General features: G+C 33.1%; 41 protein-coding genes. 31 read left to right on the top strand and 10 right to left on the bottom strand.

Features of this window, described 5'->3' with window-relative positions:
* Positions 1-134: 134 nt before the first annotated feature.
* Together CLORY_RS14540 and CLORY_RS14535 are read left to right on the top strand one after the other, a co-directional pair.
* A complete protein-coding gene (locus CLORY_RS14540; RefSeq protein ID WP_079425720.1) occupies positions 135-677 on the top strand; it encodes a helix-turn-helix transcriptional regulator in 543 nt (180 codons plus the stop codon).
* Positions 670-897 carry a hypothetical protein gene (locus CLORY_RS14535; protein ID WP_079425719.1) on the top strand — a complete coding sequence of 76 codons (228 nt, stop codon included), beginning with the start codon at positions 670-672 and terminating at the stop codon, positions 895-897. Before CLORY_RS14540 ends, CLORY_RS14535 begins: the two co-directional genes overlap by 8 nt.
* A 171-nt stretch (positions 898-1,068) precedes the next feature.
* On the opposite strand, the gene CLORY_RS14530 is transcribed toward CLORY_RS14535, so the two are convergent.
* Positions 1,069-1,527 carry a hypothetical protein gene (locus CLORY_RS14530; RefSeq protein WP_079425717.1) on the bottom strand — a complete coding sequence of 153 codons (459 nt, stop codon included), beginning with the start codon at positions 1,525-1,527 and terminating at the stop codon, positions 1,069-1,071.
* Positions 1,528-1,703: 176 nt separating this feature from the next.
* Between CLORY_RS14530 and CLORY_RS14525 the strand changes: the two genes are divergently transcribed.
* The 9 genes from CLORY_RS14525 to CLORY_RS14485 all read left to right on the top strand — a co-directional run bounded on the left by CLORY_RS14525 (position 1,704) and on the right by CLORY_RS14485 (position 13,255).
* Positions 1,704-2,771, top strand: a complete 1,068-nt coding sequence (locus CLORY_RS14525; RefSeq protein ID WP_079425715.1) for a glycerophosphodiester phosphodiesterase family protein — start codon at positions 1,704-1,706, stop codon at positions 2,769-2,771.
* A gap of 406 nt (positions 2,772-3,177) precedes the next feature.
* On the top strand, positions 3,178-3,459 hold the full coding sequence (locus CLORY_RS14520) for a hypothetical protein (protein WP_079425714.1): 282 nt from the start codon (positions 3,178-3,180) through the stop codon (positions 3,457-3,459).
* Positions 3,460-3,475: 16 nt separating this feature from the next.
* Entirely contained in the window at positions 3,476-4,519 is a 1,044-nt protein-coding gene (locus CLORY_RS14515) for a GH25 family lysozyme (protein ID WP_169911635.1), read from the top strand.
* A gap of 88 nt (positions 4,520-4,607) precedes the next feature.
* Positions 4,608-5,090 carry a hypothetical protein gene (locus CLORY_RS14510; protein WP_079425710.1) on the top strand — a complete coding sequence of 161 codons (483 nt, stop codon included), beginning with the start codon at positions 4,608-4,610 and terminating at the stop codon, positions 5,088-5,090.
* A gap of 135 nt (positions 5,091-5,225) precedes the next feature.
* Positions 5,226-6,182, top strand: coding sequence for a glycosyltransferase family 2 protein (locus CLORY_RS14505; protein WP_079425709.1), 957 nt, complete (start codon positions 5,226-5,228; stop codon positions 6,180-6,182).
* Complete coding sequence (locus CLORY_RS14500; protein ID WP_169911634.1) at positions 6,157-8,829, top strand: YfhO family protein; 2,673 nt, start codon at positions 6,157-6,159, stop codon at positions 8,827-8,829. The genes CLORY_RS14505 and CLORY_RS14500 overlap by 26 nt, the downstream gene beginning before the upstream one ends.
* Before the next feature lie 87 nt (positions 8,830-8,916).
* Entirely contained in the window at positions 8,917-9,312 is a 396-nt protein-coding gene (locus tag CLORY_RS14495; RefSeq protein ID WP_079425705.1) for a bacteriohemerythrin, read from the top strand.
* Between the two features lie 240 nt (positions 9,313-9,552).
* Entirely contained in the window at positions 9,553-10,497 is a 945-nt protein-coding gene (locus CLORY_RS14490; protein WP_079425704.1) for a glycosyltransferase family 2 protein, read from the top strand.
* Complete coding sequence (locus CLORY_RS14485; protein ID WP_169911633.1) at positions 10,487-13,255, top strand: YfhO family protein; 2,769 nt, start codon at positions 10,487-10,489, stop codon at positions 13,253-13,255. The genes CLORY_RS14490 and CLORY_RS14485 overlap by 11 nt, the downstream gene beginning before the upstream one ends.
* 132 nt (positions 13,256-13,387) lie before the next feature.
* Here the strand turns inward: CLORY_RS14485 and CLORY_RS14480 are convergent, their stop codons facing one another.
* From CLORY_RS14480 to CLORY_RS14465, 4 genes are read right to left on the bottom strand one after another with little or no spacing between them, the layout of a single operon-like run.
* The gene (locus tag CLORY_RS14480) at positions 13,388-15,142 is read right to left on the bottom strand and encodes an alpha-glycosidase (RefSeq protein WP_079425700.1); all 1,755 of its coding nucleotides are present in this window, start codon (positions 15,140-15,142) and stop codon (positions 13,388-13,390) included.
* 13 nt (positions 15,143-15,155) lie between these two features.
* The gene (locus CLORY_RS14475; protein WP_079425698.1) at positions 15,156-16,004 is read right to left on the bottom strand and encodes a sugar ABC transporter permease; all 849 of its coding nucleotides are present in this window, start codon (positions 16,002-16,004) and stop codon (positions 15,156-15,158) included.
* Position 16,005: 1 nt separating this feature from the next.
* Positions 16,006-16,938: a carbohydrate ABC transporter permease gene (locus CLORY_RS14470; RefSeq protein WP_079425697.1), complete on the bottom strand. Its 933-nt coding sequence runs from the start codon at positions 16,936-16,938 to the stop codon at positions 16,006-16,008.
* A gap of 36 nt (positions 16,939-16,974) precedes the next feature.
* Positions 16,975-18,201, bottom strand: coding sequence for a sugar ABC transporter substrate-binding protein (locus CLORY_RS14465; protein ID WP_079425695.1), 1,227 nt, complete (start codon positions 18,199-18,201; stop codon positions 16,975-16,977).
* 336 nt (positions 18,202-18,537) lie between these two features.
* On the opposite strand from CLORY_RS14465, the gene CLORY_RS14455 reads away from it, so the two are divergent.
* Entirely contained in the window at positions 18,538-19,557 is a 1,020-nt protein-coding gene (locus CLORY_RS14455) for a LacI family DNA-binding transcriptional regulator (protein WP_079425691.1), read from the top strand.
* 812 nt (positions 19,558-20,369) lie between these two features.
* Positions 20,370-21,089, top strand: a complete 720-nt coding sequence (locus CLORY_RS14450; RefSeq protein WP_079425689.1) for a peptidoglycan-binding domain-containing protein — start codon at positions 20,370-20,372, stop codon at positions 21,087-21,089.
* Between the two features lie 90 nt (positions 21,090-21,179).
* On the opposite strand, the gene CLORY_RS14445 is transcribed toward CLORY_RS14450, so the two are convergent.
* Both CLORY_RS14445 and CLORY_RS14440 read right to left on the bottom strand, forming a co-directional pair.
* On the bottom strand, positions 21,180-21,674 hold the full coding sequence (locus CLORY_RS14445; protein ID WP_079425688.1) for a DUF11 domain-containing protein: 495 nt from the start codon (positions 21,672-21,674) through the stop codon (positions 21,180-21,182).
* Between the two features lie 60 nt (positions 21,675-21,734).
* The gene (locus CLORY_RS14440) at positions 21,735-22,109 is read right to left on the bottom strand and encodes a DUF11 domain-containing protein (protein ID WP_169911632.1); all 375 of its coding nucleotides are present in this window, start codon (positions 22,107-22,109) and stop codon (positions 21,735-21,737) included.
* Positions 22,110-22,575: 466 nt separating this feature from the next.
* On the opposite strand from CLORY_RS14440, the gene CLORY_RS14435 reads away from it, so the two are divergent.
* On the top strand, positions 22,576-23,004 hold the full coding sequence (locus CLORY_RS14435; protein WP_242954427.1) for a GtrA family protein: 429 nt from the start codon (positions 22,576-22,578) through the stop codon (positions 23,002-23,004).
* Positions 23,005-23,243: 239 nt separating this feature from the next.
* Here the strand turns inward: CLORY_RS14435 and CLORY_RS14430 are convergent, their stop codons facing one another.
* Positions 23,244-23,894 (bottom strand): superoxide dismutase, encoded by a 651-nt coding sequence (locus tag CLORY_RS14430; protein WP_079425684.1) that lies wholly within the window; start codon positions 23,892-23,894, stop codon positions 23,244-23,246.
* Between the two features lie 147 nt (positions 23,895-24,041).
* Between CLORY_RS14430 and CLORY_RS14425 the strand changes: the two genes are divergently transcribed.
* Positions 24,042-25,289, top strand: coding sequence for a DNA polymerase Y family protein (locus tag CLORY_RS14425; protein WP_242954426.1), 1,248 nt, complete (start codon positions 24,042-24,044; stop codon positions 25,287-25,289).
* Positions 25,290-25,305: 16 nt separating this feature from the next.
* A complete protein-coding gene (locus CLORY_RS14420; RefSeq protein ID WP_079425682.1) occupies positions 25,306-25,518 on the top strand; it encodes a DUF3006 domain-containing protein in 213 nt (70 codons plus the stop codon).
* Between the two features lie 322 nt (positions 25,519-25,840).
* Here CLORY_RS14420 and CLORY_RS14415 read toward each other — a convergent pair whose 3' ends face one another.
* The gene (locus CLORY_RS14415; protein ID WP_079425680.1) at positions 25,841-26,824 is read right to left on the bottom strand and encodes an IS1595 family transposase; all 984 of its coding nucleotides are present in this window, start codon (positions 26,822-26,824) and stop codon (positions 25,841-25,843) included.
* A gap of 805 nt (positions 26,825-27,629) precedes the next feature.
* Between CLORY_RS14415 and pyrB the strand changes: the two genes are divergently transcribed.
* Genes pyrB through CLORY_RS14385 form a run of 6 tightly spaced genes read left to right on the top strand, consistent with a single transcriptional unit; the run spans position 27,630 to position 32,832 of the window.
* A complete protein-coding gene (gene pyrB, locus CLORY_RS14410; RefSeq protein WP_079425677.1) occupies positions 27,630-28,553 on the top strand; it encodes an aspartate carbamoyltransferase in 924 nt (307 codons plus the stop codon).
* Between the two features lie 12 nt (positions 28,554-28,565).
* On the top strand, positions 28,566-28,997 hold the full coding sequence (locus tag CLORY_RS14405) for an aspartate carbamoyltransferase regulatory subunit (RefSeq protein WP_079425675.1): 432 nt from the start codon (positions 28,566-28,568) through the stop codon (positions 28,995-28,997).
* A 58-nt stretch (positions 28,998-29,055) separates the two neighbouring features.
* A complete protein-coding gene (locus CLORY_RS14400) occupies positions 29,056-30,252 on the top strand; it encodes a dihydroorotase (protein WP_079425673.1) in 1,197 nt (398 codons plus the stop codon).
* Positions 30,253-30,274: 22 nt separating this feature from the next.
* Positions 30,275-31,150, top strand: a complete 876-nt coding sequence (gene pyrF, locus CLORY_RS14395; RefSeq protein WP_079425671.1) for an orotidine-5'-phosphate decarboxylase — start codon at positions 30,275-30,277, stop codon at positions 31,148-31,150.
* A gap of 31 nt (positions 31,151-31,181) precedes the next feature.
* Entirely contained in the window at positions 31,182-31,919 is a 738-nt protein-coding gene (locus CLORY_RS14390; RefSeq protein ID WP_079425668.1) for a dihydroorotate dehydrogenase electron transfer subunit, read from the top strand.
* A gap of 10 nt (positions 31,920-31,929) precedes the next feature.
* Positions 31,930-32,832, top strand: coding sequence for a dihydroorotate dehydrogenase (locus CLORY_RS14385; RefSeq protein ID WP_079425666.1), 903 nt, complete (start codon positions 31,930-31,932; stop codon positions 32,830-32,832).
* Positions 32,833-33,152: 320 nt separating this feature from the next.
* Here the strand turns inward: CLORY_RS14385 and CLORY_RS14380 are convergent, their stop codons facing one another.
* Positions 33,153-33,737, bottom strand: coding sequence for a GNAT family N-acetyltransferase (locus CLORY_RS14380; protein ID WP_079425664.1), 585 nt, complete (start codon positions 33,735-33,737; stop codon positions 33,153-33,155).
* A gap of 172 nt (positions 33,738-33,909) precedes the next feature.
* Between CLORY_RS14380 and carA the strand changes: the two genes are divergently transcribed.
* The 9 genes from carA to yihA all read left to right on the top strand — a co-directional run bounded on the left by carA (position 33,910) and on the right by yihA (position 48,221).
* On the top strand, positions 33,910-34,980 hold the full coding sequence (carA, locus tag CLORY_RS14375; RefSeq protein ID WP_079425662.1) for a glutamine-hydrolyzing carbamoyl-phosphate synthase small subunit: 1,071 nt from the start codon (positions 33,910-33,912) through the stop codon (positions 34,978-34,980).
* A 26-nt stretch (positions 34,981-35,006) separates the two neighbouring features.
* Positions 35,007-38,198, top strand: a complete 3,192-nt coding sequence (gene carB, locus CLORY_RS14370; RefSeq protein ID WP_079425660.1) for a carbamoyl-phosphate synthase (glutamine-hydrolyzing) large subunit — start codon at positions 35,007-35,009, stop codon at positions 38,196-38,198.
* A gap of 608 nt (positions 38,199-38,806) precedes the next feature.
* Positions 38,807-39,610: a hypothetical protein gene (locus CLORY_RS14365; protein WP_079425658.1), complete on the top strand. Its 804-nt coding sequence runs from the start codon at positions 38,807-38,809 to the stop codon at positions 39,608-39,610.
* A 105-nt stretch (positions 39,611-39,715) separates the two neighbouring features.
* Positions 39,716-41,008 carry a trigger factor gene (gene tig, locus CLORY_RS14360; RefSeq protein ID WP_079425656.1) on the top strand — a complete coding sequence of 431 codons (1,293 nt, stop codon included), beginning with the start codon at positions 39,716-39,718 and terminating at the stop codon, positions 41,006-41,008.
* 132 nt (positions 41,009-41,140) lie between these two features.
* A complete protein-coding gene (gene clpP, locus CLORY_RS14355) occupies positions 41,141-41,734 on the top strand; it encodes an ATP-dependent Clp endopeptidase proteolytic subunit ClpP (protein ID WP_079425653.1) in 594 nt (197 codons plus the stop codon).
* 116 nt (positions 41,735-41,850) lie between these two features.
* Entirely contained in the window at positions 41,851-43,140 is a 1,290-nt protein-coding gene (clpX, locus tag CLORY_RS14350) for an ATP-dependent Clp protease ATP-binding subunit ClpX (RefSeq protein WP_079425651.1), read from the top strand.
* A gap of 166 nt (positions 43,141-43,306) precedes the next feature.
* A complete protein-coding gene (gene lonB / locus CLORY_RS14345; RefSeq protein WP_079425649.1) occupies positions 43,307-44,989 on the top strand; it encodes an ATP-dependent protease LonB in 1,683 nt (560 codons plus the stop codon).
* Positions 44,990-45,304: 315 nt separating this feature from the next.
* A complete protein-coding gene (gene lon, locus CLORY_RS14340; protein ID WP_079425648.1) occupies positions 45,305-47,638 on the top strand; it encodes an endopeptidase La in 2,334 nt (777 codons plus the stop codon).
* Positions 47,628-48,221 (top strand): ribosome biogenesis GTP-binding protein YihA/YsxC, encoded by a 594-nt coding sequence (gene yihA, locus CLORY_RS14335; protein WP_079425646.1) that lies wholly within the window; start codon positions 47,628-47,630, stop codon positions 48,219-48,221. The genes lon and yihA overlap by 11 nt, the downstream gene beginning before the upstream one ends.
* The last annotated feature ends 342 nt before the right edge of the window (positions 48,222-48,563 follow it).

Raw genomic sequence — 48,563 nt, 5'->3', positions numbered from 1 at the left:
AAATATTAATTGTATAGATGAAAATAGGATGAGGGAGAATTCCTCAAAGATGTCTCCTACCTCTATACTACAAAAAAGATAAGTTTATAACCAGTTTTACTTGGCTATAAACATATTATACGAGGTGAGATAAAATGGAATGGTCGGAAAGAATGAATGAAGCCATTAATTACATTGAAGCACATATTGAAGAAAAAATAAACCATTTAGCAGTAGCTGAAATAGCATGTTGCTCTCTATCTAGGTTTCAACGTATGTTTTATTTTGTTACGGATGTTACGCTAGCAGAATATGTACGATGCAGAAGAATGTCTTTAGCAGCGAATGATTTATTGAATAGTGACATAAAGATAATTGAGTTAGCGCAAAAATATAATTACGAGTCTCCTGAAGCCTTCACGCGAGCATTTCAGACTTTTCATGGTGTTCCTCCTACAATTACTCGAAAACTTGGTATATATACTGACTACCCGCGCATTTCATTTCAAATTAAAATTAATGGAGGAAATTTTAATTTGAACATGAAATCTTTGGTCCATATTGAGGAACACAGCAATGACCGTGTGGTTTCTTTCTTTGTAAACTGTAAAGCCCCAGAGAGTGCTGCTGGAGATTTATTACGAGACTGGGCTATTAACAACTTAAGTGATTATACTGCTCGTCGTTGCATTGAATGAATTTCATGACGATGGAAATATAGATATTGGTTCTTCTATGCAAACAGCTTTTAAAGTTATATCTGAATGCTTAAAAGAAATGGATGGGTATGAATTTGATTTAGAAGAAAGGCGGCACAGGGAAGAACAGATTTTTTCAAATGAATGGTGGAAAGATCCTAATATTGGTGATGCGGGATTAGCTGGATTCAAACTATGGCTTCCTATTAGAAAGATATGAAGAAAGAAATGAAAAATTTGCAAGCAAACTATATAAAATAATCCTTTGTAAATGCTTAAGGCTGAGTGAACGGAGAAGATATTATTCCAACGTAAGTCTCTCAATTTTTTCTTATAGCAAGGGTGTAATTGCGTAATGAATGAATTCTAGCCTACGTTGGATGGAATTTTTTTATGGTGTATAAATTTCACGAGCTTCTATTATTTCATTTCCTTTAAATTTAAGCTGGATAATGTAATATGTTGGTTCTTTCATAACATACTTTTTAAATTCACTGTAATTTACTTTTGTTTCTGGAATAACATTATAGTCCTTGAATACTATATAAAACTTTACTTTGCTTGAAACCTTGTAAGTTCTTAGTTTTTTGCTTTTATTGATAATATAATAGTCGTCAGCATGATGGGAATCTGAAACCCAATAAAGTTTATCAACAGTAAGATACCTTGATGAATTTTTTTGAGTAAATTTATTGATGTGATAATATACTGTATATTTTTTTGAAGCTGCACGGACATTAATTGCACTGAAGTTAACTAAGATTGCTGTTAAACAGAATATACTTGACAGCAAAAGCAGTGAGATACTTTTGTAAAATGTAGTAGTATTAATTTTTAGATGATTTTTCATGGGAACCTCCTAATTTTATAATGTGACTAGTAAATTATATGTATTAATTCCATACTTATATTATTCTAATATCTCGATAAAGTAAACGGTGATATTTGTAAAAACTTCTTCTTATATGCAATGAGTTGGTATATACTTGTATATAGCGTAAATTTTTCATACAAGAGGGGATAATCATGAAAAAAATAGCATCTTTGTTACTAATATGTATTTTAATTATTCTACAAATCTCAATAATTAATGTTAAAACTTTAGCCATCGAAAGCAAAGCTCAGAACAAATTGTCACTTATTGTTGAAGAAGTATCACAATTACAGCTGCCTAAAGCGAAAAGAATATGTAACGAAAAGTGGAGTTCAGCTAATAGTAAAATTGCAGCGGTGAATAAAAACGGACAAGTTACAGCGGTATCGATTGGTAAGACTGACGTAACCTGCAGCTATAAAATAGGAAATAAAGACTATAAATATAACTGGTCAGTGACGGTAAATAATGTTCCTGAACCGTTTAAGTACAAGTTAGTTGCACACGCACTAGGAGGTTTAGAAAATAAATATACCTACAGCAATGCGTTAGAGGGGCTAGAACAATCGACTAAAAACGGTTATAAGTTTATTGAAACAGATATTATTCTAACTGCTGATGATAGGCTAGTTTGCTCACATGGTTGGAGCAAGTTCAGTTATACACAGACAGGGGTGCCTTATAATGCAGAAAATCCTATTATGACCTATGACCAATTTATGAATACTAAAATTCAAGGAAAGTATACAACTGTAGATGCATCAACTATAGTAGAATATATGAAAGAACATAAAGATGTTTATTTTAATTTGGATTTGAGGATTTTAGATAGGGAAACTGCTATTGAGACTACTGAAAAAATCGTACAAGCATTTAACAGCGATAAAGAACTGCTTGACAGGGTTTTAATACAAGCCGGCAGCAAGGAGATGTATGAAGGAATAAACAGTGTATATCATTTCAAATATTATGAGTATTTTGTTGAGAGCGATAAAATTAAAGATATTCCTTCAATAATTAAGTGGTGTAAAAGTAAGCATATAGCTGTAGTATCAATATTTGAAGGCGATATAACCAATAAAATGATAAAAGAAGTTAAACAAAATGGAATGTGTGTATTAACTCACACTGTGGACGATGTGAATGCGGCACAAAAACTTTTAAAAAGCGGCGTAGATTTAATTTGTACTAATTTTATAACATATGCAGATTTAAAATGATCAATTTTAATTATGGTACTAGATAGTTGTTAAAAATCAAGAGGTATTATACTTAACAGATCCCATGGTCTATAAATTTCCTTAGCTTCAATTCGCTGCTTACCACTAAACATTTCTTGCTCAGGAATTGTTGTGACATAAGATAGTATTTCTTCTATACTTTTTATTGAAGGGAAGATGATTTATGGATTGGCTTAAAAGAATGAACTGTGCATTAGGTGTTTTACTTTAATTCACGACAACTAAATAATATTTGTAAAAGGTATGCTGATTTTTAAAGTAGCATACCTTTTTTCTACCCCAAAATGTGATTTTTTTGAAGATTGGCGTATAAAGAAGTTAGAGAATAAGAAGGTTACAGCATAAGGCGGTATTGTTGCAGCCTTTTTCAGAGAGGGGGTGTGTTATGATTGATGTTTCTATCGGGATAATATGTTCTATAGCAGGTGTATTTGCAACGCTTTACACAGTTTCGCGTTATTTCAGGCAGGATACTCAAAAGGAGTCTGGTGATTTTACAAGAGTTGAAACCAAACTGGACTATGTGTCAAAGGGCGTCGATGATATCCGGCTGGATATAAAGGATCAAGGAAGGCAGATTAAGGATATCACTGAAAGGCTTGTGAAGGTTGAAGAAAGCACAAAATCTGCTCATCACCGGCTGGACATATTAGAGAAGGAAGAATAGGAAAGAAGTGATTAGTTTGAGTAAAATTAAAGGAATTGACGTTTCAAAATGGCAGGGAACAATAAACTGGAACAAGGTTAAAAATGACGGAATCAAGTTTGCAATTATAAGGGCAAGCTATGGCAAAGACCATAAAGATCCAGCGTTTGAATCGAATTATTCAGGTGCTAAAAAGGCAGGTATAGCAGTGGGAGCTTACCATTACTGCTATGCAAAGTCAACAGATGAGGCGAAAAAAGAAGCTGCTGGTTTTGTTTCAGCGGTTATGGGTAAAACTTTTGAATATCCACTGGTTGTAGACATGGAAGACAAGTCTCTTGCAGAACTAACCAAAGCTGCGTTGACTGACATAACTAATACATTTTTAAGTGCAGTAGCAGAAGCAGGCTTTACTACTATGGTTTATGCCAGCAAGAGCTGGTATGACAGTAAACTGGATGCGAGTAGGCTCATGGCACATAAAATATGGATTGCCAGATATAATGACACACTGGACTATGATGGAAGATATGATATTTGGCAGTACTCAAGCTCTGGCAGCGTAGCTGGTATAAGCGGACATGTTGATATGAACTACCTCTGTACAGATATTGTCAGTTTAAAGCAGCCTGCTAAAGCCCTTCAGCATAATGATAAATCTTGCAAAATTAAAAACTCTCCAGCCATATTATCAGTTAAGGATATACAGGAAAGACTTAACTTATTATATCGCCTGCATATTGAAGCTGATAATAAATTTGGGCATGAGACACTAAAAGCGGTCATTAAGGGCTTGCAGATAGAACTTAACAAACTATATAAGGCTAAGCTAAAAGTGGATGGCGTTTTTGGACCAGCTACCAGAAGTAAACTTATAGTTGTTAAAAAAGGTATGAAGGGTAACATGATATTCCTGCTTCAAGCACTCCTAATTTGCAAAGGCTGCAGATTAAAACCTTATGGGGCAGATGGGAGCTTTGGAAGCTTAACTGAGAGCAGGGTAAGAAGCTATCAGAAAGCTGAGGGGTTACAGACGGATGGTATAGTTGGTGCTGCTACCTGGTCAAAACTATTAGCTTAGAAAATTCAATTTTCAAACCTTGTAGTTGCTGCAATGCTCTAATTTACTTAGAAAAACATAAAGAAAATATAATAAGGAGGAATCTTACATGAAAGATTTAACAAGTATGTTCATTAATTCTAATGTTCTATTAACGGCAGGTACAGCATTATTTGTAATCATAATCGCTGTGCTTGCCTTTTTTACTGCTAAAAAGTTTGGAATAAAATATATAAAAACTGCTGAAAGTATAGTTACCTTTGCAAGGAATTTACTGCTTCAGCTTGGGTTTAACAATGAGAAGGCAAATTCAATAATGAGTGTGATTTTACGTGCGGTAAGCTATGCACTGGCTGTTGATTCTGCTTCAGCTATAGAAGAAAAGGTTAAAGTATCGTTGGATTTTTTCAATAAAATGCTGCTGCAGTTTGAGAAAAGCGGTACAAAGATAGTTCTGGATGACAGTGAAATAAACGTTTTGGAGACCGTATTTAAGTTAACATTTATATTTATCAATACACTTGGCATATCTAAGAAACATGTTCAGTTTAAAAGCTTGCAAAAATATCATATTAGCAATATTGAAAGGTAGAATAGTACGGCCATTATTGCAGATAATAATATTGGCTATTTATGTGGAAATTAAAAAGCTCAAAACTTATTTAGAGTTCCGTATGTTAAATAAAGATTGGGTATAGGAACGACACAATTACGGGAGATTGAGACGATGAAATTATTATCTGTAGTAGTTCCATGCTATAACGAAGAAGAGGTATTACCCTTTTTTTATAAAAAAATAAATGAAATAAGCGAAAAAATGATCGAGAAAATCGCTTTTGAATATATATTTGTTGATGATGGCTCAAAGGATGACACACTTCAGTATATTAAGAAGCTTGCAGCAGAGGATAGGAGAGTTGGGTATGTTTCGTTTACTAGAAACTTTGGCAAGGAAGCAGCTATATATGCAGGACTTGAGCATTCAAAAGGCGACTATGTTGTACTTATTGATGCTGATCTTCAAAACCCGCCGGAAATGATAATTGAGATGTATGACAGTATCATAGAAGGCGGCTATGACAGTGTTGCTGCACGAAGAGTTACTAGAACTGGAGAACCTGTTATAAGGTCTTTTTTTTCTAAATCCTTTTACCGTGTATTCAATAAAATATCTAACACAAATTTAGCTGAAGGAGCATCAGATTTTAGGCTTATGACAAGGCAGATGGTTGAAGTAATCCTTGCTATGAAAGAGAGTAATAGATTTACAAAAGGAATATTTGGATGGGTAGGCTTTAATACTAAATGGATTGAATGTGAGAATGTAGAGAGAATTGCAGGAGAGAGCAAATGGTCTTTTTTGTCTCTTTTTAACTATGCCATAGAGGCTATTGTGGATTTTTCGATGCTGCCTTTAGCTATAGCTGGAATATTAGGAATCTTATTTACTGTTATTTCATTTATATCACTAGTTATACAGATATTTGGATATATGACTTTAGGGCATTTTAAATCAAACCTCTCACTGCTTGTTAGTGTTATACTCTTAATCGGCGGACTGCAGTTTTTCTGTATTGGAATCCTGAGTGAGTATGTGGGCAGAGCCTATCTGGAATGTAAACACAGACCAATATATATTGAAAAAGAAGAGAGCAGCTATGATAACGATAAAAGCAAGAATTAATGAGAAATTAAGATATATACTAATATATTCAGCTTTATTTGCCCTAATGGGTTTAATAATTTTTTCTCCGTTTATAGCTGAACATAAAAGCTTCGTTTGGATATCAGATGGGACGGACCAGCATTATACTTCATTAATATATTACTCACGATATTTAAGAAACCTCATAAAGAAAATTTTTATTGAAGGTAAATTTGAATTACCTATGTGGGATTTTAAGATTGGACAGGGCTCTGATATATTAACTACGTTAAGTTATTATTGCATTGGTGATCCGCTGACGGTATTATCAATATTTTTCGATGAAGCTAAAATGGAAATGTGTTATAACTTTCTTACAATACTTAGACTCTACCTCAGCGGCCTAAGTTTTTCGGCTTATTGCTTCTACATAAAACAGTCAAAGCTGTCAACGCTGACAGGTGCACTTGTCTACACTTTCTGTGGCTATGCACTGCTGGCACTAAGACATCCTTTCTTTCTTAATCCGTTAATATATCTTCCAATACTATTTCTTGGAATAGATAAGATACTAAAAAAGGAAAAACCCTTTATTTTTGTCGGCATTGTCTTCATATCTGCAATCAGCAATTTTTACTTTTTGTATATGCTTAGTCTCCAGGTGTTCATCTATGCTGTTATACGCTATTTCTATATCGATGAGACGTCAAAAAGGCTGAAGGATTTTCTGGTTGCTGCAGTCAAAGCTTTCATGTACTATATGCTGGGTATTGCAATGGCAGCTTTTGTTTTACTGCCCATAATTCTTGTGATGAAAGAAACTTCAAGATTTGGTGAAAGCAGAGGAGGGTTAATCTGCATCTATCCAATTCAATATTATTCGGAGGTGTTTTCCAGCCTTTTTTATATACCAAGAATCAATTATTGGAGCTGCTTAGGTTATCCGGCAACCGGCGTATTTGTGGTTTTAAGTCTTTTTCACAGTAAATCGCCTAATTTTAAGCAGCTTAAAATAGCTTTTATAATTGGCGTAGCTTGCTTTACAATTCCTGCAGCAGCATATTTATTCAACGGATTTGCTTATGTTTCTAACCGATGGATTTTCGGATTTTCATTTGTTACAGCACTTGTTTTTGCTGTGGTTCAGCCCCATTTAAAAAATCATATTAATCAATCAACCTGGGCTTCGGTGACAGTTTGGATCGTCCTATTGCTGGATGTAAATATTTTTATATGGCTTATTGGCTATAAAGGAGAATATATACCGGCTGCGGCATTGATAGTAAGCAGCGCAGCTGTATTTTTTGCCTATAAATATAGAAGCTGTTTTGGATACAGAGGGTTTGAATACATTTTTGCGGCGCTTACAATTATAAGTATTTGTGTCAACGGCAATTTATTATATAACAGAAGATATAGAAAGGTAATAAACGAGTTTAGCTATAAAAATGAGTACTTAAAAAATATAATAAATTCACCGATGAAGCTTGCTGCAAAGATAAAAGATTCAGATTTCTTTAGAGTTGATACCTATAGATGGTGCTTTACAAAAGCAGGTGAGAGAAGGGAAGTAAGTGATAATGAAGCTATGCTGTTAAACTATAGAGGAATTTCTACATATTTTAGCCTGATAAATCCTAATTATTCAAGGTATATTAATAAATTAGATGTAATAGGGATTTTAGACCTTAACAGGATTTACAGTTTGGATAATAGAACAACCCTCAATGCGTTGGCTTCTGTAAAATATTTTCTTTCGTCCGCGAAGCAGCATTCAGCTGTTCCTTACGGATACGAACCTATAAAAAAAATGCATTTGGCTGAGGATCAGATTACGCTTTATAAAAATAAATATTTTCTGCCGCTGGGATATACCTATACTTCATCTATAAAGGCTAGTGACTTTGAAAAATTAGATTTGATAGATAAGCAGCAGGTGATGCTGGAAAAGGTGATTTTAGAAGACGATATCAATATTGGAGGAAATGATAAGAAGCTATATTCTTCAAAAGTTATAAAGGTGCCCTATAAAGAGATAAGAAATCAAAAGATAGATATTAAATATTATAGACCTTACCATGTCCATAATTATTCATTTAAAACAGTACCCAATAGTGAAGTTTATGTTGTGATTAAAAATGTTAAATTTACCGGAGCTTCTAAATTTTATTTGATTGCTGAAACTGATAATACTATTAAATTTGCAAAGTTTTATAACAAGGGCGAAGCTTATTATTTTGGAAGAAAAAATGCTGTAATCAATCTTGGCTACTTTAAAAACAGCATATCCGATTTCATGCTTTATGTTAACAAGGCTGGAGAGTTGTCCTACGATGAGATGAACATTGTATGTGTACCAATGAATGACTATGCTGACAAGATAAATGTACTTAAAGATGAAAGGTTAGAAAACATAAGTGTTTCTAATAATACAGTATCTGGAAATATAACTATCAGGCAGAATAAGATATTATATCTTTCAATACCCTACAGCAGTGGATGGAAGGTGAAAGTTGACGGGAAAAATGCGCTTATATATAAAGCCAATATAATGTATATGGCTGTACCATTGCAAAAGGGTAATTATAATGTTGAGCTGACTTATTGTACGCCTGGATTAAAAACAGGAGCAGCTATATCTATAGGAGCTTCCATTTTATTCATTTTTCTATTTCTAAAGAAATAATTGCAAAAAATTATTTGTATTTATATTGAAAAAAGAATCATAATTTGTTAATAATAGATTAAGACAAAAATTTTGGAGGTGCGGTTGATGATAAAGTGGAAAGATGAATATTTAGTTGGAATTACGGAGATTGATGAACAGCATAAAAAGATATTTGAAATAGGTGAAAGGGCATATGAGCTTCTAAAAAATGAAATTTACATAGACAAATATGACAGAATAATAGCCGTAATAAATGAATTAAGAGAATATGCCGCTTTTCATTTCAAATGGGAAGAGGGCTATATGACTAAGATTGGGTATAAGCGTTTTTTTTCTCAAAAGGTTGAACATGATGAATTTATCAAGAAAATTAACAGTGTAGATCTGGAAAAGGTTGATATGAACCAGGATGAATATCTGCTGTCTATAATAGAATTCATCATTAACTGGATTGGTGAGCATATCATTGAAAAGGACAAGCTTATAGCTGAAAGCAGGTAGTATAGCAGATAAAGGTCATTTAGACCTTTAACCATTGGCGTATTTTCTAGACCACAGAACTTCCAACACTAATTAACATGGAATCATAATACAATGTGACATAAATAGACCATTAATCCATATAATTGACATCAAACAATTATATGGTATACTATTGTAATGGTAAATTGCTGATAAGTTTTCTAAAGTAATTACAAAGGCAGTTTTGGGTATTAGTAAAAGAGGAAGTGCAAATATATAATGAAACTATTAACGATTATAATTCCATGTTATAACGAGGAAAAAGTGCTGCCATTCTTCTATAGAAAGATGAATGAGATATATGAGAAAATGAAGCACAAAGTAGATTTTGAGTACATGTTTATAGATGATGGCTCTAAAGATGGAACTTTAGATTACATTAAAGAGGTATCAATGAAGGATTATAGAGTAAAATATGTGTCCTTTTCCAGAAATTTTGGAAAGGAAGCTGCAATATATGCAGGACTGGAGCATTCAAAAGGCGACTATGTAACGCTGATTGATGCCGATTTACAACATCCGCCGGAAATGATAATACAGATGTATGACGGCATTATAGATGGTGAATATGATTGTGTAGCGGCGCGAAGGGTTACAAGAGCAGGAGAGCCTCCTATCAGATCTCTGTTTGCAAGAGCATTTTACAGGATTATTAATAAGATTTCAAAGGCTGAAGTGGTAGATGGAGCATCAGATTTTAGACTTATGACAAGGCAGATGGTAGAAGTTATTTTGGAAATGAAGGAAAATAACAGATTTACTAAAGGAATTTTCGGTTGGGTAGGATTTAACACAAAATGGATTGAGTATGAGAATAGAGAAAGAATTGCAGGCGAGAGCAAATGGTCGTTTTGGTCACTGTTTAAGTATGCTATAGAAGGTATTGTGGGATTTTCTACATTTCCGTTAATTATATCCTCAGTATTAGGAGTGCTTTTTACAGTGGTTTCCCTTACAGCATTGGCAGGAATGTTTTTTGAAAGTTTTATTTTGGGACATTCCCCATCCAAAACTATATTGATAATAAGTATTATATTATTTATAGGCGGACTTCAATTTTTATGCATAGGGATATTAAGTGAATATACGGGAAAGACATATTTGGAAAGCAAGCATAGACCTATATACATAGAAAAAGAAGAGTATGTTACTAATGACAAATAGAAAAGCTATAAAAAACAGTAATACCAGTTATATTTTAATATTTACATGTCTATTCACTATAGTATCCTGTATAGTGTTTATGCCATTTATGATTGAAAATAAAAGTTTTATATGGATTTCCGATGGCACCGACCAGCATTATACTTCGCTTATATATTATTCTCATTATTTAAGAAGTATCATAAAACATCTGCTTACTACAGGAAAACTAAGTTTTCCTATGTGGGACTTCAAAATAGGACAAGGTTCAGATATAATAACAACACTCCACTACTACTGCCTAGGTGATCCGCTGGCATTATTAGTCGTGCTTTTTCCTGAAAAATATATGACTAATTGCTATGATTTTTTGGTTATACTTAGACTCTATCTTAGTGGATTAGCCTTTTCAGCATACTGTTTTTATCAGAAAAAAGATAAGACAGCTGCTTTTGCTGGGGCTTTTGTTTATATGTTTTGCGGCTTTTCGCTTACCTATATTAAACATCCCTTCTTTCTTAATCCGCTTATATATATGCCAATACTGTTTATTGGTGTAGAAAAGATACTGAAAAAACAATCACCAAGCTTATTTATAATGATGATTTTTCTTTCTGCTGTCAGCAATTTTTATTTCTTCTTTATCCTGACTATCCTGACGTTCATTTATGCAGTTATCAGGTGCTTCTGTATTGAGGATATCAGTAGAAACATAAAGTATCTCGTTCAAGTAATGGGTAAAGGAATTATAAGCTATATACTTGGCACAGCTATGGCTGCCTTTATATTGGTTCCTATTGCTATGGTAATGAAACAAACTTCTCGCTACGCTGAGAGCGGTACAGGGGTGTTTTTATTTTATCCTCTAGAATATTTCAGAAGGCTGTTTTTAAGCTTTACCTACATTGCCAGTGAAAATTATTGGGATCATGCTGATGCTGTAAAAAATACTATAACCAAGGACAGCTATTGGAGTTGTTTGGGTTTTGCTGCCACTGCTGTGCTTGTAATAATATTATTATTTGTAAGCAAGAATAAAAAATTGAAGTCTGTTAAATTCGGTTTTTTAGCAGGTTTATGTTTTATATGCATACCTGCTGCAGGCTATGTGTTTAACGGCTTTGCATATGTTTCTAATCGCTGGATATTTGGCTTTGCATTTGTCATAGCGTTTAGTTTCACACTAGTAATTCCTTCGCTAAAAAAAGGTATTTCGAATTTTGTGTGGCTTGGAAGTGCTCTATGGGTTGCAGCAATATTTGCAGTAAATACTATCAGTATAATAATGGGCTACCATAAGGATTTTATAGGAATATCAATATCAGCCGGCTTTATTGCAATACTGTTTATAGTTGAAAGGTGCAGGAAATACATTAAAAATGACATATTTGTTTATACTTTTGTTATGTTAACGATAATAAGCATATGTATAAATGGAAATCTGTTTTATAATAAACATTTCGGTAATATAATTAATGAATACAGCTATAGAGATGAATATAGAAATAATCTTAGAAACTCATCTTTAAAGGCAATAAAACATATAAAAGACTCTACCTTTTTTAGAACAGATACATATAGATATACTTATGATAATGCTGGAGAATTGAAGGAACTGAGCAGTAATGAATCCATGCTGCTTGGATATAAAGGTTTAGCATCTTACTTTAGTCTTATAAATTCTAATTACTCGAATTATATTCAGCAGCTGGATATAATAGGGGTGCTTAGTCCACATAGAATATATAATTTAGATAATAGGACAGTTTTAAATGAATTGGCATCCGTTAAATACAGCATAGAAATGAAAGAAAAAAAGGGCGATGTTCCCTATGGATACAAGTTTATTAAAAATATAAATTCAAAACGTGAGAAAGCTAAGCTGTATAAAAATAGGTATGCGCTGCCCTTAGGCTATGGCTATAGTACTAGTATGGATACGAAAGACTTTGAAAAGCTTAATCCTATAGATAAACAGCAGGCTATGCTTAGCAATGTTATTTTGACAGAAAATACTGATATAAGCGGTATTGAAAAAGGAAATTACACTTCAGAAACGGTTGATGTAAGATACAGAAAAAGCAGTGAAAAAACAATAAAGCCTGAGTATGAAAAGCACTATGGAGAAAATGAGTACACCATGAAGCCCTTTTCTAACAGTGAAACTTATTTACTACTTAAGAACGTAAGATTTAGTGGAGCTTCAAGAGTAAATGTAATAGCTCAAACAAAAAATATTATCAAATTTGCAAAGTTTTATGATAAATCTGAAATCTATTATTATGGCAGAAAAGATGCTGTTATTAATCTTGGATATTATAAAAAAGGTATATCAAACTTTGTGGTTTACACAGATGCAAAGGGAAAGCTGTCTTATGACAAGATGGAGGTTATTAGTGTACCGATGAACAGCTATGCAGGCAAAGTAAAAGAACTCAAAGAAAATTCAATGAGGAATATAAAAGTATCTGGCAGCCGTATAACTGGAAAAGTGAATTTGAAGTCAAATAAATTACTTTGTTTAGCTGTTCCTTACAGCAGCGGTTGGAAAGCAAAGGTTGATGGGAAAAGCGCCCGCATTTATAAAGCTAACATTATGTATATGGCTATACCCATTCAACTAGGTAAACACCAAATTGAACTTGATTATTGTACTCCCGGATTGTTGCCTGGAAGCTTTATATCTTTAATAGCGTTTTTCGTATTTATAGGAGCAGTTATCATAAATGCTTGCGCTTCTCTATCTGTTTTTAAGCATTCGAGAATATATAGGGTGTGAAATCTTCTGGACACTGAATTATTATAGATATAGTTAAGAAGAAAATTACATTTCTTTTGGTCATCACATCAAAACCTGAAGCCAATCGAATGCTCATAAGAAATGTATTCTTCAGCTATATCTCTGTGAGAACTACATAGGTATAACAGCACCAGAATAAGCAGGTAGAACTACTGAAATATTACCAGTTTCATCCTTACTTATTTCCTTGTTGCTATATAAATCCATAAAGAAAAGCTTATCTGAATCTATAGCTATACTGATTTCTGTTTCAAATTCACTGTTATTTAAAAGTACTAAAACTTTTTCATTCTCATAAATTCTTGTAAAACCATAAACTTTTTTCATCTCATCTATTACTTCTGTTCTATATGCTCCTCTTCTTAGAGCAGCATGTCCATTTCTTATACTTATTAATTTCTTATAATGTTCTAAAAGACTCTTATCTTGTTTTTCCTTCTCCCATTCCATAGGTCTTCTATACTCTAATTCTGTTACTCCACTTAATCCAACTTCATCTCCATAAAATATAGAAGGCATTCCTTCATAAGTCATTTGGAAAAAGGAAGATAGCTTTAATTTTTCAGTATTACCGCCACAAGTATAAAGAAATCTTCTTACATCATGACTATCTAAGAGATTCATTAAAACTTTTTGAATAGGCTTTTTATACCTCATTCTAAGATTAGCCAATCTTTGATCAAATTCTGTTACGCTAATTTTACCTGCTGAAAAAAATTCTTCGCAAACATTCATAAAATTGTAATCCATACTGGAATCAAACTGGTCTCCAGAGAGAAAACTTTGGGCATTTTCCCATATTTCTGCCACCAGTAAAGCGTCTTTTTTTACAGACTTAATATTTCTTCTAAAAGAAACCCAAAAATCGTGATCAATCTCATTCGCCACATCAAGTCTCCAACCATCTATGTCGAATTCCTTAATCCAATACTTACCTACTTCCATAAAATAATTAATTACTTCCTCATTGGCAGTATTTAACCTAGGCATATCCTTCACATAAGCAAAAGCCTCATAGTTAGGCGGATAAGAAACCTTAACCGGAAAACTATCTATTAAATACCAATCCTTGTATTTAGACTTTTCTCCATGGTCTAATATATCCTTGAAGGCAAAGAAATATGGGCTGGTATGATTAAATACTCCATCTAGTATTATTCTTATGCCTAATTTATGGCACTCATTTACTAATTCCTTAAAATCTTCCTTTGTCCCAAAACAAGGATCTATCTCATAATAATCTATAGTATTATACTTATGAAAAGATATAGCCTTAAAAATAGGGGTTAAGTATATACAATTAGCTCCTAATTCTTTTATATATGGCAAGTTTTCTGTAACACCTACTAAACTGCCTCCTAAATTTGACTCGCAGCAAATACCACCTTCAAGTTGAATTGTCTTTTTCTGCTTTTGGATAACCCCCTTCTTTGTAGCAAAACTGTCAGGAAAAATTTGATACATAACGGAATCCTGGGCCCATACTGGAACATCTATGATATCCTTCTCTCTAATATAAGCATATTGATAATACTTCGACCTTTGATGCTCTAGTTTTTCATGAAACTCATCTCCATAGTAGTACAATGTATTTTTGCCATCATCTAATAGGAAATAATAGCATACCCTTTTCCACTTTGTTTTAAACTCAACTTCAAAGTAGTCGAAAAAAGCATCACTTGCAACTACTTTGAGTTCAACACTATCCATTAGAATAGGTTCTTTTTCATAACATCTATCCCCATAAAAGAGAATACATCTTTTTATATCTTTTTTCTTTGTTCTTATGCGAATAACTAATGTATTTATATCCAAAGCATAAGCATAATTTGAATCCATCATATGATATACTGCTTCCTTTAACATATTGCTCCTCCTTCTAGCCTTTTACTCCTCCAAGAGTAAGCCCTGATACTAAAGATTTTTGTAATAGTAAGAATACTACCGCTACCGGTACTGCTACAATTAAAGAACCCGCAGAAAACAAAGGCCAGTTAGTAGCATAAGAACTGGAATTCTGCTGCAGTGACCAAAGCCCTACAGGCAGAGTAAACTTTTCTGGGGTAATGAGAAATGTCATTGCCAGTACATATTCGTTCCATCCAGCCATAAAAGCAAACATAGCCGTAACTGCTAAAGCAGGCTTAGACAGCGGTAAAATTATCCTGCAGAACATTTGCAGCATAGTTGCTCCATCTATCTTTGCTGCCTCTTCTATTTCCACTGGTACAGTATCGAAGTATCCTTTTAAATTCCAAACTGTAAAAATTAATTGAGAACCTGTACAGATTATGACTAAACCCAATTGGTTATCTAAAAGATTAAATATTTTTAAAATTTTATAGTAAGCAACAATTGATAATATATTAGGAAATGCATTAAGTATTAAAAATACATTAAGTCCTAAGTTTCTTCCCATAAATCTAAACCTAGAATAAGCATAAGCAGATGTTGTTCCAAGCACTAAGCATAATAAAGTAGTGCTTATAGAAACTATGCTACTATTAGTAAGCCATGTTAAGAAAGGCCCATTGAAAAGAATACTCTTATAATGCATTAAGGTTGGTTTTTCAGGAATAAGCCTTATAGTAGTGCTTACTAAGCTATTGTTAGTATTTATTGATGAAGAAAAAATCCAAAGTATAGGAAATATACTTATAATGCAGCAAATAATCAACACTACATGTATTACGAAATTTTTTAACACTTCTTTTTTATTTGATTTCATACTATTTCTTCTCCTTTAAAAATTTCATGTTTCCAATAGTCAGACCTACCAAAATTAAGAATATAACTATAGAAAAGGCTGCACTTAAACTATAATTATTAGTTTTAAAGGTATTATAAGCATAAGTAATGATAAGATCAGTTTTTCCACCCATTCCTTCTGTTATAAGGTAAATGATATCAAACTGCTTAAAGGTAATAAAAGCGGTAAGTACCACAGCTGGAAACATTACTGGTTTTAAAAGAGGAATAGTAATGTTCTTAAAGGAATCCCAAGGAGTAGCTCCATCTATTTTAGCTGCTTCATACAGCTCTGTATCTATGCTTTGAAGTCCTCCTAATATTACAATCATCATAAAAGGGGTAGCCATCCATACATTTACTATGACACAAGCAAAGAAGGCACAAATAGGGTTGTTCAGCCATTCTACACCTCTTAAGCCTATGGACTTTAGTGCAATATTTATTACACCAAAGTCATAGTTAAACATTCCTTTCCATATTAATGCTGAAATATAGGAGGGTATTGCCCAAGGTAATATAAGTATGGTTCTGTATATGCCTTTTCCCTTAAGATCCTTTACGTTTAGTAGTAAAGCAAGAAACAATGCCAGTATTACTTGAAGTAATAAATTTACAATAGTCCAAACTATAGTTCTAATCAAAATTGTAAAGAAACCAACATCCAATTGGGAAAAAACTTTTTTATACTGCTCTAATCCTACAAAACTAAAATTGCTAAAATGATAAACGTTCATGTTAAAAAAAGATAAATAGAAGCTATACAGAACGGGAAATATGGCTGTTATCAACAAAACAATATTACCTGGCAAAGTAAAGAAATATGCTCCTTTTTCTCTGTTAACTCTAGAAAATATGTTTAAATTGTTTTTCCTGCTATTGGTTGAAATGATCTTAGTCTTTGGCTCTACCATAATCACCCTCCTTAAATTTGTACAAACGTTTGTATTTTACTTCATATTTTTTATATCTTCTTGAATTTTCTTATCAGCTTTTTCAATAGCACTCTTTGGATCTCCTTTTAATACTACACTGTTAGTTAATGAATTTTTAACTGGTTCCCATACAGCTGCCATTTGTGGAATATTAGGCATAGCTATAGCAGTTTTAACTTGTTCCATATAACCCATAACCTCTGCATTACTCTTTACCTCTTGAGAATCATAAGCCCTTGTATTAGCTGGTATAGATCCTGCTGATTTTGCTAAAGCTTCTCCAACTTTACTTCCTGCAAAGAACTCCATAACTTTAATTGCTGCATCCTTATGCTTACTATTTTTGCAAAGCATCATAGTTTGCACAGTCATATAAGGAGTAGGTTTTTGATTATTTTTACTGATTACAGGTAAAGTTGCAATACCATAATTTACACCTGCTGCTTTAATATCTTTAATAGACCATGGTCCTGCTACTATTGCTGCAGCCTTTTTATTTTTAAACAAGTCATTTACCATACCTGCATCCAAATTTTTAGGATAATATTGTGCTAATTCTTGAAGAAATTTATAGGCTTCTATAGTTCCTTCACTATTTAATACTGAATTACCTTGATCATCTAAAATTTTGCCTCCAAATCCGTAAATCCATGCAGAATTAAAATATACATCATTGGGAACAGTTAAGAATCCATATTTTCCATCTTTAGTCATAGTTTTTGCAATTTGTAAAAGCTCATCTGTAGTTTTAGGAGGATTTGGTAGCATGTCCTTATTATATAAAAGGGTAACAGTTTCCACAGTGGATGGAACTCCATATACTTTTCCTTTATATTTTACTGCATCTACTGCTGAAGGAATTATTTCGTCAAACACCTTTTTATCTATTTTATCTGTTATATCACTCATAACTCCCATAGCTGCATATTTACCTACCCAATCATGAGGAGCAGCTACAAGGTCTACATCATTCTTAGAATTTCCAATCATAGTTACCTTATCGCCTAAGTTTTCCTGACGCTGAAAATCTACTTTTATATTAGGATTTTTATCTTCAAAATCTTTAAAAGCTTCCTTAATAGTATCTACTACCTTAGGTTCCAACATGTGCCAAACCTTTATAGTAACCTGCTCATTTGACTTTTTTGTTTTACTAGCATTAGCTCCCTGTGATCCGCAACCTGCAAATACAGTTGTAATTAAGCTTCCGGCTAATAATAAACTTAAAAATTTTTTACTCATTAAAATTTTCCCCCATTCATTCTTTTTTTAAGAAACCGGTTTACTAATCAAAGTATAATACCAATTATTACAAAAATCAATAGGCTTTTTGTAAACTTTTACTGCTAATATTTTTTGCATTTTATTTATAAATTCAATAACTTTCAGTATTACTTTATTAACATTATAATTTATAATATCATTGAAAATGCTTATAATTACAGCATTCACTGCCATCTGAAATTTAATTGTACATATTTTACTTTCATATATTTATTTTAATATTAATATGGAAAAAACATAACAAATGCTTTATAATATTTAGTAAACCAGTTTCTTAATTGTGGAGGGATTTAAATGAAAATTACTATAAATGATATAGCACGAGCTGCAAATGTATCCAAATCTACAGTATCAAAGGTAATTAATGACGATCAAAGTATATCTGAAAAAACCAAATTAAAAGTTAAAGACATTATGAAGGAACTTAATTACATACCTAATAATTTAGCCAGACAATTAGCTCATCAAAGTAGCTTTAACATAGGATTATTAGTAGATGTTAAAAAAAGAGAGTACTTTTTAAATCCCTTTTTTTACAACATCATTGGTGGTGTTGAAAACGTAGTAGGTGAAAAAAACTACGAGTTAACAATTTCGAATATAAATTCACTTGAAAGCAATGAGGAATTTTTAAATAGATTAGTATACAGCAAAAAAGTAGATGGAATTATAATACCTGCTTCTATTATAAATGAAAGCATTATCTGCAAACTTAAGGATTTAAATTTTCCTTATGTACTCATAGGTCAACCTAAAAACTTTGCTGATGTAAGCTGGGTAGATGTAAATAATACAGTAGGCGGCGAACTTGCAACTACTCATTTAATAAACGAAGGTTATAAAAACATTGCCTTTATTGGAGGTAAATCCAATGAAATTATATCTTTTAATCGTCTGCAGGGTTATAGAAACGTGTTATCCAGATTAGATTTTGATAAAGCAAATTACTGTATAAAAGAAGGCAATTCAGATAAAGAAAGCGGATATGGCTTAACGCTTGAGCTCCTTACAGATTTTCCTCAAATTGATGCTCTTATATGCGTAAATAACTTTGTTGCCTTTGGAGCACTACAGGCGCTCAAGGAAAAAGGATTATTTATACCGAAGGATATAGGGGTTGTAACCTTTGACAACGAACCTTTTTCTGCCTATACAACTCCGGCGTTAACCTGTCTAGATGTAGACACCTTTCAACTTGGAGAACTAGCTGCGCAAATTATAATGAAGAAAATAGAAAACCCAAATCTGCAAAATGAAATGACTCTTGTATCTCCTAAATTAATAATAAGGGAATCCAGTGTGTCTAATCCGTAGTCATGAGTATACCTCTTTGGAAATATGATATCTGCAGGTAGAAAAAATTGGCTTTTCAGTGGAAATCCCAAAGGAGCTGAAGCTAGCGCAGTAGTCTACAGCATGATTGAAACAGTTAAAGCTAATGGTTTCGAACCATATAGCTATCTTGAATTTTTACATTAACACCGTGTAGTTTACCGGTTTCGTTAAAAGGGTGTAACTACATAATATACAAGAAATTTATGTTTTTTACCAATTGTGGATAACTTTTGGATAATGTTAAGACATACTTTTGTTAAAAATAAGAAAAATGAGTACTAAATAAAGAAATGTTGCATTATATTTACGAAGAAATTAAAAAGAAACAATAATATATTTTGAAGTTAGTCAATTAAGATAAGAAGGCAACAGAAGCAGTATAATAAGAGTATTTTGTGAATATTAAGAGTCAGGGCATAGGAAATGTTGTGGCACGAAGGAGATATAGAGTAAGTTTAGCAATTGTTAGCAAATTTTATGCAAATTTTCGTTAAGATTAGGGCAGTGTTTGAGGCGTAGCCGAGTTTGCCCCAATTAGAAAATTTGCATAAAATTTGTGTTACAAGTGCTTAATGAACGGATTAATCTCCGTAGTGCCACAACATTTCCTTTTTTATTGTAGCATCATTCAAAAATTAAAATAATATAACTAGTACAGGAGGAAGCATAAAAAGCCAAATTAATTTCTTTATTTCTATATAAGTTTGCTTAATTAGTGCTGTATAATGTGTTGCATTTTATATGAAGAATAAATTTACTAAAAAAATTAAAGATGATCTGGGGGAATAATCATGGACAATAAAGGACTAGTAAACCATGCTGAAAAAGCACTTTCAGAGGAATGGGGCTATGTATGGGGAACTTTTGGACAAATCCTTACAGAAAAAATTCTAATGCAAAAAGCTAAGCAATATCCTGAATCAGTAGGAAAATATGTTGACTATATAAAAGGTAACTGGCTTGGAAGGCCAACTGCGGATTGTGCTGGACTGATAAAAAGCTATTATTGGGGTGGTAAATATAAAGCCAGTACAGATGTATCTGCTGATACTATGTATAGTGAAGCTAGAGAAAGAGGAGTAATATCTACTATACCTGAACTATGTGGAGTATGTGTATGGAAGCCTGGGCACATTGGCATATATGTAGGAAATGGGAATGTCATAGAGGCTCATGGTACAAAATACGGAGTGATAAAGACTCCGCTTGCAGGAACAGGAGCTACGATGTGGACACACTGGTTTAAGTGCCCGTTTATAGAGTATATAGATCAACCTAAAAAAGACGCACCTAAATATCCTGGACATGCATTAAAATTTAATTTGTTTAAGAAAGATAATAATGTTCTAATTCTTAAGGAGAGGTTAATAAAACTAGGATATTTAAAGTCTATAATTAACAGTATTTTTGGCATTAGAACACTTATTGCTGTAAGAAGTTTTCAAAAGGTAAGAGGGTTAAAGATGGATGGTATAGTTGAAATAAAAACTTGGGAAGAACTTTTTGAATAGTACAAAAAAGACACCCGAAGGTGCCAAATCTAAATAGGAGTATTATTAGTGTTACCAGTATATCGAGATTTTATTCTCATAATAATTATTTTACGAAACTATAATATTCATTTGCTTTGATGGGTTATTAATGGATATTCTATTGTGCTGCTGAGATTTAATATAAATACAATTTTCTATCATTCCAGTTTTAGTTGCTAAGACTGTTATTGTGATTTCCTGGGCTGAAAGAGCTTTTATTTTATAGAATTTAAAGAATAATTTATCTCTTAAGTATGCGGAATATCCACTTGATGCATTGCAGAATACTAGCTTAGTATTTTTAGGTAATATGTCTATTAGGCATAAATCAGTTATATCTATCGAGCTTCTATTTATGATGCGAATATTATATGTTAAATTCTCATTTACCCTAAATATACACTTGTTTATGCATTGGACAATAACAAGACATGGTGAGTTAAAGATACTGATAATAGGATCTGGGTTATTAACTCTTTCAGCATTAGAGGAACCAACATTAGTTTTTATCTTAACTCCGGAAGCCAAAATCCTAAGATTTTCACAAATAGAAGAACTACTCATAAATACTTCATTCCTTTTTTTATTTATATCCCGGGTTTAACCCCGGGGTTTTTATTGCCACTAAGTTGATATCGCAGAAGCAGGTATTGTTATTATAGCGGAAGAGGCTGAATTTAAGTCGCCGACATTAACCTTTATATAGTTTGTGTTTGATGATGAATCAATAGTTCCAGCAGTAGTAGATGCGTTTGTAAAATTAAAACTGATTTGTGGAGGAGCAGTATCTTCAACTATGACATCCGTAGCTGTTGCATCGCCTGTATTAGTAACAGTTATAGTATATATAAGTGTTTCACCTACTAATAGCACAAGAGGTGAAACACTACTGGTTACGTTTAATGTTGTTTCAGCATCATTTACTGTAACTGCTGCATTTCCGCTTGCTAAAAGAGTGTTTGTTCCTTTAGCAGTAGCCTTGTTTGTTACTATGGACAAGATGGTCACCTTCTTTTTTATTGCTTATACTATATAAACTTATATACAAATGCTCATACTATATGAGACACGTTTGGTATTAGGTAGTTGTATCAAGCTCTTTCTAAGTAATAAAGATTATTATAGTAATAACATATGATTGCGATAAGTTTATAGTGAATAAACTATACTAAAATTTTTAAGTTTTTGATTCGTTAACAAATAATACTCAAAACTGTCATATAGTTGACAAAAATATTAGATATTATAAGTTCATAAGCTTTTTATATCTGTAAAACGATATATAATACAGTTGGTTACCACCCTTACCAACTGTATTACCCTTTATTAAAATAAATTTAGAAAATAACACGGCCTTCATATGCTGGTTGTTGACAGCATATGGCTATATGCTTATAATTATACAGGAAAATCCCTATATAACTTAACCCATAAGGTTATTTTTGCATTAGGAAGGGAAGATGAAATGTATAAGCAAATAATGAAACTAATGACTAAATATCAGGAAATTATAGCATATTTATTTTTTGGTGTTGCAACTACAATAGTTAACTTTGTAACATATGGACTTTTGGAGAGAGTAATTAATTTAAATTATGTATTTAGTAATACAATCGCTTGGGTATTATCTGTACTTTTTGCTTATATTACCAATAGAAAATATGTATTTTACAGTGATGAGAGGACGATAAAAGGAATAACTAAAGAATTTATATCGTTCGTTTCGTGCAGATTGTTATCTGGTTTCTTTGATCTTGCAGTCATGGTTGTTTCTATATCAATTCTGAACTTAAATGATATTGTGGCAAAAGTAATAGCTAATGTAGGAGTAGTTATTCTTAATTATGTATTCAGCAAACTATTTATTTTTAGAAAGTCTGGTGCGAAAAGATAGAAAATCAACAGATATAAAAAGAATAAAAGTTTTGTACACGGGAAAAATAATCTTGAGGCTAAATCATTTATATAGAGGAGTATAGGAATGGACTTGACAGTAGAGGATATTATAAAGCAAAAATTGTTAGATGCTCAGGAACTACAAAAATTACTAAGTAAGTATAGCGAAAAGTAGAGTATGGGAACGTATAATCTTAGAAGGCATTTTGCTTACAAAGTTTATACGTCCCTTTTTTATTAGTTATTTATTGATCTAGAATCTACAAATTCATAATTATTTGTCTTTATTGAACCCATCGAAGCAAGGTACCTATCAAATCTATCGTTTAGAACTTTCCAGTTAATGTTATTGATAAATGTTGTTATATATTTTCTCCTATTTGTTCCAAAATCCATAAAGTAGGCATGCTCATATACATCAAGGACTAATATAGGGCAGCTCATCCATACAGCTCCTACATCATGTGCATCGCTTCCTATTATATGAAGTTTACTATCTATTGAATCTAAAGTAAGGATAGCCCATCCTCTTACTGATAGAGCAACATTTGTTAAATATGAAATAAAATTATCATATGAAGAAAATTGACTTTTGATTGAATTTAGTAAGTGTCCAGAGGGCTGAGTATTTCCATTAGTCATGTTTTCAAAATACAGTTCATGAAGCTTTACGCCATCTAAAGCATATGTTTCTCCTAATTTTAAACTTCTCATATTTGAGTACGTAGGATTACTGTCAGTATAATTAGCAGGAATATAAACTTTATTCCATATTTCATTTAGCTTATTCACGTAACCTACATAGAGCTTATAATGTTCATCTAATTGTTCCTTTGACATGCCTTTTACGGAACCAAAATTATATTTTTCTGGTTTTAGGTTATACATTAAATCACCTCTAAAATTACATCTTATTTATATGTATATGTTTTGTTCAGTGTTTATATAATAGGAGAAAAAGAAATATGCTTCTATTTACAAAAGAACGCATGTTCTGTATACTAAATATATTAGTTTGGTACGAGGTGAACATATATGATGAACCAAGGCAATAGAATCATATTCCATATAGATGTTAACAATGCTTTTTTATCTTGGGAGGCTGTTGATAGATTAAAACGTGGAGAGGAACTTGATTTAAGAACTGTACCTTCTGTAATCGGAGGAGATGAGGAGAGCAGGCATGGGATAGTGCTTGCAAAATCTATGCAGGCAAAAAAGTTTAATGTAACCACCGGCGAGCCGCTTTATTCAGCAAGGAGAAAATGCAATAATTTGGTGGTAGTACCTCCAAGGCATCATGTATATGCAAAGGCAAGTAAAGAGCTTATGAATATGCTAAAACAGTATACGCCTGTGTTTCAGCAGTACTCTATAGATGAATGCTTTTTAGATTTTACTAATATGGAACGAATATATCCTGATATACTCAAACTTGCATATGATATAAAAGATAAGGTATATTCCCAGTTTGGATTTACCGTGAATGTAGGAATAGCAGATAATAAATTGTTAGCAAAGATGGCATCTGATTTTACAAAACCTAATAAAGTACATACACTATTTTCAAAGGAAGTAAAAGAAAAAATGTGGCCGCTACCTATAGAAAGATTGTTTATGGTTGGAAAGGCTACACTGCTTAAATTTAGTAAACTCAATATTCATACTATAGAAGATCTAGCTAATTATGATGCTGATATATTAGAAGAAAAATTTCATAAGTACGGTATTATGATAAGGCAGTATGCTAATGGTATAGATGATTCTCCTGTTGTAGAAGAAAAACCTGAAGACTTAAAAAGCATAAGCAATTCTACTACTACCTCTATTGATATAACAAATTATAATGATGGAAGATTAGTAATAATGTCTTTAGCTGAAACTGTAGCAGCTCGTCTTCGTGAAAGTAAGTATTGCTGCAGGTTAGTGGCAGTAACGATTAAGGACAGCAATTTTAAGAAAAGCTCAAAACAACTGAAATTCCTTAATCCTACTGATTCTACAAATGATATTATTGATATAAGCTGCAGATTGTTAAAGGAACTTTGGAATGGAAAACCGATCAGGCTGCTGGAAGTAAGAGTGGGGAGTCTTTGTTTTGAACGGTTCAATCAACTTTCTTTATTAGAGAATAATAAAGTGGATGAAAAGAATAAAAACATAGATAGTGCTATAGATAAAATAAGAAAAAAGTTTGGTAACAAATCTATATTCAGAGCAGGTTTTATTAATACAGATATCAGCCCTATGGCAGGAAAAGATGAACAGGAAAACAAGTCTTAAGGAGGAATAATTTTATATGGTGTTTATAATTGATAGGTTTGAAGGCGATTATGCAGTTTGTGAAGATGAAAACAGAAAAATGATAAATATTGAATTGAAACGAATCCCCAAAGAAGCTAAAGAAGGCGATGTGCTAAAAAAGAATGGAGATAAAATAATTTTAGATTTGAAAGAAACTCAGAAGCGTAAAACATATATCAAAAAACTATCCGAAGATATATGGAAATAGAATATTATTTTAACTGTATGAATAAAACAAAGCTCCATAGCTAATATTAATTATTGTTAAGACAAAGCTATTTTGAGTTTCAACAATACTGGAAGGGGCACAATTATGAGTACAGATGAGAGACTTGTAGTGTATACTGTGTTTGGAATGATAGTACTTGCTATTGTATTTTTCTGGTCTATAAGGGATAAGAAAAAATAAGTTGGCAAAGTTGTAATACATATTTAGTGAAGGAACAGAGCATCTATAAATAAGCTGTAAGCCAATGTTTCACATAAGTGTTGTTATTAGGTAACTAAGATTAGTACAAGCTTTTGCAAATCTAGCCAAGTTCTCCTATACTATTTAAATCTCTATTTATAAAGTTTACTTTATTTATCATTAATATATTGATGATATTCTTTATAGAATTATATTTACTGCTTTTGTACAGCCATTTTGTCCAAGATATATAAAAGTTTAGATATCTTGTGCATACTCCTCTGCATTTTGACACTAATGTTTTAAGTTTATTACTAAAATTATATGCATCTTTTATGTGATATTTTCCTTCTATAATTTGATTGATAGATGTAATTTTATGAAGTCTAAGGTTATTCTTTTTGGCAAAGCTAACATAAGCCATATTATTATCAGTACATATTTCACAGTTGCTAGGTATTTTGTATTTTAAAGTCTCTGAAACCTTGGCATAATTTATTGAACCTCTGCACAACGTTTTGGCAAAAGTGTTTCCTAAATTATCATGACAACATAGTACACATACTCTACGATCTTTTATATCGCTAAAATCATTAGTTTTTTTCCCAATACAAATATTTTTTCGCCTGCCATCTGGATATCTTTTACCTTTAAAACTTTCATTGATATAGGTGGTCTTAATTTCAATAACACCACTTAAAGCATTAGGAAGGTTATCATTAAGTACCTTGAGAACTTTATGCCTCCAATAGAAGGCTGTGGTACTGCTGATTTTAAGTTGAAATGCGCTTTTTCTTATAGTGAATTTATTGTTCATACAATTTAAATATTGTACCCAATCATTGAGAGTTTTTTTGGTATAACTTAATATTGAATTTGTTACTTTGTTAAAAGTTCTTCTGCAATCCTTACATCTATATCTCTGCTTATTTTCTGAAAAGTGACCATACTTAATTATGTTAGTACTATGGCAGTGAGGACACATATCAATAGTTTTATCAAGCTCATGCTTCAGTAAGTTTATAAAAAAATTATTTAATTGAATAGAAGGTATTTTTTTCGCATTGGATATTTTAATAGATGATTTGTGTAATAAAAACTTCATATAGGTCACCTCATTTAGATTATTGACATCTAAAAGAAATTTAATCATCTAAAGAAATTTTTTAGCTTGTACATAAAATACGCCCAATCTATACCAACACTTTTGTATAACAAAGAAGACGCCTAATAAAAAATAAGTGCACACCTCCTTCTACCAACATTTTAGTGAAACGGAAGGTGAGTAATCTTTATATAAGATTATAACCGCATATAAAAAGACTGTCACAGTATTTGTAATCAGAAAAGACCAAATTACAATCTATAACAGTCTTAGCTACTAGTAAAATGCTTATTTAACTAATATATGATTATTTATTGTTTTTTTTATCACCAGTTTTGGAAGCAACTATGTTTAAATATATTCCTCCAGCTACGAAAATAGCCATTATAACTATGACAATAATAGTCATTGGATCCATATTTTCTCCTCCTTTATAGAACAATTAATTTACAAATTAATAAATAAAAAGCTCTTATTAATTTTATTAATTTATCTAAATTACATAAATATTATTATAGATTAAATTATAATATATAACAACGTTTTTATCAGTAAAATAAAAATTGACACCATATTTGCCTTATGGTATTATTGATTAGAAAGTGTGAACCTTTAAATTGGTCCGAGAGATCAGTAAGGAAGTCATATAGTTACGTGCTTGTTATATTTTGATAACTATGCCTTCCTTTGTGGAAGGCTTTTTTATTTAACTAGGAACATCACCTTAAGGTGTGCATCCTTTCATTAAATATATGGCTCTTTACCTTTAAATTTAGCCCAGAGAGGTTAAGAAGGAGAGGATTACGTGTTAAAAGGAAGAAGTTTAATTGACCCTATGGATTTTTCAACAGAGGAACTTGACGAAATCTTTGATTTAGCTCATCTTATTAAAAACAATCCAGAAGAGTATTCTCAAATCTGTAAAGGCAGAATACTTGCTACTCTATTTTATGAACCAAGTACCAGAACAAGATTCAGCTTTGAAGCTGCTATGCTTAGACTTGGTGGAAATGTAATTGGATTTTCTGAACCAAATTCCAGCTCTGTTTCAAAAGGTGAAAGTATATCTGATACAATAAGAGTTGTATCCTGTTATGCAGATGTTGTAGCAATGAGACATCCTAAAGAAGGTGCTCCTAAAATCGCTGCCATGTATTCTGATATACCGGTGATAAATGCAGGAGACGGAGGGCATCAGCATCCAACTCAGACCCTTACAGATTTGTTTACGATAAAATTAGTCAGAAAAAGCCTATCAAATATTACTATTGGAGTTTGCGGAGATCTTAAATTCGGAAGAACCGTTCATTCTCTTATCAAAGCTATGTCCAGATATGAAAATGTAAAATTCGTTATGATATCCCCAAAGGAACTTAAGGTTCCAGAATATATAATTAATGAAGTTTTAGAAAAGAATAATATACAGTATGAAGAGGCTGAAAAGCTGGAAGATGTAATGGAGAAGCTTGATATTTTGTACATGACTAGAGTGCAGAAAGAGAGATTCTTTAATGAAGAGGATTATATAAGACTTAAAGACAGCTATATATTGGATGCAGAAAAGATGAAGCTGGCAAAGAAAGATATGTTTGTTCTTCATCCACTTCCAAGAGTGAATGAAATAGCCTATGAAGTTGATGATGATCCGAGAGCATATTACTTCAAACAGGCTAAAAACGGTATGTATGTGAGAATGGCATTGATGGCAAAGCAGCTTGGAGTAAGATAGGGGGTAAAATTAATGGTTACTATAAATAGTATAAAGAAAGGTCTTGTTATTGATCATATTGGTGCAGGCCTTGGAATAAAAATATTCAAATATCTTAAGTTGGATGACGCAGAATTTACTGTAGCTCTTATCATGAATGCTCCAAGCTATAAGATAGGGAAAAAAGATATAATAAAGATTGAAAATGAGATACACCTTGATTATAAAGTACTCGGCCTTATAGATCCTAACATAACAATAAATGTAATAGAGAACGAAGTGATAACAAATAAAATAAAGCTTAGTCTTCCGGAGAAGGTTAAGAATGTTATTAAATGCAAGAATCCTAGATGTGTAACTTCGGTGGAAAAGTATATACCGCATATATTTCATCTGGTAAATGAGGAAAAAAGGGAATATAGATGCGAATATTGTGATGATATAGAAAGATTCGAAGAAATATAGATAATTATAAACAGCGGTCGATAGCGTGTGGTTTATCTATAGAAAGGAGCACAGAATAATGAGCCTTTTAATAAGAGGAGCAAGAATTGTAGATTATAGCAGTGATTTCCTTGGAGATGTGTATGTAAATAACGGGATTATAGAAACAATAGGCACAAATTCAAATATTATTGGTGGAGCCGATGAAGTAATAGAAGCTCAGGGTTATGTGCTTATGCCGGCGTTTGTAGATCTTCATGTACATTTTAGAGATCCCGGACTTACCTATAAAGAAGATATAGAAACAGGAAGCAAAGCAGCGGCAGCCGGAGGATATACAACAGTAAATCTTATGGCAAATACAAAACCTGTATGCAGCAGCATGGATACGGTAAATTATGTGTTGAATAAGGCAAAAGAGGTAGGACTAATAGAGGTACATCAATGTGTGTCCATAACTAATGAATTTTCTGGTGATGATTTAAGCCATTTAGATAACATAGATACAAGCATAGTTAGATTCCTTTCTGATGACGGAAAAGGAGTAAAGAGTGATAAAGTAATGTATGATGCTCTAAACAAGGCAAAGAAAATGAATGTAACTATAATATCACATGCGGAGGATCCGGAGTTCAGCTCAAGTGATATGAGACTTGCAGAAAATATGATGACCTTCAGAGATGTTGCTTTAGCAGAGAGCATTGGAGCAAGACTTCATATGGCACATGTCAGCACAAAAGAGGCCATGGAATGTATAGTAAGAGCTAAACAAAAAGGCGCTAAGGTTACCTGTGAAGTTATGCCGCATCATCTGGCTTTGGATAGTGAAACGAAGTATAGAGTTAATCCGCCTACTAGAGAAAAAGAAGATGTAGCCGCACTGATAGAAGCAATCAAGAAGGGTTACGTTGACGCTATAGCTACGGATCATGCGCCTCACAGTGAAGAAGACAAGAAAAAGGGAGCTCCGGGAATAAGCGGAATAGAGACTTCCTTTGGAATTTGTTACAGCACGTTAGTGGATAAGAGCATAATAAGCCTAAGCAAATTATCGGAGCTTATGTCTAAAGGACCAGCGGATATTATGAAACTTAAAAAAGGAAGGATTGAGCCAGGATATCAGGGCGATCTAGTACTTGTTAATCTTGATGATGAATATAAAGTTGACGTTAATGAGTTTAAATCCAAAGGTAAAAATTCACCATTCAATGGATGGACACTTAAGGGAAGAGTGGACTATACAATAAAATTAGGCAAGATTGTTTATAGACGATAACAGTAAAACGGAGGGTTAATTAATGATAATAGATAGATTATATGAGAGCGTAGATAAAAAGGGAGTTGTATGTGTAGGACTTGATACATCACTTGATTATCTGCCAGCTGAATTTTTAAAGAGTTTTGAGAACATAGAGGATGCATTATTTAACTTTAATAAGAGAATCATAGATGCGACTTTTGATGCAGCAGGCTGCTTTAAGGTACAGATAGCTTACTATGAGGCTTATGGTATTGCAGGGCTTATGGCATATAAAAAGACTCTTAAGTATCTTAGAGAGAAAGGTGCTGTTGTAATTGCAGATATAAAAAGAGGAGACATAGCTAAAACTGCAGAGATGTACGCTAAAGCACATTTTACTGGAGACTTCGAAAGCGATTTTGTAACACTTAGTCCGTATATGGGACTTGATAGTATAGAACCATATCTCCCATATATAGATAACGAGGAAAAGGGAGTATTCGTTCTTGTGAGAACCTCCAACAAAGGTGCTGAAGACATTCAGTACATAAAGAGTGAAAACGGAAAGATGATATACGATGAGGTTGCAGATAAACTTTATGTAATGGGAGAAAAGCATATGGGAAACTGCGGCTACAGTTCTATAGGCGGAGTAATGGGTTGTACTCATGTTGAAGAGGGCTTAGAGCTTAGAAAAAGACTTGCAAAGATGTTCTTCCTTATACCTGGTTATGGAGCTCAGGGCGGTAAAGCTGAGGATGTAGCTTTATATTTAAAGGATGGAAACGGCGGAGTTGTAAATTCTTCAAGGGGAATACTTCTTGCATATAGAAAGCAGGAAAACGGTGAGAAGCATTTTGATGAGTGCGCAGCAGCTGAGACAGTAAGAATGAGAGATGAAATAGCAGCAGCAGTTAAGAAGCTTAATGCATAAAGATATACATTATATATGGAGGTAATTTTATATGGCACAATGTGAAAAGGCTCGTGTATTGACTAATGAGCAAATAAGCAATGGAATATATAAGCTGCGTGTAGAGAATGACAAGTTTATTGGTGTGAGACCAGGGCAATTTTTCATGCTTAGAGCCTGGAAAAGTGAACCGATATTATGGAGACCAATAAGCATAGCAGAAGTAAAGGAAAATGAGCTTGTATTTATATATGCCAAAGTTGGAAAAGGAACGGAATTTCTTGCTGCACTTGAAACAGGAGATACAATTGAGGTTATGGGAGCGTTGGGAAATGGTTTTGATATAGAAAGTGCTAAGGGTAAAGTTGCTCTTGTATGCGGTGGAATAGGTATAGCTCCAATGCTTGAGCTTAGTAAACACCTAAAAAATAAACCTGATTTATATGCAGGTTTTAGAGAAGATGTATATCTTGTTGATGATATGAAGGAATATGTAAATGAAATAAATCTTGCTGTGGAGAGCGGAAAAGTTGGACACAAAGGATATGTTACAGAAATTTTTGACGCAGAAAAATATGATACAGTTCTTTGCTGCGGACCTGAGATAATGATGTTTAAGGTAGTGGATATGTGCAGAAAAGCTGGAACTAAGATTTACGTCTCAATGGAGAAACATATGGCCTGCGGAATAGGTGCATGTCTTGTATGTACTTGCAAGACTAAGGGCGGAAATAAGAGAACCTGCAAAGACGGTCCGGTGTTTGACGGCGACGAAATAGTTATAGATTGAGGTGAGCTGTATGATTAAAGTAAATATTTGCGGAGTAGAACTTAAAAATCCTGTTATAGCGGCATCAGGAACCTTTGGCTTTGGGAGAGAGTATGCGGACTTTTTCGATGTATCAAAGCTTGGTGGTATATGTACAAAGGGATTGACGTTAAATAGGAAAGAAGGAAATGACGGCATAAGAGTTGTAGAGACTAGGGGCGGAATGTTAAACAGCGTGGGCCTTCAGAATCCAGGTGTGGAAGCCTTTATAAAGAATGAACTTCCTCATATGAAACAGCTTAATACAGCCATTATAGCTAATGTGGGCGGATCAGAAATAAAAGATTATGTAGAAGCTGTTGAGAGATTTAACTCTGAAGCTGTGCAAATGATTGAACTTAATATATCATGTCCCAATGTAAAATGCGGAGGAATGGCTTTTGGTATTAAAGGTGAAACTGCTTATGAGATAGTAAGTGAAGTAAGAAAAAGCTGTAAGAAACCTCTTATAGTTAAGCTTTCTCCAAACGCAGAGGATATAGTTGATATGGCAGAGCAATGTGTTAAGGCAGGAGCTGATGGGTTGTCTCTGATTAATACATTAAAAGGAATGGCTATAGATGTTAGAAAAAGAAAGCCTGTGTTTGGAAATATATTTGCAGGATTTTCAGGGCCTGCGGTTAAGCCAGTTGCTTTAAGAATGGTATATGAAGTATGTAAGGCGGTAGATGTGCCTGTAATTGGACTTGGCGGAATCATGAATGGAACTGATGCACTAGAGTTTATTATGGCAGGTGCTTCTGCAGTACAGGTTGGAACAGCAAACTTTATTAAGCCTGACATATGCATGGACATCATAAACGAGATGCAAGAGTTTATGGACAGAGAAGGAATAAGGGACATAAACGAGATAAGAGGAGCAGCAATAATTTAGAATTAGGAATGCTGAAGAGTAAAGAGTAGAGAGAAAAGAGAAAAGTGAAGGTAGGAATTCAGCTGCACTGAATTCCTATGAATCAATTTTGATTCTCTTTGAGAATTTATTTATTTTGCCAATTGTGGATAACTTTTAATTAATATCAAGATACACCACTAAATAGGAAAAAAGGTGGTTGCTAAATAAAAAAACGGTACAGCATGTTTACGAAGAAGTTAAAAAGAAACAGTAATATATTTTGAAGTTAGTGCATAAAATTTGTGCTACAAGTGCTTAATGAACGGATCAATCTCCGTAGTGCCACAACATTTCCTTTTTTACTGACCTGTCATTATCTTTTTAAATTCATAAGTATCAACAATCTCTTCAATAAGTTTTGGAGTTTCCGGTTTTTCTGGGTGCGGCTGCATCTGCAATTCATACCATTTAACGTCATGCCATTGTCCGAATTTATATCCAACATCCTTGCATAGTCCCATCGTTGTAAAACCAAAGTTTTTATGTATCCCTTCACTTTTATCATTTGGCATTGTTATTAATGAATATGCATTGCAATATCCTTGTAGTTTAAGTATTTCAATCAAAGCTTTATATAAAGTACGGCCAATATGCCTTCCGTGATATTCTGGTTTTATGTATATTGAAAAGTTCACGGACCAGTCATAAGCTGCACGCACATGAAATGGGGAAGCATAGGCGTATCCGGCAATCTTTCCATCGACTTCATATACAAGCCATGGGTATTTTGCTTGAATGTTTCTCATCCTGTCTTTAAATTCTTCAACAGTAGGCACATCGTATTCAAAAGTTATAACAGTATCTGTAATAAAAGGAGCATATATATTCAGTATTTCTGTACAGTCATCTAAAGTTGCAAGTCTTAAGTTTTTGCTATTGTTCATGATTAATCCCGCCTATCTTTATGTTTATAGTTTAAATTTTATATTTAATTTCTCATTATGTAAAGAACAAACACCTTAGCCATATTGACTTTTAGGCATATATATGATAATGTTATGTATAAATATAAGCTAAAAGTGAATAAATATTCAATGCTTTGAAAGAGGTGCGATAATGGACGGTATTATTTATCTGGAGGATGGAACGATTTATAAGGGCAAAGGTTTTGGCAAAAGAGGAGTTTCCAGTGGAGAACTGGTTTTTAATACATCAATCACAGGCTATGAGGAGATATTAACTGATCCGTCTTATGCTGGACAGGTAATAACTATGACTTATCCGCTCATAGGAAATTACGGTGTAAATAGTTTTGAAAAAGAGTCTTCAGATGTGTATGCCAGAGGATTTATAGTAAAGAGGGCTTGCAATAATCCCTCAAACTATTTAAGTGAAGATAGTATTGATGAAATGTTAAAGAAAATGGGAGTAGTCGGAGTATGCGATTTAGATACAAGAAGCATCACGAGAAAAATTAGGACAGGCGGAGCTCTTAAATGTGTTATAGCAAATGAAGAGATTAGTGAGAATGATATAAAACAGATAATAGAGAGAGAAAAAGACAAAACTGATTTTTATATGGACGAAGTAAGTACAAAAGGTATACTTCATATTCCAGGTGACGGACCTAAAATCGCAGTTATGGATTTCGGAGTTAAGAACAATATAATAAGAAACCTTAGAAAAAGGGGCTGTGCTGTGACTATATTTCCTTATAATACAAATCTAGAACAGGTAATGGAAATAAAGCCAGATGGAGTTTTGCTCAGTAATGGCCCTGGAGATCCCCAAACGGTTACTTCTGGAATAGAATTCACAAAGAAAATTATCAATTTAGTACCTACTTTTGGAATATGTCTTGGACATCAGATTCTTGCACTTGCATTAGGGGGAGATACCTATAAGATGAAGTTTGGTCATAGGGGCGGCAATCACGGAATATACGATATTGAAAAAGATAGAGCTTATATAACCTCACAGAATCATGGTTATGCAGTTAAACCTGAAGGACTTGAAGATAAAGGAATAATAGTAACTCATAGGAATCTTAATGATGATACTGTTGAGGGGATAAGACATAAAGAGCTGCCTGTATTTTCAGTACAATTTCATCCAGAGGGAGCGGCAGGACCTACTGATACAGATTATTTGTTTGATAAGTTTATTTCACTTTCTAAATCAGTATAGACATAAAATGAGGGGGTAATTTTTTTATGCCATTAGACAAAACGTTAAAGAAGGTTATAATCATAGGTTCAGGTCCAATAATTATAGGTCAGGCAGCTGAATTTGATTATTCTGGTACTCAGGCCTGCAAAGCTATTAGAGAAGAAGGAATAGAGACAGTATTAATAAACAGCAACCCAGCTACGATAATGACCGATATGGATATTGCAGATAAGGTATATATAGAACCTTTAGCTGTGGATAGCATTGAAGAGATAATAAAAAAGGAGAAACCAGATGGCGTTCTTGCAGGATTTGGAGGACAAACTGCCTTGAATCTTGCTATAGACTTAGAACAGCAGGGAATACTAAAGAAATATAATGTAAAACTTCTTGGTATAAACAGTGAATCTATAAAGAAGGCCGAAGATAGAGAAGCCTTTAAGGAACTAATGCTTCAAATAAATCAACCTGTGCCTATGAGTATTATAGCTACTGAACTTAAACAATGTACAGATTTTGTGAATGAGTACGGGTTTCCGGTAATAATAAGACCAGCTTATACATTAGGTGGTACAGGTGGTGGAATTGCTGAAAACATGGAGGAGCTTATAGAAATTTGTTCTAGAGGAATTGAGATGAGTCCAATAGGACAGATATTGCTTGAACAGAGCGTTGCAGGATGGAAAGAGCTGGAGTATGAAGTTGTAAGGGACGGCAAGGACAACTGTATTATAATATGCAATATGGAAAACATTGATCCTGTTGGAGTTCATACAGGAGACAGCATAGTTGTTGCACCATCCCAGACACTGCGCGATAAGGAATATCAGATGCTTAGAAAGGCTTCTATAGATATAATAAGAAGCCTCAAAATTCAGGGAGGCTGTAACGTTCAGTTTGCACTTGATCCTAACAGCAGTAAATATATAGTTATAGAGGTTAATCCAAGGGTAAGTCGTTCAAGTGCCCTTGCATCGAAAGCTACAGGTTACCCTATAGCAAAAATTGCAGCCAAAATAGCTATAGGTTATAGCCTTGATGAACTTAAAAATTCCGTAACTCAAGTTTCCAGTGCTTGCTTTGAGCCAACTTTGGATTATGTTGTTGTAAAGATACCCAAGTGGCCATTTGATAAATTCAGGGGTTCTGAAAGAACCTTGGGAACTCAAATGAAAGCTACTGGAGAGGTTATGGCTATAAGCCGTACCTTTGAAAGTGCTCTTTTAAAGGCAGTAAGTTCAGTAGAAGGTATGCCTAAAGGATTAAGATCCAACGAACTTTCGGAGCTTAAGGAACAACAGTTAATTGAAAAAATAAAACTTCAGGATGATGAACGAATATTTGCTATAGCAGAAGGGTTGAGACGAGGAGTCAGTGAACAGGAATTATTTCATATAACTAAGATAGATCCATGGTTTATTAATGGAATTAAAACTATAGTTGATATGGAAAATAGTTTAAAAGAAAATCCAAAGGATAGAGAAACAATTTTCAAGGCTCAGATGATGGGCTTTACGGACGGCGAGATATGTGAGTTGACAGACCTGACGGAGGGGCTTTTAAAGGATATCAGGGAAAAAGAAAATATGTATCCTGTATATAAGATGGTTGATACCTGCAGTGGTGAATTCGAAGCAAAGACTCCTTACTACTATTCCTGCTATGAAACTGAAGATGAATCAGTAGTTTCTCCAAATAAAAAAATTGTAGTTATAGGTTCAGGCCCAATAAGGATAGGACAGGGAATAGAGTTTGATTATTGCTGCGTTCATGGTGTATGGGGAATTAAAAAATTAGGCTATGAGTCTGTTATAATTAACAATAACCCTGAAACTGTGAGTACAGACTTTGATACTTCTGATAAGCTTTATTTTGAGCCGCTGTATATTGATGATGTTATGAATATAATAGAAAAGGAAAAGCCTGAAGGAGTAATTGTACAATTTGGAGGTCAAACGGCACTTAATTTGTCTGAAAAATTATACAAGCGAGGAGTTAAGATATTAGGAACTGGTTTCAATGCTATTGATCTGGCTGAGGATAGAGAAAAATTCAGGGAGCTGTTAGAAGAACTTCAGATACCAGGGCCTAGAGGTATAGCAGTATATAGTGTAGAAAATGCTAAGGATCAAGCTGCTGTGCTTGGTTATCCAGTGGTAGTAAGACCGTCTTATGTAATAGGCGGGAGAGCTATGGAGGTAGTGTATGATAATAAGGGGTTAGAAACCTATATGAAGGAAGCATTGAGTCTTAAAAATGGTCATACAATTCTTATGGACAAATATATAAGAGGTACTGAAATAGAGGTAGACGCTATAAGCGACGGTGAGGATATACTTATGCCGGGGATAATGGAGCATATAGAGAGAACAGGAGTACATTCAGGAGATAGCATTACGGTATATCCATATATAACATTAAGCGAACAGGTTGTAGAAAAACTTAAAGAATATACTCTGAAAATATCACAGGCTCTTAGTGTTGTTGGACTTGTAAATATACAGTATGTTTATGACGGAAAGGATGTCTATGTTATTGAAGTAAACCCTAGAGCTTCTAGAACTGTGCCTATACTAAGTAAGGTTACAGATACTCCGATGGTGGACATAGCTGTTGAACTGATGCTTGGTAAAAAACTTAAGGAACTTGGTTATGGTACAGGACTTAAAAAGAACAATAATTTTTACGCTGTTAAAGCACCTATATTCTCCGGCGAAAAACTTACAGATGCCGATACTTATTTAGGGCCTGAAATGAAATCTACAGGAGAAGTACTTGGAATAGATAAAGATTTAGATAAGGCTATCTATAAAGCTTTTAAGGCATCGGGAATAAAAATATTTACAGAAGGAAGCATTTATGTATCTTTAAAAGATGTTGATAAGCAGGAAGGCAGCGAGGTTATAAAGGAATATTTGAATTTAGGCTATAAAATTTATGCATCTGCAGGAACTTATGAATATTTTGTTAAAAGTAATATTGAATGCACAAAACTAGATTTTGATGAAGCATGTAAATATATTGCACAGGGAAAGATTAACATGGTGTTTAATACTCCAACGAGGGGTAACGGTATAGGAAGTGAAGGCTTTAATTTAAGAAGAAAAGCGGCAGAACACAGAATACCTACATTTACTTGTATAGATACATTTAAAATATTCATAAGAGCGATAAACGTAAAGAGGAGTAAAGAGATTATTGAATATAATGATTTGAGCTGGTACCTAGCAGAATAAACTAAATATATTGCGAACTAAATGCTGTAGACGGAATAGTTTAAAGAAAGCGCATTAAATAGGTATGAGAGTTAAGAGTAAAGAGAAAAGAGTAGAGAGAAAAGTGAAGGAAGAAATTCTGCTGTGCAGAATTTCTGAGAATTTAAATCTGATTATCTGAGATAACTTTTTAAAAACTAAGACTATACCTAGTATTACAAAAGGACTATTAAAATAATTAGTATTATCTATACAATCAAAATTCAGCATGGCTGAATTTTAACCTTCACTTTTCTCTTTTCTCTTTACACTTTTCTCTTACTTTGGTTCGCATTTTATTTAGCAAGTTTACTTCTGATATTTTAATGACTCACATTTCACAAGTTGTACGTATATAATTTAAGAATAGATTAGTAACTGATGCAAGTCTTATTGTATCAGTTATTTTATGCGTTGATGTAATTGCTTGTGGGAAAAAATGTATATGTTTCTGCGAAAAAAATTAATTTTTTAGGTTATTACTTTTCATGCATACTGTATTTATTTTTATTAAATGATATAATATATTATGGAAATTGTGGGAACGTTATATAAGTAAGTGTACGTTAGTCTGTTAGGAGGAAGTGAACTTGAGCAAGCCAAGCATATTTAGTAAAGATTATGATAGAAAAATGAAAAATAGGAAAAGGTTACAGATCATCACGATAATAGTTCTAGTTATAGGCATATTAGTGATGTTAACGAGGGCATATGTGCAAAATTGGCTTAAGGTTAATGCTGATAAATTAACTAACAATCAGAAGCAGTATGTTAATGATACCAACACAAATACAAAGAAAACAAAGAGTGATGAAACTCAAAAAGACGCAGAAAACAAAAAAGAAGAGGAGCAGAAACCTACAGAGAATAAAAGCACAATTAATGTTAAATTTCCCGATGGCAAGACTGTAAAAGTAGATTGTATCGATAATGGAGAAACTAAAAAAATTAGTTCAGTTGTGTCTGGAGGTAGTGATAAAATCAGTTTTAATATAAGTAAAAGTGCTGATGAAGCTGTCATATTAGATGATAAACAGAATATGTACGTTGTAGATCTTACTGGAAAAGTTACTGCTATAACTAAAGATAAATATATAAGTACAAGAGGAAGTGTTATTGTAAAGGATTCTTACCTTTCAATGAAGCCTAATTTTATCTGGCATTCTAATCCTAGATTTATAAGTGATGGTAAGGTAGCCTATGTAACCCAAATGCCATGGTTTAGAACTACTCAATATGTATATACTGTAGATATAAAAACTAATAGTCATGTAAGGATTCCTATGGTTCAGGGAAATAAAATAACCTTTGGAAAATTGACGAAGAAGGGACTTGAAATGACTGTAGATGGAAACGAAGAATATATCAGCTCTAAAGGAACAATAGTAAAGTAAATAAAATTTGAAAATCTATTTGAAATAAAATTTCGAAATGTGTTATAATGATTTAGTTACTTGTGTAGAATGAAAAAGGTTGTATTTAATTTAGGAGGAAATGCGATGAACGTTAAGTGTGACAAAATCGAAAAAAATACCGTAAAGCTTGAAATAACAGTTGAAGCTTCAAAATTTAATGAAGCTTTGAAAAAGGCTTATGTTAAAAATGTTAAGAAGTTTAACATACCTGGTTTTAGAAAGGGCAAAGCTCCAATGAACATTGTTAAAAAGATGTATGGAGAAGGTGTTTTCTACGAAGATGCCGTTAATATATGCTGTGATGAAACATATCCACAGGCACTTGCAGACAATAATATAGTGCCAGTAGATTATCCACAATTAGACATAGTGGAAATTGGAGAAAATAAGGATTTAATATATACAGCAACTGTAACTATTATGCCAGAAGTTGAACTTGGAGAATATAAGAACATAGAAGTTAAAAAAATCGAATATCCTGTTACTGACGAGGATGTACTTAATCAACTTAAGGCTTCACAGGAAAAGAATGCAAGGATTGAAACAAAAGCTGAAGGAACTGTAGAAAAAGGAAACATTGCAGTTATAGATTTCAAAGGATATGTTGATGAAAAAGCATTTGAAGGCGGAGAAGGAAAAGATTATTCTCTTGAAATAGGATCAGGAAGCTTTATTGATACATTTGAGGATCAGCTTATAGGAGTGGCAAAGGGAGAAACAAAGGAAGTTAATGTTACTTTCCCTGAAAACTATGGAAGAGAAGATCTTAACGGTAAAGCTGCTAAGTTTGAAGTTACTGTAAATGAAATAAAAGTTAAGGAACTTCCTAAACTAGATGATGAATTTGCAAAAGATACTTCAGAATTTGATACGCTTGAAGAATTAAAGGCAGACATCAAAGCCAAAATGCAGGAAGCAAATGAAGCAAAAGAAAAGAGAGAACTTGAAGAAAGTGTTATAAATGCTGTTTGTGATAACGCTAAAATTGATATTCCTGATGTTATGGTTGAAAAGGAAATTGATAACATGCTTAAGGATCTTGAAATGAGACTTAAGTATCAGGGAATAGACTTGCCTTCATATTATAAATATACTAATACAACAGAAGCAGGCATGAGAGACTATATGAAGGAATCAGCAGAAAAGAAAATAAAGACTGATTTAGTTATTGCTGAAATAGCTAAGAAGGAAGAAATAACTGCAGAAGAAGCAGAAGTTAAAGCAAAAGCAGAAGAATTGGCAAAACAGTATGGAGAAAAGGACATAGAGAAAACAGTGGATTTATTACTTAAAGTTCAAGGTGAATACATCAAAAACGATGTTGTTAACGAAAAAGTAATAAAATTGTTAGTTGACAATTCTAAAATAGTTGCTTAATATTGAGATAAGATATTTGCCAGAGATATATTTTCTGGCAATTACTTTTACAAAATTAAGTCAAAATAAATCAATTTGCATATACTAAATAAAGATATTTTATATGAAATGATTGTATGAGGAGGGAATTTCATGAGAAATAGTTTAGTACCTGTTGTTGTTGAACAAACTAATAGGGGTGAAAGATCTTACGATATCTATTCGAGACTGCTTAAAGACAGAATAATTATGCTAAGTGAAGAAGTTAATGATGTAACTGCTAGTCTTGTAGTAGCACAATTACTATTTTTGGAAAGTGAAGACCCAGATAAAGATATATATCTTTACATAAATAGCCCAGGAGGATCTATAACTTCCGGAATGGCTATATATGATACTATGCAGTATGTAAAATGTGATGTAAGTACTATATGCATAGGAATGGCAGCTTCTATGGGAGCATTCCTGCTTACTGCAGGCGCTAAAGGAAAGAGGTTTGCTCTTCCTAATAGTGAAATAATGATTCACCAGCCTCTTGGAGGTTTCCAAGGTCAAGCTACAGATATAGATATTCATGCTAAAAGAATAATCAGCATAAAGAAGAAATTGAACAAAATCATGAGTGAAAGATCTGGTCAGCCATTGGAAAAAGTGGAGAAGGATGTTGAAAGAGACCATTTCTTAAGTGCAGAAGAGGCTAAGGAATATGGCCTTATTGATGAAGTTATAGAAAAGCATAAAATATAGTACAATTGTCAATATTATATATTGGGTTAAGTGTAGTTATGGGAATTTAATAGTACTGTTGTTTACAGTATTTATTGCAGGTTATTGGTTAAACAAACCCTTAGCGAGGTGTAATGATGGTAAAATATGATGATAAAAAGCAACTTAAATGTTCCTTTTGTGGAAAGAGTCAAGATCAGGTGAGAAGGTTAATAGCAGGACCAGGTGTGTATATTTGTGATGAATGTATAGAACTTTGTTCTGAGATTATAGCTGACGAATTTGAGGATAATGTTCAGTTGGATGTGAATACGCTGCCTAAACCTTTAGATATAAAAAATTACTTAGATCAGTATGTAATCGGCCAAGATAGAGCTAAAAGGTCTCTAGCTGTAGCTGTATACAATCACTACAAAAGGATAAATAGCAATCTTAATGATTCTGAAGTAGAACTGCAGAAAAGTAATATTTTACTTTTAGGTCCTACAGGAGTAGGAAAAACTTTGCTAGCACAAACCTTAGCTAAGTTTTTAAATGTTCCTTTTGCAATAGCAGATGCTACTACACTTACAGAAGCAGGTTATGTAGGTGAAGATGTAGAGAATATATTGCTTAAGTTGATTCAAAATGCAGACTATGATATAGAGAGAGCCGAAAAGGGTATAATCTATATTGATGAAATTGATAAGATAGCTAGAAAATCAGAAAATCCATCCATCACTAGAGATGTATCTGGTGAAGGAGTTCAACAAGCACTTTTGAAAATACTTGAAGGCACAGTAGCTTCTGTACCTCCTCAAGGAGGCAGAAAGCATCCTCATCAAGAGTTTATTCAGATAAATACTACTAATATACTATTTATCTGCGGCGGTGCTTTTGATGGAATAGATAAGATCATTGAGAAAAGAACAAGAGTTAGTTCTATGGGTTTTGGAGCAAGCATTCAATCTAAAAATGAGAAAGATATTGGAAAACTACTCAAGGAAGTTATGCCTGGCGATTTACTAAAATTTGGTCTTATACCAGAGTTTGTAGGAAGATTACCTATAGTTGTAACACTTGATGCGTTGGATAGAGGAGCATTGGTTAATATTCTTCAAGAACCTAAAAATGCTTTAGTTAAACAGTACAAGAAATTATTTGAGATGGATGACGTGGAACTCGAATTTCTGCCTGAGGCGTTAGAAGCTATCGCTGATGAAGCTCTTAAGAGGAACACAGGAGCAAGAGGACTTAGAGCCATAATAGAGGAAATGATGAATGGTATAATGTTTGATATACCTTCAAATGAAGAGATAGTTAAAGTTGTAATAAATAAGGATACACTGGTATCAAAGACACCGGAATTGATTATAACTGAAGGACAAAAGAGGCTTCCAATGAAGTCTAAAAAGTCTAAGAATAGAAAAGGTATAGAAACGGCTTAAAAACAAATAAGCATGAAAAGATTTGCCATTTGTAACAACTTTATGGCAAATCTTTTTTTTCAAAAAATAAATTGGACTGAATACCACTAACTAAATTGGTTAAGAATAGAGATGATATCTAAAGAATGGAGGAAAGGAATAATTTTGATTATTCCTTATTAAAATTATGGCAAGTTTAGTTATGGTTATTCAACTTTTTTTTACTATTGTTATAGGTTTATATTTTTGGAATGCATTGAAAACACAACAGAATAGTAGGAGCTTAATTACTGGAGATAATAAAAAGGAAATGGAGAAGCTAAAAAAAATGAGAGAGGTTAAACTTACGAAACCACTTTCAGAATTGAGCAGACCTAATGATTTTAGCGAGATAATAGGTCAGGAGGATGGTATTAAAGCATTAAAGGCAGCATTGTGCGGAAGTAATCCTCAACATGTAATAATATATGGCCCTCCAGGAGTTGGTAAAACTGCAGCAGCGAGACTTGTACTAGAATATACTAAATTTCAAAACGATTCCCCATTTGGCAGAAATGCCAAATTTGTTGAAATTGATGCTACAACACTAAGATTTGATGATAGAGGAATAGCAGATCCTCTTATTGGTTCAGTACATGATCCTATATATCAAGGAGCGGGTGCCCTTGGAGTGGCAGGAGTACCTCAGCCAAGACCAGGAGCTGTAACCAAAGCCCATGGCGGAATCCTATTTTTGGATGAGATTGGTGAATTACATCCAATAGAGTTAAATAAATTGCTTAAGGTATTGGAAGATAGGAAAGTATTTTTAGACAGCGCATATTATAATTCAGATGACAGCAATATACCAACCTATATAAAAGATATATTTGAAAATGGTCTGCCTGCTGATTTTAGACTAATTGGAGCCACCACTAGAAGACCAGAGGAAATATCACCTGCTATAAGAAGCAGATGTGTAGAAATTTTCTTTACAGCTTTAAATAGCAGCGAGATCTGTGAAATAGCAGAAAAAGCTGTTCTCAAGATAGGAAGAAATATTACTAAGGATGCATGTAAGCTTATTGGTATGTACTGTAGTAATGCAAGGGAAGCAATAAACTTAGTTCAACTGGCCACAGGTGTAGCATTGCAGGATAAACGATATGAACTAAATGCAGAGGACATAAAGTGGGTATTAGATGTAGGAAGATACATTCCAAGATATGAAAAGAGTATAAGGGAAAATCCTCTAGTAGGCTATGTAAATGGTGTAGCGGTAATAGATGGAGATAATGGCACTATATTAGAAATTGAAGCTTCTGCTGTAATTCGAAAATTTGGTAAAGGATCCGTTAAGATTACAGGAATTATAGAAGAAGAGACCATAGAAGTAAATAATAAAAAAATAAGAAGAAAAAGCACTGCTCTATGCTCTGTACAAAATGTACTTACGGTGTTAAAAAATAGATTGAATATTGATTGTGATAAGTATGATATACATATTAATTTCGCTGAAAGTGTGCCGGTAGATGGACCTTCCGCAGGTACAGCGATACTTTGTTCGGTATATAGTGCTATAATGAAGTTAGAAGTAAGCAATGTATTAGCTATGACTGGCGAGGTATCACTTCAGGGTTATGTAAAACCGGTTGGTGGAGTACCAATTAAAATTAAGGCAGCAAAGCAAGCAGGTGTAAAAAAGATTATAATTCCTTCGGAAAATTGGCAAGATAGTTTTAGCAATATTAGTGACATAGAAATAGTGACAGTAAGTAACATAGATCAACTAATTGATGAAGTTTTTCTAAGAAAGAGTTTGACTGACAATTCATCAGATAATAATGAAGATGAAGTATCAGTAATTGCGTCTAAAGGTGAAACAGCATAGATTGATTAATCTTATATGAATAAATTCGGATATATATATACAATGTTTAATTTATACTATTGACTAACTAATAAATTTAATATTAAATAGTTATAGACAGCCAATCTTGGATATTAATTTATGAGCAGTGGATAATTGGCTATGATGAATAATATTTATTTTAGATAGTATGTATAGTTTAACAGCTAATAACACATAGAAAAAATATAGCGACTAAATATTTATAGGTTGAAAATTCGTATTTCAATTTGTTAAGCTTACTAGCTATCTGATATGCACTTAGAATTTATGACGAAATGAAAGTGAGGGTTAAGAATGGAAAAAGAGTTTAAGGAACTTCCACTTATTCCATTGAGAGGGATAACTATATTTCCTTATATGGTTCTACACTTTGATGTTGGAAGACAGAAATCCATTTTAGCTTTAGAGGAAGCTATGTTAAATGGACAGGAAATATATTTAGTTACTCAAAAAGATGCAAGGATGGAAGAACCAGAACCAGAAGATATATTTACAATAGGAACTGTATGCAATATAAAGCAATTATTAAAATTGCCAGGAGATACAGTAAGAGTATTGGTAGAAGGAGTTAAGAGAGCAAAACTAAGTAGCTATATACAGCAGGATCCTTTTTATAAAGTAAACGTAGAAATCATTGATGAAGTTGATAGTATCCCAAATAAAAAATGTGAGGCGCTGATAAGAACAGTCAAAGACAGTTTTGACGAATACATAAAACTTACTGGTACTATGCCTGCAGATATATTGCTTACTTTAGATGATATAGAAAGTCCAGGAAGATTAGCAGATATAGTGTCTTCTTATCTTGTGCTTAGACAAGATAAAAAGCAGGAGTTATTAGAGGCTTATGAAATAGATAAACGACTTGATAAATTATTGATATTAATGAAAAATGAGATAGAAATATTAAAAATAGAGAAAAAGATAGGCGTGCGTGTTAAAAACAAAATTGACAAAGTGCAAAAGGACTACTATTTAAGAGAACAATTGAAGGCTATACAGGAAGAGCTTGGAGAAGACGACGAAGACAAAAAAGAAGTAAATAGATATAAAAGTAGGATTAATAAAGCAAAGCTGCCTAAATACGTTAAAGAAAAGGCACTTTATGAGCTAGAGAGATTAAAAGGTACAGGAGGGTATTCTGCTGAAGGTAATGTTATAAAAACTTATTTGGATTGGATTATAGATTTGCCTTGGAATAATCAGACAGAAGATAACTATGATATAAAGAAGGCAAGAAAGATATTAGATGATGAACATTATGGGTTAAAAGATGTAAAGGACAGAATTGTAGAATATCTTGCAGTTAAAAAGATGAATGAGTCACTTAAAGGACCTATTCTATGTTTAGTAGGACCTCCAGGGGTCGGAAAAACTTCAATTGCACGTTCAGTAGCTAAAGCATTGAATAGAAATTTTGTCAGAATGTCATTAGGTGGATTGAGAGATGAAGCTGAAATAAGAGGACATAGAAAAACATATGTAGGAGCTATACCTGGCAGAATAATATACGGTATGAAACAGGCAAAATCTAAGAATCCATTATTCCTTCTAGATGAAATAGATAAAATGAGTAATGATTTTAGAGGAGATCCTGCCGATGCATTGTTAGAAGTTTTAGATGCGGAGCAAAATAGCACGTTTAGGGATCATTATCTAGAGTTAGAAATGGATTTGTCCAATGTTATGTTCATAACAACTGCTAACACCTTGGATACTATACCTAGACCACTTCTTGACAGAATGGAAATAATTGAGGTATCAGGATATACTTATGAAGAAAAACTTCACATAGCTAAAAATCATCTTGTTCCAAAACAACTTAAGGAAAATGGAATAAATGATAAATCAATCAAATTTACAGATTCAGGCATAAAGTTAATTATTGATAGTTATACTAGAGAATCTGGAGTTAGAAGTTTGGAAAGAAGAATTGGCTCAGTAATAAGAAAAGCCCTTACTGACATGTTAGAAAATGATAAAAAAACTTGCAGTATAACTGCAAACTTAGTTAAGAAATATCTTGGAAGTGAAATATACACTTACGATAAAATAGATAAAGACGATAAAGTAGGTGTAGTTACAGGAATGGCATGGACAGCGTATGGTGGAGATACTTTACCTGTTGAGGCTTCTATAATGGATGGTAACGGGAAACTTGAACTTACAGGACAACTCGGAGATGTGATGCAGGAATCCGCTAGAGCTGCATTTAGCTATGTAAGAGCTCACGCTTATGAATATGGTATAGACAATGAGTTTTATAAGAACAAGGATATACATATTCATGCACCTGAAGGAGCTGTACCTAAAGATGGACCATCTGCCGGCGTTACAATGGTAACAGCACTTGTATCGGCTCTTTCAGGAAAAAAGGTTAAACATAATGTAGCTATGACAGGGGAGATTACGTTAACTGGCAGAGTACTTCCTATAGGCGGTTTGAAAGAAAAATGTTTAGCAGCACATAGGGTTGGCATTGACACTGTAATAGTTCCTAAGGATAATAAGAGGGATGTTGAAAAAATACCGGAGGCAATAAAGGAAAAACTTAAGTTTTTATTTGCATCTGATATAGATTTTGTACTGAAGAATGCACTCTTGGAGGATACTAATAATGTTAATTAAGCAGTGTGAATTTATTACTTCTGCGGTAAAGCGTACTCAGTATCCTATAGACAATCGACCCGAAATTGCATTTGTAGGTAGATCTAATGTAGGTAAATCTTCTATAATAAATGCTCTTACGATGAGAAAGAACCTGGCTAAGGTTGGAAACACACCAGGAAAGACTAGGTTAATAAATTTCTTTTTAATCAATAATGAATTTTATCTTGTCGACCTTCCTGGTTACGGATATGCTAAAGTTTCGAAGGTCGAAAGAAAAAAGTGGGGAGAAATAATAGAAGAATACCTTACACAAAGGGAGAATCTTAAAAAGGTTGTTCTCTTGGTAGATAGCAGACATAAACCTACTGAGGACGATATATTAATGCTGAATTGGATACGACATTATGGATATAATGTAACTGTAGTTGCTACTAAGATTGATAAACTTACCAAGAATGAGCTAAGGAAAAACGAGTCAATCATTAGAGAGACTCTTAAAATTGACAAAGAGGAATTATATTTCTTTTCTTCAACCACTAGAGTTGATAGAGAAAAACTAGTTGATAATTTATTTGACGATGTATTAGAAACAGTAGAATAGTTTATGAAAACGAGGCAGAAATTTTAGATTTCTGCCTCGTTGTTTTTTTGTTTGAAGTACTGCTGGTGAAGCTGAATAAGTAAAACTATGCAGAAGGTTAGTTAGCATATATAATGCATATGATATGTTTCATAATAATGTTGGTGATTTGTACATGCTGTTACAGTGATGCAGTGAAGCTAGCCGACATAGGGTGTAACCATTTTTTATTCTATAGGAAACTATGTAATTGCAAGGTTGTGGATAAGTGTGTAAAATATAGGTATTATGGTAGATAAGAAAATAACAGTAAAAGAAATATTAGTAGATAAGTATCAGGATTTTAAAAATAAATATTGGAGT

It is taken from the genome of Clostridium oryzae (assembly GCF_002029235.1).
GTDB classification, from domain to species: Bacteria; Bacillota; Clostridia; order Clostridiales; family Clostridiaceae; genus Clostridium_AE; species Clostridium_AE oryzae.
This window is presented reverse-complemented; position numbering and strand designations above follow the sequence as displayed.

Excerpts from the sequence above, each read along its gene's own strand:
- CLORY_RS14540 (WP_079425720.1), top strand. The coding sequence starts at position 135 with ATGGAATGGTCGGAAAGAATGAATGAAGCCATTAATTACATTGAAGCA.
- CLORY_RS14530 (WP_079425717.1), bottom strand. The coding sequence starts at position 1,527 with ATGAAAAATCATCTAAAAATTAATACTACTACATTTTACAAAAGTATC.
- CLORY_RS14525 (WP_079425715.1), top strand. The coding sequence starts at position 1,704 with ATGAAAAAAATAGCATCTTTGTTACTAATATGTATTTTAATTATTCTA.
- CLORY_RS14520 (WP_079425714.1), top strand. The coding sequence starts at position 3,178 with ATGATTGATGTTTCTATCGGGATAATATGTTCTATAGCAGGTGTATTT.
- CLORY_RS14510 (WP_079425710.1), top strand. The coding sequence starts at position 4,608 with ATGAAAGATTTAACAAGTATGTTCATTAATTCTAATGTTCTATTAACG.
- CLORY_RS14505 (WP_079425709.1), top strand. The coding sequence starts at position 5,226 with ATGAAATTATTATCTGTAGTAGTTCCATGCTATAACGAAGAAGAGGTA.
- CLORY_RS14500 (WP_169911634.1), top strand. The coding sequence starts at position 6,157 with ATGATAACGATAAAAGCAAGAATTAATGAGAAATTAAGATATATACTA.
- CLORY_RS14495 (WP_079425705.1), top strand. The coding sequence starts at position 8,917 with ATGATAAAGTGGAAAGATGAATATTTAGTTGGAATTACGGAGATTGAT.
- CLORY_RS14490 (WP_079425704.1), top strand. The coding sequence starts at position 9,553 with ATGAAACTATTAACGATTATAATTCCATGTTATAACGAGGAAAAAGTG.
- CLORY_RS14485 (WP_169911633.1), top strand. The coding sequence starts at position 10,487 with ATGACAAATAGAAAAGCTATAAAAAACAGTAATACCAGTTATATTTTA.
- CLORY_RS14480 (WP_079425700.1), bottom strand. The coding sequence starts at position 15,142 with ATGTTAAAGGAAGCAGTATATCATATGATGGATTCAAATTATGCTTAT.
- CLORY_RS14475 (WP_079425698.1), bottom strand. The coding sequence starts at position 16,004 with ATGAAATCAAATAAAAAAGAAGTGTTAAAAAATTTCGTAATACATGTA.
- CLORY_RS14470 (WP_079425697.1), bottom strand. The coding sequence starts at position 16,938 with ATGGTAGAGCCAAAGACTAAGATCATTTCAACCAATAGCAGGAAAAAC.
- CLORY_RS14465 (WP_079425695.1), bottom strand. The coding sequence starts at position 18,201 with ATGAGTAAAAAATTTTTAAGTTTATTATTAGCCGGAAGCTTAATTACA.
- CLORY_RS14455 (WP_079425691.1), top strand. The coding sequence starts at position 18,538 with ATGAAAATTACTATAAATGATATAGCACGAGCTGCAAATGTATCCAAA.
- CLORY_RS14450 (WP_079425689.1), top strand. The coding sequence starts at position 20,370 with ATGGACAATAAAGGACTAGTAAACCATGCTGAAAAAGCACTTTCAGAG.
- CLORY_RS14445 (WP_079425688.1), bottom strand. The coding sequence starts at position 21,674 with ATGAGTAGTTCTTCTATTTGTGAAAATCTTAGGATTTTGGCTTCCGGA.
- CLORY_RS14435 (WP_242954427.1), top strand. The coding sequence starts at position 22,576 with ATGTATAAGCAAATAATGAAACTAATGACTAAATATCAGGAAATTATA.
- CLORY_RS14430 (WP_079425684.1), bottom strand. The coding sequence starts at position 23,894 with ATGTATAACCTAAAACCAGAAAAATATAATTTTGGTTCCGTAAAAGGC.
- CLORY_RS14425 (WP_242954426.1), top strand. The coding sequence starts at position 24,042 with ATGATGAACCAAGGCAATAGAATCATATTCCATATAGATGTTAACAAT.
- CLORY_RS14420 (WP_079425682.1), top strand. The coding sequence starts at position 25,306 with ATGGTGTTTATAATTGATAGGTTTGAAGGCGATTATGCAGTTTGTGAA.
- CLORY_RS14415 (WP_079425680.1), bottom strand. The coding sequence starts at position 26,824 with ATGAAGTTTTTATTACACAAATCATCTATTAAAATATCCAATGCGAAA.
- CLORY_RS14405 (WP_079425675.1), top strand. The coding sequence starts at position 28,566 with ATGGTTACTATAAATAGTATAAAGAAAGGTCTTGTTATTGATCATATT.
- CLORY_RS14400 (WP_079425673.1), top strand. The coding sequence starts at position 29,056 with ATGAGCCTTTTAATAAGAGGAGCAAGAATTGTAGATTATAGCAGTGAT.
- pyrF (WP_079425671.1), top strand. The coding sequence starts at position 30,275 with ATGATAATAGATAGATTATATGAGAGCGTAGATAAAAAGGGAGTTGTA.
- CLORY_RS14390 (WP_079425668.1), top strand. The coding sequence starts at position 31,182 with ATGGCACAATGTGAAAAGGCTCGTGTATTGACTAATGAGCAAATAAGC.
- CLORY_RS14385 (WP_079425666.1), top strand. The coding sequence starts at position 31,930 with ATGATTAAAGTAAATATTTGCGGAGTAGAACTTAAAAATCCTGTTATA.
- CLORY_RS14380 (WP_079425664.1), bottom strand. The coding sequence starts at position 33,737 with ATGAACAATAGCAAAAACTTAAGACTTGCAACTTTAGATGACTGTACA.
- carA (WP_079425662.1), top strand. The coding sequence starts at position 33,910 with ATGGACGGTATTATTTATCTGGAGGATGGAACGATTTATAAGGGCAAA.
- carB (WP_079425660.1), top strand. The coding sequence starts at position 35,007 with ATGCCATTAGACAAAACGTTAAAGAAGGTTATAATCATAGGTTCAGGT.
- tig (WP_079425656.1), top strand. The coding sequence starts at position 39,716 with ATGAACGTTAAGTGTGACAAAATCGAAAAAAATACCGTAAAGCTTGAA.
- clpP (WP_079425653.1), top strand. The coding sequence starts at position 41,141 with ATGAGAAATAGTTTAGTACCTGTTGTTGTTGAACAAACTAATAGGGGT.
- clpX (WP_079425651.1), top strand. The coding sequence starts at position 41,851 with ATGGTAAAATATGATGATAAAAAGCAACTTAAATGTTCCTTTTGTGGA.
- lonB (WP_079425649.1), top strand. The coding sequence starts at position 43,307 with ATGGCAAGTTTAGTTATGGTTATTCAACTTTTTTTTACTATTGTTATA.
- lon (WP_079425648.1), top strand. The coding sequence starts at position 45,305 with ATGGAAAAAGAGTTTAAGGAACTTCCACTTATTCCATTGAGAGGGATA.
- yihA (WP_079425646.1), top strand. The coding sequence starts at position 47,628 with ATGTTAATTAAGCAGTGTGAATTTATTACTTCTGCGGTAAAGCGTACT.